The organism is Nocardia fodinahabitans, assembly GCF_052983615.1.
This window is the reverse complement of sequence record NZ_JBRJJC010000001.1, coordinates 4916494-4974164: the sequence shown is the minus strand read 5'-3', so window position 1 is coordinate 4974164 and position 57671 is coordinate 4916494. Positions and strand designations below refer to the sequence as shown.

The following is a 57671-nucleotide window of genomic DNA, read 5'->3' as shown; positions in this document are numbered from 1 at the left end:
GCGGGCCGGTCCAGCAGCGTGATGACCGCGACCGACACCACGGCGGCGGGCAGGGTGAACAAGCCGAACAGCGCGACGCCGACGATCAGCGCCGACCCGTACCACCCCAGCGCGTGCACGTACCGGCTGCGGTTGGCGAATTCGCTCGTGAGCACCGCGAGCAGCACCGTGGCGATCGCGGCGGCGTAGGCGAAGCCCGCGTAGCGCAACAGCGGCGAATCGGCCGGTAGCAGTTGCGTGGCCGGGATGGTCACGAGCGCGAGACCGGTGCAGTAGACGGCCTGCCACACCGCCAGTTGCTGGGCCCGCCGGACCTCGCGCGGACGCCCGTCGGGCGCGTCCAGCGAGAGGGCGACGGAATCGAGAATCCCGAGTCCGAACATCGAGCGACCTTTCCCCACGTGCCGCAGCGGCCGACAGCCGGAGGCAACTGGAACATGTTCCAGATCACATGGTGCGTCGCGCATCGTTGTCCGCGCGGCGGATTCGCCGAAATCAGCTCGCGACGGCGACTTTCGCGCGCGCCCGCGCGGCGGTCAGCCTGCGGCCGATGATGCCGTGCCGGGGCGCGAACAGGTAGACGAGCGTGAAGGCCACGCCCTGGGTGACCACCACCATGCCGCCCGCGGCGGTGTCGAGGTGGTAGCTCAGGTAGAGACCGGTCACCGCGCACACCACCGACACCGTCGGCGCGATGATCAGCATCCGGGCGAACCGGTCGGTCAGCAGGTACGCCGTCGCGCCCGGGATGATCAGCATGGCCACCACCAGCACCACGCCGACGGCTTGCAGCGCCACCACCGAGGTCAGCGCGAGCAGCGCCAGCAGCGCGGTGCCGAGGATCCGGGGGTTCAGCCCGATGGCGTGCGCGTGGGTGGCGTCGAAGGCGTAGAGGGTGAAGTCGCGGCGCTTCAGCACCAGCGCCGCCAGCACGATGGCGGCCAGGATCATGATCTGGATCATCTCGCCGCGGCTGACGCCGAGCAGGTTGCCGAACACGATGTGGTTCAGGTCGGTCTGGCTCGGCGTCACCGACACCAGCACCAGGCCGAACGCGAACAGGGTCGTGAACACGATGCCGATCGCGGCGTCCTCCTTCACCCGGCTGGTATCGCGGACGACGCCGATCAGCGCGACCGCGAGGAAGCCGAAGATCACCGCGCCGACCGCGAACGGCCAGCCGACGATGTAGGCCAGCACCACGCCGGGCAGCACCGCGTGCGAGACGGCGTCGCCCATCAGCGACCAGCCGATCAGCACCAGCCAGCACGACAGCACCGCGCACACCACCGCCGCGGTCACGGTGGTCGCGAGCGCGCGCACCATGAACTCGTAGCGCAGTGGATCGAGGAAGAATTCTTCGAGGCTCATCGGTTCTTCCTCACGCGTCCACGTCGAGCCCGAAGGCCTTGGCCAGGTTCTCCGGTCGCAACACCACATCGGGGTCGCCGTGCTCGAGCACCCGGCGGTTGAGCAGCACGGCCTCGTCGGCCAGTTGTGGGAGGGCGTGTAGGTCGTGCGTCGACACCAGGATCGTCGCGCCGTCGGCGGCGAGTTCGCGCAGCAGCGCGGTGATGGTGGCCTCCGAGCGCTTGTCGACGCCGGCGAACGGCTCGTCGAGCAACAGGATCGTGGCTTCCTGCGCGATCCCGCGGGCCACGAACGTCCGCTTCTTCTGACCGCCGGAGAGCTGGCCGATCTGACGATCGGCGAGTTCGGTGAGGTCGACGCGGGCCAGCGCCTCGGCGACGGCGGCCCGATCGGCCTTGCTCGCCCGGCGGGTGAAGCCCATCTTCCCGTAGCGGCCGGTCATCACGACATCGCGCACCGACAGCGGGAAGCTCCAGTCCACGTCCTCGGACTGCGGCACGTAGCCGAGGCTGCCCGCCTTGCGGGCCGCGACGGGCGCGCTGCCGTTGATCAGCACGCGGCCGCGGTCGGGGGTGACCAGCCCCATGATCGTCTTGAACAACGTCGACTTGCCCGAGCCGTTCATCCCGATCAGGCCGCAGACCCGGCCGGATTTCAGGGTCAGTTCGACATTGTCGAGAGCGAGCACGTCACCGTAGCGAACGGTGACGTCCTGGATCTCGACGACAGGCGCGGTGGTCATTTCGGGGCTCCGGCGAGTGCGGTGGCGATGGTGTTCGCATCGTGGCGGATGAGTTCGAGGTAGGTCGGCACCGGGCCGTCCGCCTCGGAGAGCGAGTCGACGTAGAGCGTGCCACCGAAACGGGCGCCGGTGGCTTCGACCACGCGTTGCATCGGCGCGTCGGAGACGGTCGACTCGCAGAACACGGCGGGCACGCCGCGCTGGCGGACGAAATCGATGGCCGAGCCGATCTGCTGCGGCGTCGCCTGCTGCTCGGCGTTGACCGGCCAGATGTACTTCTCGGTGAGACCGGTGTCGCGGGCCAGGTAGGAGAACGCGCCCTCGCAGGTCACCAGCGCCCGCTGATCGGCGGGCAGGGTGTTCACGGCGGCGACCAGATCGTCGCGGACGGCGCCGAGCTGGGCCTTGTAGGCGGCGCCGTTGGCACGGTAGGCCTCGGCGTGGTCGGGGTCGAGGTCGGTGAAGGCGCGGACCATGTTGTCGACGTAGATCTGCGCGTTCACCGGCGACATCCACGCGTGCGGATTCGGCTTGCCGCGGTAGGCGTCCTCGCCGATGTCCATCGGGGTCACCCCCTCGCTGACCACCGCGTGCGGCACCTTCAGATCGGCGACGAACTGGGCGAACCAGGCCTCCAGATTGAGCCCGTTGTCCAGAATCAGATCAGCCTTGGCCGCCTTCTTGATGTCGCCGGGCGTCGGCTCGTAGCCGTGGATCTCGGCGCCGACCTTGGTGATGGACTCGACCCGCAGATGCTCGCCGGCGACGTTGCGCGCCATGTCGGCGAGCACGGTGAAGGTGGTGAGCACCACCTTCTTCCCGTCGTCATCGGCGGTGACTCCACCGCACGCGGTCAGCGAGAACGCCAGGACACCCAGAACAGCCGCCGCGACGAACCTGTGCCGCGGCGAACCCGGCGTGCGGTGAAACCCAACCTTCATTCCAGAATTATATTGTTCGGGTTACCGAACTTTCAAGTTCAACGGCAGGAACAGACGCTGCGACGGTTCAGGATGCCCAGGGCGGGACGAAAGTCGAGCCATCGGGCAGTTCCGCGGAGAAGCCGACGCGAACCGACACCAGCAGGACCGCGGGCTCGGCGGTCGCATTGGTGAGGCCGATCGTCGACCCGGCGGGCGCGACGGCGGCGTCACCCTGCTTCATCGGCGCCGTGTCGCCATCGATGGTGATCTCGACCTCGCCGGCGAGCAGCACGAAGGTCTCCTCCCCCAGGATGCGGTGCGCGACACCCGCCGAATCGGGCGCGACCTCGGTCTGCCAGACGCAGAGTTCGGCACTGCCGGTGCCGGGGCGGATGAGCGAGGTGAACCGGGCGTTGTGGATCTCGTGAACCTGAGCGTCTTCGGAACGGATGACCGGCATGGGCGCCTCTTTCGGATAGTCAATTAGCTTGTCCATATAGTCAAGTAGATTGACTATCATGTCAAGTGCCAGAATGGCCGCTGTGCCCGAGAAACCGCCACCCGCAACCGATCTACCCCTGTTGCTGCTGGCAGCGGCGGCCGAGGTGAGCACGGCGATCCAGGCGGGCGTCACCGGCGCGGGCTTCACCGACATCCGCCCGGCACACGGATTCGCGTTCGTCCGGATGGCGCCCGACGGCGCCACCGTGGGCGAGATCGCCGAGCATCTGGGCGTCACCAAGCAGGCGGCCAGCCAGCTGGTCGACGAGCTGGTCACCAAGGGCTACGCCGACCGCAACCCGCATCCCCGCGACGCGCGCGCCCGCTTGATCACCCTCACCGACCGCGGCTGGGCCTGCACCAGAGCCGCCGACGCGGCCGCCGCCGAATTCGCCGCGCGCTGGGCGGACACCCTCGGCCCCGCGACCTTCGCGCAGACCAGAAACGCCATCGCCCGGATGGTCACGCCCGGCCGCGTGCGCCCGTCGTGGTGATCGTTACCGGGCGATGACGGGTAACGGTTAATCCGAAGAACAGGATTTTCAAAAGAACCCGCGTAGTGTCGCGTCGCGCGGCATACTCGGCAGCGAGCGGTGACGCGCCACCGCGGCATCCGGACCATCGGACCGGACGCGCCTCGTCAGTCAATCACCGTTTTCGCACTCCCGACAGGATCGTCATGTCTTCCCTCGCCACCGTCGCCACGGTCGACACCATCACCCGCCACAAGTACGAGCGGTTGCAGTACACCGGCTCGGCGGGTGTCATCGCCTCGCTCGAGGACCCACGCCTGGTCGGCCGCTGGCACACCGAATTCCCCGGCTGGCACGGCGAGCACTGGGCGTTCGAGGCGGGCACCGTCAGCCCGGGCCGGCTGCGCCCGATCAATGTCGCGGTACGCCAGAGCTGATCAGGCCGCGCCCTCGGCCGCCGTCCGGTCGACGATGCGCGGGAACGGACTCGCCGCCTCCAGCTGGTAGGCCAGGTCGAGCAGCGATCGCTCGTCGCCCCGGCGGGCGGCGAGCTGGATCGAGCCGGGCAGCCCGTGCGGGAGCAGACCGTGCGGCAGCGACACCGCGGGCCCGCCGCCGACATTGTTGAGCGGGGTGAAGCCCACGTAGTCGACCAGCTTCGTGAACAGCTCGTCGAAGGGCTGGCCCGGCGCCAGCTCGCCGATCCGCGGCGCCGGATGCGAGAGCACCGGGGTGAGCAGCACGTCGGCATCGGTGAAGTGCCGGTCGTAGGTGGCGGTTCCGGACCGTAGCCGCCAGGTGGACGCGGCCACCCCGAGCGGATTGCGTTTGGCCAGCCCGATCAGGCCGTTGGTGAACGGATCGAGTTTGCCCGCGTCGAAGTGATCGCGGTGGCCGAACCGGAACGACAGCGTCATCGCGGCGGCCATCATGGCCCAGTACCGCTTGAAGTCCTCGACGAACCGCGGTTCCACGTCGAGCCGCATCTCGACGACCTCGTGGCCGAGACCCGCCAGAATCTGCGCCGCCGACGCGAGCACCGCGGCATTGTCGGGGTGCACCGGGCGGCCGAGCACGTCCTCGCTGATCACCCCGATCCGCAGCCGCCGCGCGCTCGGCCCCTCGACCAGGCCGATCGGCGTCAGCTTCGGGTTGGCGCCGAACCGCTCGACGGCGGCCAGATAGTGCGCGGTGTCGCGCACCGACCGGGTCACCACGCCCTCGGTGACCAGGTGCACCGGCAGTTGCCGGGCGCCCGGCTGGTCGAGCAACCGGTTGCGGGTCGGCTTCAGCCCGACCAGGCCGTTGGCCGCGGCCGGGATCCGGATCGAGCCGCCACCGTCGTTGGCGTGCGCGATCGGCACGACCCCGGCCGCGACCAGCGCCGCCGAACCACCCGAGGACGCACCCGCGGAGTATTCGATGTTCCACGGATTGCGGGTCGGCGCCCGGCCGGTGAACTCGGTGCTGGCGGTGAGCCCGAACTCCGGCAGCGTCGACTTGCCGATGACGACCACGCCCGAATGCAGGAACTGCGCGCCGGGACCGCTGGTCGCGGTGGCCGCCCGCGGGGTGAACGCGGCCGACCCGTGGCAGCTGGGCAGCCCCGCGATATCGGTGTTGTCCTTGACGAAGGCGGGCACGCCGGCGAACACGCCCGCGGTCTCCGGCGTCGACGCGGCCCGCTCGAAGCAGGCCACCTGCACCGCGTCCAGACTCGGATCCACCCGCCGGGTCCGCGCGATCGCGGCCTCGAGCACCTCGGCCCGGCTGACCTCCCCCGCGCGCAACGCCGCGGCGACCCCGACGGCATCCAGCATGCCGAGCGCATCATCGGTGAATCCATGGACGGTAGTGCTCATAGCCGCAGCGTAATGCGTTCCGGCAGCCATTTGCGGCGGTAACGAATTTCCTCGGGAAACCCTTAGAGTCCCGCGACCGGCGGGCCGCGGGACCCTCGCCTACTTGGCGGGCGGGGTGAACGGCTGGTTGATCGTGGTGAAGTACTGGATCGCCGCACCGAGCGCGACCGGAGCGGTCACGAAGATCTGTCCCGCCACGGTGCCGAGGGCACCGATGGCGAGGACACCACCGATACAGCCGACCGCGGCGGCGGGCAGGAACGGGCCGAACAGTCCGACGATGGTGGCCGAGGCGACGGTCGCGCCGATGATGCCGCCGAGCACGCAGCCGACGGCGGCGCCGCCGAGCCCGCCGACGAGGGTGCCGATCGAAGCACCGAGGGAGAGGGTGCTGGTCATCCGTGACCAGGCGGCCTGTTCACGGTCGTATTCGGACTTCCACGGTGCCTTGTCCTCGAAGGGCAGGGCGACGGGCTTGTAGACGGCCTTGTCCATGCTCAGCTGGGGCGTGAGGGTGGCGGTGCGGCCGGTGATCTCGGCGGCGATCGGGAACTCGAAATCATCGACCGCGAAGGTCAGCGGCGTCGCGGCCACGACGGTGCCCGCCGCGTTGCGCACCTGCAACGCGCCGTTGTCCACCACCAGCGCGCCCTGCTCGACCTCGATGATCGACGCGGTCTCGGTGGCGTGGGCCGTGAACGAGACCGGCCGCTCCGGCTGCTGAGCCTGCGCCGGGCCGGTGGCCACCGTCAACGCCGCCAGCGAAAGCACGGCGGGCACAACGAATTTCCTCATCAACATGCGGTCTTTCCTCATCATTTCCGGTCGAGCGAGCGCTCGACTGTCGCCATTCTAACGATAATGGTTATCATTAGCACCTTGCTCGAGGCTGGGAGGCTACGTGGGACATCTGCTGATGGTGGAGAGTTGGGTCGGCTCGATGAGCACCCTGCTACCGGCGGGAATCAGGGACACCGGACACAGATTCAGCTTCCTGACCAGGGACCTCGCGCACTATCTCCGGCCGGGAACGCCCTCGCCGCACCCCCTGCTCGCCGCGGACAACGTGTTCACCGCCGAGACCAACGACGAGGCCGCGCTGCTGCCCTACGTGCGGAAACTGCACGAGGTCTTCGGTTTCGACGGCGTGCTCACCTCCTGCGACTACTACCTGCCGACGGTCGCCGCGATCGCCGCCGATCTCGGTCTGCCCGGCGCGGGCCGCACCGCCGTCGCCGACGCGTGCGACAAGTACCGGACCAGGCAGATCTGCCGGGCCGCCGGTGTCGCGGGGCCCGCCTTCGAGATCGCGCGGGACTGGGACGAGATCGCCGGCGCGGCTACGGGTCTCGGCTATCCGCTGGTGGTGAAGCCGGTCGATCTGTGCGGTGGGATGTTCGTGCGCCGGGTCGAAAACGAGACCGAACTGCGTGCCGCGGTGGACCGGATCGCCGGGTTCCCGGTGAACGCGCGCGGCCAGCGCCGCTCACCGCGAGTGCTGCTCGAAGAGTGTGTGGACGGACCGGAATTCAGCGTCGAAACGGTGACCGTGGGTGGCCACACGACGGTGATCGGGGTGACCGACAAGCAGCTCACCGGCGCGCCCGCGTTCATCGAATCGGGTCACATGTTCCCCGCCGCGCTGCCGGCGGCCGAGACGGATGCCGTCGTCGCACTCGCGCGGGCGGCCGTCGCCGCGCTGGGTCTGGACGCGACCGTCGCGCACACCGAGATCAAGCTCGGCGCGGATGGCCCGCGCCTGATCGAGGTGAATCCGCGGCCCGCGGGCAACCGGATCACCGAACTCATCCGGCACGTCACCGGAATCGACTTGGCCGCGACGTATGCCGAGGTCGCCGCGGGCAAAATCCCGGATCTGACGCCGCGCCGTACCGAGGTCGCGAGCGCGGCCGTCGCGTTCGCCGTACCCACCGGGACCGGTGTGCTCGGCGCGTCGACGGCACGCAGCACTGGGCCGAGCACCCCCGGATCGTGGAGTACACCCTCGCGGCACCCGGCGCGCAGGTGCGGCCCGCGACCGACAACAACAGCTACCTCGGGCATGTCATGGTCACCGACGCGGCGCCGGGTGGCGCGGGTGAGCTGGCGCGAAAACTGATCGGGGACCTGCGTTTCGAGCTCGCCGCACCGGGCGGTGCGGCATGACCGTCGCCGCCTGTCCCACCTCGGTCGCCGAACTCACCGAATGGGCGCGCACGGGTCTGCTCGGGCCCGACGCCGTGTCTCTGCACGCCTCGACCGCGTTCCGCACCACCTACGGCACCCGGCACGCGGGCCGGACGCGGAGCTACCGCAACGAGGTGCTCAGCATCCGGCTCGGCGCCGCCGTCGGCTCGTGCGGGCTCGAACCCGGCACGGCCACCGCCGAACTCGTCGACGACTGCGTCGCCGCCTCGCTCGCCGAGCTGCTCACGCATCCGCGCGCCGAGGTCAGGATCGCCGCGCTGGACGCCTACCTGATGCATGCGCGGCCGCATCCGCACGCGGCGGGCGCGACGGGTGAACCGGTGGTGATCGACGGGCCGACCTCGCTGACGAAATCACGTCGCCGGGCCGCGGCCGTGGTCGATCTGCTGCCCGCCGGGGTCGGCCGGGTGCTGGTAGTCGGGGTGGTCGGCTCGCTGCTGGCCGAACTACGGGCGCGGGCGATCGAGTATCTGCCGTGTGATCTGGCGGGCGGCGTCACCGAGTGGGGCGAGCCCGTGTACGCGTCCGTCGCGGCGGCGCCGTCGGACTACGACGCCCTGCTGGTCACCGGAATGACCCTGGGCAACAGCAGTTTCGACACGTTGCGTGGCATCGCGCTCGCGCGCGATCTCCCGCTGGCGATGTTCGCCCAGACCGGGAGCGCGGTGCTGCCGTGGTTCCTCGGCGCCGGCGTGCACGCGATCTCGGCCGAGCCCTACCCGTTCTTCTCCCTCGACGGCGGACCGAGCACCGTCGTCACCTATCGAGAGCGCTCATGACCACACCGCAGCCCGCCCTGCTCCAGCTGATCGGCGGTACGCCCGCCGTGCCGATCCGCACCGAAAACAGCTGGTACACGGCGAAACTCGAAGCCGCGAGCATCGCGGGCATGAAGGCCCGCGCGGCCGTGTCGATGCTGCGGGCCGCCGCGGCCCGCGGCGAGCTCGCGCCGGGCGCGACCATCATCGAGTCCACCAGCGGCACCCTGGGCCTGGGGCTGGCGCTGGCGGGCAAGGCACTCGGGCATCCGGTCCTGCTGGTGGTCGACGACGAGCTGGAACCCGAACTGCGCGCGCTGTTCTCGGCTTTCGGGATCGCGCTCGACGTCGTCGGCACCCCGCACCCGACCGGCGGCTGGCAGCGCGCCCGGCTGGACCGGCTCGCCGAACTGCTCGCCGCGACGCCGGGCGCGTACTGGCCCGACCAGTACGACAACCCCGACAACGCGGACGGCTACCGGGCGATGGGCGAGGAGATCCTCGACCAGGTCGACACCGTCGACGTGCTCGTGGCCTCGATCGGCTCGGGTGGACACTGCGCCGGTCTCACCCGGGTGCTGCGCACCCGGTGGCCCCGGCTGCGGGTGATCGGGGTGGACGCAGTCGGTTCCCGGATCTTCGGCCAGCCCGATCGGCGCAGGCTCATGCGTGGTCTCGGCAGCAGCATCCTGCCCCGCAATGTGGCCTACGCCGACTTCGACGAGGTGCACTGGGTGGGGGCGCGCGAAGCGGTCGCGTCGTGCCGCAGGCTCGCGGCCTCGACCGGGATCGCGGGCGGCTGGAGCACGGGCGCCGCCGCGCTGGTCGCGGGCTGGGCGGCCGAGCGCGCACCGCAAGCCCGGGTACTCACGGTGTTCCCCGACGGACCGCACCGCTACCTGCGCACCATCTACGACGACGCCTGGTGCCACGCCAACGACCTGCTCGGCGCGCACGCACACGCACCGACGGAGCTCGCCTCGCCTACCGGGTCAGAAGTGACCGGCTGGGGCCGATGCGCGGTCGTCCGCGATCCCGCGGCAGAGGTGACGGCGTGACCCGGATCGTCGGCAGTGTCACCGGGACAACGATTTTCCAGCCGGATGTCGTGAGGGCCGCCGGATGAGCGGGCTCGCGACCTTCCGCACGATGCCGGGCGCCGTGCGACTGCTGTTGGTGAACCACCTCGTCGGACACATCGGCTTCTACCTGCTGGTGCCGTTCCTGGCGGAATATCTCCTCGACGACCTCGCGCTGTCGGCGGCGGTGGTCGGGGTGGTGCTCGGGGTCCGCAACCTCAGCCAGCAGGGCCTGTTCCTGGTCGGCGGGTCGGCGGCGGACCGGCTCGACGCCCGTGGCGTGATCATGACCGGACTCGCCGTCCGGGCGCTCGGCTTCGCACTGTTCGCCGTCGGCGGGTCGCTGCCGGTGGTACTGGCGGCATCGGTGCTCACGGGTTTCGCCGGGGCGCTGTTCAATCCGGCGGTCCGGGCCTTCATCACCCGCGACAGCGGCGCCCGCTCGGCGCAGGCGTTCGCGCTGTTCAACGTGTTCGGCAACGCGGGCTCCGCGATCGGTCCGGTGCTCGGCACGGTATTGATCGCGGCGGGCTTCCGGCTGTCCGCGCTGGTCGCGGCGTCGATCTTCGCGGTGCTCGCGGTGGTGCAGTGGCTGCTGCTCCCTGCCCGTCCGGTGCCACGGCACGACGGTGGGGTCGGGGCCGACTTCGCGACGGTGTTCACCGATCGACGGTTCTGGGCGTTCACCCTCGCCGTGATGCCGATGTTCGCGCTCCAGAGCCAGATCTATTTCGTGTTCACCCTGCAGGCGCAGGACAGCGCTGGGCCTGGGCACGGTCCCGCCGCGGTCGCCGCGCTGTTCGTAGTGGAGACGATCGCGGTGGTGGCGTTGCAGGTGCGGGTCACCACGGTGCTGGCGCGCCGACCGCATCGCGGGCCCGCGATGGCGCTCGGCATGGCGATCATGGGTGCGTCGTTCCTGCTGCCGCCCGCCGTGGCGGGACTCGTCGCGGCGGCGGGTGATGGTCTGGCGGGCACCGTGATCCGGGTCGCTCCCGTGGTGGCGGCCGCGGTACTGCTGGCGCTCGGCGTGACGGCGGTGCAGCCGTTCGTGAACGAGGCGATCGGTCGTTTCGCCGGGAATCGGCTGACCGGCACGTACTTCGGCGCGTTCTATCTGGCGTCGGGGGTGTTCACGGTCGTGGCCACCTCGGTGACCGGTGCGGTGCTCGATCGCGCCGGTGGACCGCTGACCTGGCCGCCCGCGGTGCTCTGCGCCTCGGCCGGATTGCTGTCGGCGCTCGCCCTCCTGCGACTCCACCATCGCCACGTACTGCCCGGCCCCGGCGCGGAGACCACCGAGCCCGGAACCGCCTCTCCGGCTCCCCCGGCGTGCACGCAAGGCACCACCGGGACCGGCGCCCCTGGCCGAGCCCCGGCGGCAACAGCACCCACCAGCGGCGACGCTCCTGGCGAAAGGCGGTGCAACCGATGACCACCGACCTCACCGCGTCCGGGATCGGCGTCGGGCGCGCCTACGGCAGCTGCGGGGAACTCCTGCAAGGCGTCACCACGCGGGATCGGCACTTCCTGGTCACCCTGCCGATCCGGCGCGGCTCCGTGGCCGTCTTCGAACCCGGTGGCGACGGCATCACCGTGGTGCCGGAACAGAAGTCGAAGGCGCGCCGGCTGGCGAGCGCGATGGTCGCCCGGTCGCGCGTGCTGCGCGGCGGACGGCTGACGCTGCACAGCGAATTGCCCGAAGGCAAGGGATTGGCCAGTTCCACCGCCGACCTCGTCGCCACCGCCCGCGCGGTCGCCGACGCCGAGAGCCGCACCGTGCCCGTCGACGAGCTCGAGGCCGACCTGCGCGCCATCGAACCCTCCGACGGCGTCATGTACCCGGGCACCGTCGCCTACTTCCATCGCGAGGTCAGGCTGCTCGCCCGGCTCGGCACCCTGCCGCCGCTGACGATCGTCACCGGCGACGAGGGCGGTGCGGTCGACACCGTCGAATTCAACCGTGCCGAACCGCGTTTCGGGCCGGCCGCCAAGGGCGAATACGACCGGCTGCTGAGCGAGCTCGGGGTCGCGGTCGCGCGCGGCGACCTCGCCGGGATCGGGGCCGTGGCCACCCGCAGCGCGGTGCTGAGCACGACGCTGCGCGACCGCCCCCACCTGGACGCGACGATCCGCGCGGCCCGCAGGATCGGCGCGCTCGGCGTCGTCGTCGCGCACAGCGGCACCACGACGGGAATCCTGCTGGCCGACCGCGATTCCCGGCTGCGCGAACAGGTCCTCGCCGCGCGGCGGATCTGCGACAGCTTCGCCTGCTCGGTCACGGTGCACCACTCGTGGCGGCCCGCCGTCGACACCCAGCCACGCGAACGCGCCCACCCCTCGTCCCACTCCCGAGCAGAGAGCACTCCGCGATGATCACCGTCGACCAGATCCGCTTCACCTACGACGGCCGAACGACCCTCGACGGCATCACCTTCCAGGTCGAGCGGGGCGCCACCATCGGGCTGATCGGGCCCAACGGGTCCGGCAAGTCCACCCTGCTGCGGCTGATGTATCGCGCGCTGCGCCCGGCGGGCGGGACCGTCGTGATCGACACGACGCCGGTCGAACAGCTGCGCGGCCGTGCGCTCGCGAGCCGGCTCGCCGTGGTCGCCCAGGAGGCGCCGCCGGATACGCCGGTCACCGTCGCCGAGACGGTGCTGCTCGGCCGATCGCCGTGGGTCGGTGCGTTCCAGGGGTATTCACGCGCCGACCGGATCGCCGCCGCGGCCGCGCTCGAGCAGGTGGGGGCGCGAGCGCTGGCCGAGCGCCGGTTCGCGACCCTGTCCGGCGGCGAACGTCAGCGTGTCCTGATCGCCAGGGCGCTGGCCCAGCAGGCCGACCACCTGCTGCTCGACGAACCGACCAATCACCTCGATATCCGGTACCAACACGAGCTGCTCGGCCTGGTCCGCGGCCTCACCGCGACCACCACCATCGTGGTGCTGCACGAGCTGAACCTGGCCGCGCGCTACTGCGACCGGCTCGTCCTGCTCGACGGCGGCCGGGTCGCCGCCGCGGGCACCGTGTCCGAAGTCCTGACCCCGGACGTCCTCGAACCCGTCTACGGCATCCCGGTCCGGCGGACCACCGCCTTCGGCGCGATCCAACTGCTCTTCGGCCCCACCGACGAACCGACCTCCCCCGCCGACGAACCGACAACCGCAGCAACCGACCAACCTGCAGCCGCCCCGGCCAACGAACCGACAGCCGTTCCGGCCAACCAACCGGCAGCCGCCTTATCCGGCGCACCGGCGGAAGTTCCGGCCGACCCATCGGTGCAGGCGCAAGCGCCCGCAGCGGACCCCGACGACCCCCACACACCAAGGGCCGACTCGTCGTCGCCCGCGAACCGAGAGGCGGTTGCGCGATGACCGCGACGCTCACAGCCCCACCGACGGTCGACGATCTCGACCATGCCAGGCACCGGGGCCGCGCGCTCCTGCTGGCCGGTGGCCTCGCCGTCGCACTCGTGGTGACACTGCTGGTGGCCGCGGGCCTGGGGCCGGTGGCGGTGCCGCCGGGCACGGTCGCGCGGATCATCGGCCACCACACGATCGGGCACCCGGTGACCGCCGACTGGACCGCCGCGCAGGACTCCATCGTCTGGCTGGTGCGGGTGCCCCGGGTGCTGCTCGGCGCACTCGTCGGGGCGGCGCTGGCGATCACCGGCGCGGTGCTGCAGACCGTGGTGCGCAATGTGCTCGCCGATCCGCACATCCTCGGCGTCACCTCCGGCGCCTCGACCGGCGCCGCGGTGTACCTGCTGTTCGGGATCACCGCGGCGACCACGGCGACGGCCTTGGCGGCGAGCGCGTTCGCGGGCGCGCTGGCCGCCACCGCGCTGCTGTTCCTCATCGCGCGGATCAACGGGCAGCTCACCTCGCTGCGGCTGCTGCTCGGCGGGGTCACGATCGGCTACATCTTCGCCGCGGCGACCAGCTTCCTGATCTTCGCCTCCGATCGGCCCGAAGGCGCGCGGACCGTGCTGTTCTGGCTGCTCGGCTCGCTCGCGCCCGCCGCGTGGTCCTCGGTCGCGACCACGGTGGCCGTCGTCGCGGCGACCACCGTCGCGGTGCTGCTGCTGGCGCCGCGCCTGGACGCGCTGGCCGCGGGCGACGACACCGCGCGCACGCTCGGCGTCGCCCCGAACCGGATCCGGTTGTGGGCGTTGCTGATCGTCGCGCTGGCCGTCGGCGCGGTGGTGGCCGTCGCGGGGGCCATCGGCTTCGTCGGCTTGATCGTGCCGCACGTCGCCCGGCTCTGCGCGGGTGCGGCGCACCGGCAGCTGCTGGTGGTCAGCGGTCTGCTCGGGGCGTTGTTCCTGGTCGTCGCCGATGTGGCCGCGCGGACGGTGTTCGCACCGCGCGAGCTGCCCATCGGCATCGTCACCGCCGCCGTCGGCGCGCCCCTGCTGCTGGTGCTCATCCGCCGCTTGCAGGCCCCCTCCGCCTCCTGAATTCTTCGCTCCACGAAAGGAAACCCGATCACCGTGTTCTCAGGTGTCCACTCGTCGCGCCGTGCGACGCTGCCCGTTCTAGCCCTGCTCACCAGTGCCGTCGTCGCCGGTTGCGGCACACCCGCACCAGCTACCACCCCGGCCGCCGACGGCTTCCCGATGTCGATCTCCAGCTGCGGCCGCGAGGTCACCTTCACCGCGCCGCCGCAGCGCGTCGTCACCGTCGGGTCCATCGCCGCACCGCTGATCGCCGCGGCGGGCGCGGCCGACCGCATCGTCACCCGCACCTTCGAAGCCGCCGCCTTCCCCGGCGAATACGGCGATCGGCTGCACGGCATCGAGATCACCGCGCCCACCGCGGAACTCGCGCGCGAGGAGATCATCAGCCGATCCCCCGACCTGGTGGTGAGCGTCGAAGGTCTCTCGGTGACCCCGGACGACCTCGCCCAGGTGAACATCCCGCTGATCGTGACCCGTGGCTACTGCCGCGACGCGGCGGGCACCTTCGAGGACGTGTTCGCCGATATCGCGCTCTACGGCAAGCTCTTCGGCACCTCGGGTGCCGCCGACGCCGAGGTCGCCGCCCTGCAGCGCCGGGTCGACGCCGTCACCCAGCGGCATCTGGCCACCGCCACCCGTACCCCCGCCGCGGCGCTGATCATCTCCCGCGACGGCGCGCAGCTGAAGGCCTACGGAGCCAAGAGCACCGTCGACGCCCAGATGAAGATCCTCGGTCTGGACAACATCTACGGCGGCATCGACAAGCGCAACTTCGAAGCCAATACCGAGACCCTCATCGCCCGCGACCCGGCGGTGATCGTCCTGCTCACCCAGGGCGATCAGACACCCGACGCGGTCCGCACCGCACTGCGCCAGCGGCCCGAACTCGCCGGGCTGCGCGCGATCCGCGACAACCGGATCATCGTGGCGCCCTTCGGTTACACCGGACCGGGGCCGGTCGCGGTCGAGGGACTGGAAGTGCTCGACCGGGAACTGGAGCGGGTGCGATGACCACCGCGACCACCACCGGCTACCTCGTCCGGCCCGCCGGACCCGCGGATCTGCCGGGCGCGCGCAGCGTCATGCTCGACACCTTCTACCGCGTGTTCGGCATCGGCTACCTGCCCGAATACCACCAGGACGTCATCGATCCGGAGACCGCGTACCTGCGCGACCCCCGCCATCGGCTCTGGGTCGCCGAACACGACGGCGCGATCGTCGCGACCACGGCGATCCGGGCGCAGGGGCCCGCGCACCCACCGCATCCGGCCGAGCTCGCCCTGGCCTATCCGGACGCGACCACCGCGCAACTGTTCCGGGTGTACGTCCGGCCCGAACACCACCGGCGCGGGCTGGCCACCCGGCTGGTCGAAGCGGCGGTCGAGCACGTGCGAGCCACGCCGTCGTTCCAGAAGCTGTACCTGCATACCGACGCCCGGACGCCCGGCGCGCTGGAGTTCTGGCGCACCTTCGGCCGGGTCGTGCACGACGCGCGTGGCCCGCACGACGGATTCCAGACCGTGCACCTGGAAATCCCGCTGGACCGGGAACAGCCGCGCTGACAGGGGCGGCTGGCGCGGCGGCGGCGCACACGGCACTATCGAGGCCGTGGAACGATTTCGAATCGGACAAACCACCCAGTCATGGGACATGGTGTCGTGACCGCGCTGGCTCCCGGCGAGAACCGCCCCGCGCCCGGTGACGAGCTGACCGTCACCGTGGCGAGCTCGGCCTCGGTCGACGTCTCGGCCCTGTTGCTCAACAGTGCCGGCGTCGTGCGCTCCGACGCCGACTTCGTCTTCTTCAATCAACCGACCGGGCCCGGCGTCGTCTACCGGCACGGCAACGGCGGACCGGACGTGGTGCAGGTGCGGACCTCCGCGCTGCCCGCCGACGTGGACAAGGTGGTGGTGACCGCGAGCCTGGACGGGCGCGGTCCCGCCACCTTCGCCGCGGTCGGCGAGCTGACCGCCACCATCGGATCGGCCGCGGGGGCACTGACCTTCCCGATCCCCCGGCTCACCACCGAGAGCGGTGTCGTGTGTGTGGAGATCTACCGGCGCGGTGACGCGTGGAAGGTCAGGGCGATCGGGCAGGGCTACGACGACGGGCTCGCCGGGATCGCCTCGGCGTTCGGGGTGAACCTCGACGACGAACCCGCCCCCACTCCGCCGCCCACGCCCGCGCCCGCCCAGAGCGTCCCGCCCGCCTACCCTCAGGCCGCGCCACCCGCCTACCCTCAGGCCGCGCCACCCGCCTACCCGCAGAGCGCGCCACCCGTCTACCCCCAGGGCGCGCCGCCTGCGTTCCCCCCGGGCGCGCCGACCGTGGCCTTCCCGCCCGGTCAGCCAGCACCCGCACCGACACCACCGCCGTATCCGGGGACTCCCGCCCAGCAGTCTCCGTTCCCTTCCCCGCAAGGAGCCCAGCCCGTGCACAGCGACCTGTTCGACCCCTCGCACGCCGAGGTCACCGGCCTCGGGATCCAGAAGCAGGGCGGCAAGATGATCAAGGTCGGCCTCAACGGCGAGGTGATGGCCCGCGCCGGCTCGATGGTGGCCTACCAGGGCGACCTCCAGTTCCAGGCGCTCGGCTCCGGCGGGATCGGCCGCGCCATCCGGCAGCACCTCACCGGTGAGGGCGTGCCGCTGATGAAGGTGACCGGCCGCGGCGATCTGTTCGTAGCCAACAGCGCCGCCGACGTGCACATCATCGACCTCGACGGCACCGACGGTCTCACCATCAACGGCGCCAACGTGCTCGCTTTCGACTCGACCCTGCGCTACGACATCGGCCGGGTCCAGGGCGCCGCGGGCTACGCGTCCAACGCGGGCCTGTTCAACTGCGTGTTCACCGGCCGGGGCCGCATCGCCATCACGACCCACGGCACCCCGGTGGTCCTCACCGTCGACCAGGCCACCTACGCCGACCCCAATGCCGCGGTCGCCTGGTCGTCGAGCCTGCAGACCGGGATCAAGCGCAACGACTCGTTCGGCCTCGGCAGGTTGATGGGCCGCAGTACGGGTGAGGCGAGCACGCTGTCGTTCACCGGGCGCGGCTTCGTCATCGTGCAGCCCTCGGAGCTGCCACCCGGCGGTTTCATCGGCGGCACCGGCGGCGGCCAGCAGGCGGGTCAGTCCGGCGGCCTCTTCGGCTGACCGCCGGCTATCCGGGGTCGGCGGTCTCGCGCTGCCGCCACCGGACCAGTAGCGCGCAACCGACGATCACCGCGGTTGCCGCGGCCAGCGGCAACTCGGTGCGCGCGGCGACCGCGTAGGTGTCGGGCGCGTACGCGGTCCAGCCCAGCTCGAGGTCGGCTGCCCAGGTGGCCCGGCTGTTCTCGAACAGCCGGGCCACCACGGGCAGCACCGACAGCCCGATGACCGTCATCGGCGAGACCGGCAGACAGGCGCCGACGGCGAATCCGATCGCGGCGGGCAGCACGAACCGGAAAGCGAGTTCGGCGACCGCCGAGCCGACGGTCAGCACCGACACCAGACCGCTCAGCGTCACCAGCGCGCACAGCCCGATCCCGGCCACCGGTACCCGCCACACCGTGCCGACCAGCGCGCCCAGCGCCAGCACGCCGATCTGGATCGACAGGCCGACCCGATCCGGTCCGATGCCGACCACCGGATCGACGGCGATCGCGGCCGAGATCGCCAATATCGTCAGCACATAGACGGCCTCGACCCGCGGCAGCCACAGGCTCACCCCGACCACCCCGGCGACCGCCACCACGGCGACCGTCACCGACGGATTGCCCGGCAGCACGCCCACCACCCAGATCAGCGCACCGGCGCCGAGCGGAACAGCGGCCCCGACGGCCACCGCGCGTCCGGGCAAGACCGGCTCGATCCGCTCCCGGCCTACCACGAAGCCCGCCGCCAGCAACGCGAGCACGGCGGCGACGAGCAACGGCCAGCTGTCGGGCAGGTCGGGGACGGTGCGCGAGGTCAGGTAGTCGGCATACCGCCGGGGCAGCTCGACGCTCGCATCGATCCGCGCGCCGTACAGCACCGCGATCATCGATCCGACGACGAACCAGGTCTGCCCGCCGGGCCGCAGCACCGCGGCCGCGATCAGCAGGCCTGCCCCGATGCTGCCGAGAACCCATTGCTCCGACCAGGTTCCGGCGGATTGCCGGGCGGCGATCGCGACGACCATCGCCAGCCCGGCCATGCCCGCGGCCACCGCGACGAGATACCGCGCCCGGAACCGGCCGAGCACCACGACGACCACCACCGCGACGACGGCCGCGATCACCGCGGCCGATCCCGGCCCCGACCCGAACCAGCTCGCCCGCCCGTCCCGGACGACGACGGCGAAGTTCGTCCGCGTGTGGCCGATGACGTACCCGCTGAGGTATCCGCACAGCAGACCGACCGCCCCGATGACGAACGCACGCCCGTTCATTCGCAGCACGATAGCCGCTGATTCGTGCTCGGCGAGCACGAATCAGCGGCGCGGTCGAACGGTGGTCAGGAGCCCGCGCGCTCCTTGCGGGCCTGACGGCGGGCCTCACGCATCGCGTTGAGTTCCTGTTCCAGGCTCTCGGCGATGCGGAACTGGCCGGTGTCGTAGACGTTGACCGGCTCGATCGCCTCGTAACCGAAGTTGGCCTCGGCGAAGGCCTTTTCGACACGCGCCTCGATGTCGGAGATGGTGCTCTTGCGGGCCGCGGGGACCGAGTCGGTGGACTTCACCGGCTCGGCGGGCTTGGCCGCTTCGACGGGCTTGGCCGCTTCGGCGGGCTTGGCCGCTTCGGCGGGCTTGGCCGCTTCGGCGGGCGCGGGCGCGACCGAGGGCGGCGTCACGGTCTTCTTAGCGGCGGTCTTGTCCGACCCCGGCTTGCCGATGCCGAACCGCTTGCGCTTCTCGGTGGGCTTGCCGTTGCCGTTGGCGATCGGCTCGGTGGGCGCCCAGGCGGGTTCGCGGCTGATCGGCGCGGTGGCGGCGGCTTGGTCGGCGGCGAACGCCTCGGCGCGGGCCTGACCGGTCATCGGCGGCGTGTAGGTGAGGCGCACGCCCTCGGCGGACTGCCGGTTGAGCATGTTCTCGGCCGGATCTGGCATGTCCCTGACCTGGCTGGTCGCCCGGGTGATGGCCAGCCCGTACCTGGCGCTGGCGGCGTCGTGGATGAGCAGCGCGACACCGATCATCACCGGCGCGACGGCGTGCACCGCGGCGTCGTACCAACGGCCGTCGCGCACATACGGATAGGTGTTGAGGGTGACAGTGAGGCCGAGCAGCGCGATCTCGGCCAGGGCGACCTGGCGCCGGTTGTCGATCACGCCCCACTCGGCGACTTTGTTCGTGCCGACCATGATGATGATCAGACAGACGCTGATCATCGCCTCGAGCAGGTAGCTGAACCAGTACAGCGGGTCGCTCGGGCCGCCGGGGGCGATGTTGTGCTGCACGTTCACGGCCGACCACAACATGCCGGCGCCGACGACGCCGGCCAGCGCCTTGAGCGACCACGACCGATGCCGGTACAGCGAAGCCAGCTTCGCGTGCGGGCTCGATTCGCGCCGCTGGGCGGCCATCGCCTTCCTGGCGAGCAGCAGATCTCGCATGTCGGCCTTCTCGATCGCTTCGGTGGTGCTCCTGGCCCGGTCGGAGGCCTGCGCCATCGCTTGGGTGTGCTTCCAGCGCTGTTCGCGATCCTGTTCACGGATGCGTTCGGCGAGTTCCCGCTCCGCGCGCAGCTCGTCCTCGGACAGCGCGTCGGTCAGCGCGGGATCGAATTGATAGGCGAGACGCCCACGCGCCCGTTCGACGCGCTGGGCGAGCTGGCTGACATCGTCCTCGACGGGAGACTCGATGGTCATGCCTGACCACCGCCCCGGCATCGCGAAGGCAGACGGGTGACCACACGTGTGAACGGCACACGCCATTAATAGTCCATACACCCTCCGGTGCGAAACCGATGCTCCGACACCGCTCCCCATTCCCGGCGCGCCGCGAGCGACACGCGCAGGCGGTACCGGTCGGTAGCCCGACCCCGAAAGATAATCGCCGGCTTCCGCGCGGACCACTGTTTTCGCACCATCGGTGCGTATCCGTTGTCGAACAATGTTCGCGGACAGCGCGAATCGGGCACGCGTTTTACGCCGTCAAGGTAGCGTCCGCACACCGGCCCACGCCGGAAAAAATTTCATTATTGCCACTTCGCCAATAGTGGTCCACACTATATCTGTAACCACTGGTCACCCCTGGACCAGTGCTGTGCCGAGCCGTAAGGAGACTCGATGGCCGTGAACCGGTCCAGCTGGATGAACGAGGACCTGGACGCCCTGCGCGACCTCGCCCGTGCCTTCATGGCCAAGGAACTCGTCCCGAACATCGACAAGTACCGCGAGCAGCACCACGTGGACCGGGACCTGTGGAACAAGGCGGGCGAAGTGGGCCTGCTGTGCCTGTCGATCCCGGAGGAGTACGGCGGCGGTGGCGGCACCTTCGCGCACGAGGCCATCCTGATGGAGGAGCAGGCCCGCGCCGTCGACACCTCGTGGGGCGTCAGCCTGCACAACGGCATCGTCGCCCACTACCTGCTCGCCTACGGCACCGAGGAGCAGAAGCAGCAGTGGCTGCCGAAGATGGCCAGTGGTGAGGTCGTCGGCGCGATCGCGATGACCGAGCCCGGCACCGGCTCCGACCTGCAGAGCGTCAAGGCCAAGGCCATCCGCGACGGCGACGAGTACGTCATCAACGGGTCCAAGACCTTCATCACCAACGGCGCGCAGGCCGACCTGATCATCCTGGTCGCCAAGACCGACCCCACCCAGGGCGCCTCGGGCGTCTCGCTGGTGCTGGTCGAGGCCGATCGACCCGGCTTCCGCCGCGGCCGCGTGCTCGACAAGATCGGCCAGAAGGGCCAGGACACCTCCGAGCTGTTCTTCGAGGACGTGCGCGTCCCGGTGACCAACCTGCTCGGCACCCAGGAGGGTCAGGGCTTCGTCCAGCTGATGCAGCAGCTCCCGCAGGAGCGCCTGATCGTGGCCATGGGCGCGGTCGCGGGCATGGAGATCGCCCTCGAGCACACCCTGCGCTACACCAAGGAGCGCGAGGCGTTCGGCCGCCCGGTCTTCGGATTCCAGAACACCAAGTTCAAGCTGGCCGAGGTCGCCACCGAGGCCCGCATCGCGCGCGTGTTCATCGACGACTGCGTCGAGAAGCACATCCGCGGCGAGCTCGACATCCCCACCGTCGCCATGGCGAAGTGGTGGACCACCGACCGCGCCATGCAGGTGGCCGACACCTGCCTGCAGCTGTTCGGCGGCTACGGCTACATGAACGAGTACCCGATCGCGCGGATGTGGGTCGACAACCGCGTCCAGCTGATCTACGCGGGCACCAACGAGATCATGAAGGAAATCATCGCCAGGAGCCTGTAATACTTCTGCGCACAGGTGATCTCGACCGGCCGCGAACCGCATCCACACTGCTGTTCGCGGCCGGTTTTCGCTGTTGAGCTGCCATTTCGTGACCTATCCGGACCTGCGGCCGAGACGAATGTCCTTCGGAAGCGGTACGTACGAGGGCGACGAGGACGGTGCGGCAACAGTGGACACGGACGGCGGTTCATCGGGAACACCCGGACAGGAACCGGTACTGCCGGACCGTGCACACATGATGCAGGCGGTCTGCGGGTTCGCCGGCGACGGCGACCCGGTCCTGCGCGCCGCGCACGAACTGGCCGGCCTGCACGAACGCCGCGAACAGCTCGCGCCGGGCGACACGAGCGAGATCGACTGGGAGCGGGCACGTCTGGTCTGCGAGATCGACCGGTGGGTGGTCATGCGCTCCCCCAGGCCCGCGACGACGGCGCCGATGCATACCGAGAGCATCGGCGCCGTCGTCGATCGGATGGCCCATTTCGCCGCGCTCACCTACCGCGCGCTGGCCTGCGGCGCCGAGCCCGAACTGCGCGCCGCCCAGCTGCGGCTGCACGAACTGGCTTGCGGCTACGACGATCTCATCGTCGAGGTGGCCAACGGCGCGCGCAGGCTGCCCGACGGTCCCGACGGTGACGCACCGGAAAGCGGTGGCGCACAACCAAGCCGGAACCGCCCACGCACCGAATAACAATCGGTGCGCTGCCCGAAACCGGCCACGGAACCGGCGCACCACAGCACCACGGCCGCGCCAGGGTTCACACCCACCCTCCCCCAGGTCCGGCGCGGCAGGCGGACCCCGTTCTTCGGGCGGCGGGGACCGTTCCAACTGCGCCGATGTCGCCACGACCACGGTGGCCGCCGGCCACAACACCGTCCACGCGAGTCCGAGCCGACACCCGAACCGTCCCCAGTCGGCGGCGAACGGAGCTCGACGCACTGGCTCCTCGTCTGCCAGCCGCCCGGCTCGTCAACGCGGCTTCCGCCCCCTGAGCCCACCGGCATCGTGCGACCGCGGCGGGGCAGGCCGCTGCGGACCATCGCGCTAGCCGATGACCTGTCCTGGACGAGTGCCGTACGCCTCGACACCGAAGGCAGACGGGCGGATCGCCAGCGCAGCTGACGCACCCGCACGAGATCCAGCCACCACGCGCCGACGCACCTGAGCGAGATCCAGCCACCGCGCAGCTGACGCACCCGCGCAAGATGCTTGGCCGCGGCGCCCGAGCGGCCGACGCGCACTGGACAATCCGGGTGGTCCCGGAGCCCAGCGCGCGCCGGGCCTCAGAACAGCCGCAGCGCCACCAATCGCCAACGGTCCCTGGCTGATTCGATGCGGCCCGCGACGGCGAAGGTGCGGCCGCCGCGCTGGTAGGAGGCGAAGATCTCGGCGCCGCCGGGATCGGTGGTGGTCACCCGCACGCGCGTCAGGGCGGCGGCGCCGAGCTCGCGGCCGGGCACGAGGTCCTGGGTGAGCATCGTGCGCACCGCCGCCAGCACGAGCGGATCGGTCACGGAGCGCAATTGGTCGACCTGCCTGCGCCGGTCGACGACCTCGAGTACGAGCCGCACCACCTGCTCGGCGAAACGCTCTGCCCCGATGGCGGATTCGGCGCCGCCACGGGCGCCCTGCACACACGCCGCGCGCACCGCCCGGCGCACCCCGTACGGCGCGCCGCCGGTATCTCGGCGGCGCGGGACGGAAACCCGGTGCGGCACACGAACATCGGCCCCCTGATCGGCGAGCCCCGGCTCGCAGTGCGGCGCCCGCGACAACGACAGTCGATCCGTAGACATCACTCGTCCCCTTCGAGTCCGCCCACCCACTCCCCAGTGCTGGCGCACAGCATGCCACGAGGGTCCGACAGGTGTGCGCGGAATTCAGAACAGGGTCATCGGCCCGTCGGGCGCGGGCATCGGCTGCGGCGGAAGTCCGGGCACGACGGCGCCGACCGTGTCGTGGAAGCGCCGGGCCAGCCCGCGGGCGGCGGCGTTGTCGGGCGTGTGCACGAAGACCGTCGGCGAGCGGCCCTCGCGCAGCCACTCCGCGACGGTCTCGACCCACGGCTGCCAGCCCGCCACGGTGCGCGCTTCGTCGGCGCGACCGTGATAGCGCACGATCGGGTACTCCGTCAGTGCCCGCATCCGCCGCGGCACCCGGGGCTTCTTGGCCCGCGCCTCGTACTCCGACGGGTCGCCGGGCGGTCCGTCGAACAACACCGTGGTGTCGAAGGGCACCCATTCCGCGCCGATCCGGCCCAGCACCCGTTCCAGCTGCACCGCCGCCCGCTCGTCGGTGAAGAACGCCGGATGCCGCACCTCCACCGCACAGCGCAGTCCGCCGGGCAGCTCACGCTGGAACCGGGCCAGCGCGCCCAGATCGGTGGGCCCGAACGACGCGGGCAGCTGGATCCACAGCGCGTGCACGCGCGACGCCAGCGGCGCCATCACGTCCAGGAAGGCCCACAGCTCGCCCTGCGCGTCGACGAGCCTGCGCTCGTGGGTGACGGCGCGCGGCGGCTTGAGCACGAACCGGAAGTCCGGGGCGGTCTGCCGGACCCACGACTCGACGGTCGCGGCCGACGGGGTCGCGTAGAAGGTGGTGTTGCCCTCGACGGCGCCGCAGTACCCCGCGTAGGTGCGCAGCCGCTCCCCCCGGCGCGAGCTGGCGCTGCTGCCACTGTGGGTGCTGCCACATCGCACACCCGACCCGCAGCTCACGCACAGGCCGACCGTAGTACAGCGATCGGCCGCGCCTAAAATGAGACCGGTTGCCACCACTCGCCCCGTGAGCGTGCCCCGGTGCGCGCACGACGGAAAGGGCCTGTGATGGCGATTCTCACCAGTGAGAGGCCCCGTGCCGTCACCGGCACGCGCACCCGCGCCTGGCTCGGCGTTTCCGCGGCGATGGTCGCGATCGCGTGGGGCGGCAACGAGTTCACGCCGCTGCTGGTGATGTACAAGAGCCACGGCCTGCCGCTGACGGCGGTCGATCTGCTGCTGTTCTACTACGTCCTCGGCATCGTGCCCGCGCTGCTCATCGGCGGCCCGCTGTCGGACCGGTTCGGCCGTCGTCCGCTGATGCTGCCCGCCCCGCTGATCGCGGCCGCAGGCTCGCTGCTGCTCGCGGCAGGCGCCGCCTCGGTCCCGATGCTGGCGGCCGGCCGGATGCTGTGCGGCGTCGCGCTCGGCCTGGCGATGGCGGTCGGCGGCAGCTGGCTCAAGGAGCTGTCCCAGCCGCCCTACGCCGCGGCGGCCGCCGGCGTCGGCGCGCGCCGGTCGGCGATGAGCCTGACCGCGGGTTTCGCCCTCGGCGCCGGCGTGGCCGGAGTACTGGCGCAGTGGGGTCCGCTGCCCGATTCCACCGCCTATCTCGTCAACGCGGCGCTGTGCGTCGCGACCTCGGTCTGGCTGACCAGGTCACCGGAAACGGTGACGCGGCAGCCGAACCCGGGCAGGCTGCGCGACGATCTGAAGATCCCCGCCGCGGGCCATCGCCGGTTCCTGCGGGTCGCGGTGCCGATCGCGCTGTGGCTGTTCACCGCCAACGCGACCGCCTACGCGGTACTCCCGACGCTCATGCTGCCGCGCGTGCAGGGCGCCCCGATCGCGTTCTCCGCGCTGGTCACCATGGTGACGCTGGGCTGCGGTTTCACCATCCAGTCGGTCGCGCGCCGGATCGACCGGCCCGGCACCGCGCGGGCCGCGGTCGTCGCCCTGGTGCTGCTCACCGCCGGCATGGTGCTGGCGTCGTGGACCGCGGCCACCCTGAGCATCCCGGTGACGCTGCTGACCGCCGTCGTGCTCGGCAGCGGCTACGGCATCGGCCTGGTCGCCGGGCTACAGCAGATCGAGCGGATCGCGGGCCCCGGTGACCTCGCAGGCCTGAACGCGGTCTTCTACTCGGTGAGCTACCTCGGCTTCGGCGTGCCCGCCGTCCTGTCGGCCCTGCACGGCGGCTTCGGTTTCGGCTATCCGGCCATGTACCTCGTGGTCGCGCTGGTCGCCGCGGCCTGCCTGGTGCTGGTCGCCGCGAACTACCGCGAGCCACGGACCACCGTGAGCGATCGGGACGACACCGCCGCCGCGCCGATCCGGGCCGAGACGTGAGCGCCGACCCGATCGAGACCCTGCGGCGCTGGGCGGATTCCGGCGCGATCTGGCGGGTGCTGGCCCGGCGCGCCGGCTCGGTGACCATCGGCCTGTTCGAGTGCACGGGCGGTCAGGAGGTCGACCGGTTCACCTCCACCGACCCGGCGCTGCTGCTCTTCCTCGGCGATCGCACCAGCAGCGCGGACTGACGCGGGGTTAGGCTGGTTGCCGTCATCGCTTCACGTCACGTCGGCCGTCCGGCCGGTCCGCTCAGTGAGGAGAGATCATGTCGGCACCCGCCAAGGGACTGTCCGCGGGCGCCTGGGTCATCGACCCCAGCCACTCGGCCCTGGAATTCGCCGTGCGCCATCTGATGGTGAGCACGGTGCGCGGCCGGTTCACGATCTTCTCCGGCACGCTCGTCATCCGCCCCGACGGATCCGCCGACGCCGATGTCGAGATCCAGGTCGATTCGGTCACCACCGACAACCCGCAGCGCGACGACCACCTGGCTACCGCCGACTTCTTCGACGTGTCCCACTACCCGATCGCCCTCTTCCAGGCCACCGGCTTCCGGCCCGGCGGCACCGAATTCGACGTCACCGGCGATTTCACCATCCGCGGCACCACCCGCCCGGTCACCCTGGCCGTGGAGTTCCTCGGCGCGGGCCCCGGCATGACCGAGGCGCCGGTCGCCGGTTTCACCGCGACCACCACCATCAACCGCCGTGATTTCGGGATCACCACCGAGATGCCGATGGCCAACGGCGGCGCCGTGATCGGCGACAAGATCACCATCTCGCTCGACGTCGAGGTCGGCCTGCAGGGCTGATCGGGTACCGGGCACAGGAGGGGCGCATGTCAGGACGTCGTTTCCGGGCCGGGCTCGCCGCCGGGCTCGCGCTGCTCGTCACGGCGTGCGGCGGCCCGACCGGTGATTCGGGAACCGGGTCCACCGCCCCGCCCGACCCCGTCATCACCGTCGCGCCCGCGGCGGGCGCGACCGAGGTCGACCCGCTCGCCCCGGTGCGGGTCAGCACCAGCGACGGCAAGCTGACCTCGGTCACCATGACCAACGAGCAGGGCCGCGCCATCGAGGGCATCTTCACTCCCGACCAGACCGCGTGGAAGCCCGCCGAACCGCTCGGCTACGGCCACACCTACACCGTCGGCGCCGAAGCGCTCACCGTCATGGGCACGGTCGGACCGATCACCTCGTCGTTCTCGACCCTCGCGCCGAACAACCAGACGAAGGTGTACTTCCGCACCACCGGCGGCGCCGCGCTCGGCCCGTCCGGCAGCTACGGCGTCGGCACCGTCGTGGTCGCGCACTTCGACGAGGACGTCCCCGACCGGGCGACCGCGCAACAGCATCTCAGCGTCACCACCGACCCACCGGTCACCGGCTCCTGGTACTGGCTAGACGACCGCAACGCGCACTGGCGGCCGCAGAACTACTACGCGCCCGGCACCGAGATCACCCTCGCCGCCGACATCTACGGCAAGGACCTCGGCGGCGGGCTGTACGGCCAGGAGGACACCAGGACCAGCTTCACGATCGGCCCCTCGCACGTCTCGATCATCGACGACAACGACAAGCAGGTGCGGGTGTACGAGAACGGCACCCTGATCCGCACCATGCCCACCTCGATGGGGATGGGCGGCAGCGAGGTCGTCGCGGGCAAGACCATCACCTTCTGGACCCAGCCGGGCACCTACACCGTCATGGACAAGGCCAACCCGGTGATCATGGATTCCTCCACCTACGGCCTGCCGGTGAACTCCCGCCTCGGCTACAAGGAGAGCATCGGCTGGGCCACCAGGATCAGCACCGACGGCATCTATCTGCACCAACTCGACGACACCATCTGGGCGCAGGGCAACACCAACGTCTCGCACGGCTGCCTCAATCTCAGTGGCGAGAACGCGAAATGGTTCTACGACTTCGCCCAGCCCGGCGACGTGGTGGAGATCCGCAATACCGGCGGCGCCCCGCTCGAGGTGTGGCAGAACGGCGACTGGGGCGTTCCGTGGGAACAGTGGCAGGCAGGTAGCGCACTGCGGTGAACCGAACACCTGAAACCCCGGCGCGCCCACCGCGCCGGGACACACCCGGATCTGGACCACAGCGCGTCGGCAAGCCGGTCCACCGCGCCGAACACGGCCGCGGCGGGGGCTTCCGGCGCGCCGCGCTGATCTTGGCCAGGATGCTCGGCGCGACAACGGCGCTGGCCGTGCTGACCGGCACCGGCCTGGCCTGGTCGGCCAAGCAGGACTTCGATTCCGGCTTCACCCATTCCACCGCCCTCGGCGAGGACGCGCCGCGCTCGCGCGGTGGCGACGTCAACATCCTGCTCATCGGCTTGGACACCCGTAAGGACCTCGACGGTAACGACCTGCCCAGGGGGATCCTCGACCAGCTGCACGCCGGCGACGGCACCGAGGGCGGCTACAACGCGAACTCGCTGATCCTGCTGCACATCCCGGCCGACCTGAGCAAGATCGTCGCGTTCTCCATCCCGCGCGACGACTACGTCCCGGTCTCCGGCATCCCCGGCTATTCGCAGATCAAGATCAAGGAGGCCTACGGCCTGAAGAAGGCCGCGGTGCAGGCGAAGCTGATCGAGCAGGGCGAAAAAGACCCGGTGGTGCTGGAGCGCCGCGGCCGCGAGGCGGGCCGCGCGTCGATCGTCTCGACCGTGCGGAATCTGGTCGGCGTGCCGATCGATCGGTTCGCCGAGATCTCGCTGGCCGGGTTCTACGACCTGGCGACCGCGCTCGGCGGTGTGGACGTCTGTTTGAACAACGCGGTCGACGACAGCGCGTACTCCGGGGCGGTGTTCCCGGCGGGCCGTCAGCATCTGAACGGCTCCGACGCGCTCGCCTTCGTCCGGCAACGCCACGGCCTGCGCAACGGCGACCTCGATCGCACGCACCGCCAGCAGGCCTTCCTCACCTCGGTGGCCAAGTCACTCGAGGATTCCGGCACGCTCACCGATCTGAGCAGGCTCTCGGCGCTGATGGACGTGGCGCACAAGGACGTGGTGCTCTCCGACGGCTGGAATCTGTTCGACTTCGCCCGCGAACTGGGTGCCGCGGGGTCGCTGCCGGTGGAGTTCCGCACGCTGCCCGTGGTGCGCTACGACGTGATCGACGGTCAGGACGTCAATATCGTCGACCCGGCCGCGATCACACGGGAGGTCCGGGCCGCGTTCGGGCAGGAAGTGCCGAAAACCACCACCACGGCACCGATTCCGACCAGCGTCGTCGATGTCCACAATGTCGGCGGAGTCGCCGGCCAGGCCGCGACCCTCTCGGCCGCGCTGACCGCCCGCGGCTACCTGGCCGGCGAGATCGGCAACGGGACCGCCGACGACGGTCCCAGCTCGGCCGTCACCTACGGACCGGGCGCGGCCGAGGACGCCAGGGCACTCGCCGAAACCCTGGGCGGGCTGCCGGTTTCCGCGTCCGCCACGGTCGCCGACGGCCACGTCCGCGTGGTCGTCGGCGCCGACTTCACCCTGCCCACCGAACTGGCCCCGACGACCACCACCCCGACGACGACCGTTCCCGGCAGCTCGACCATGCCGCTGCCCGACGCCGGAAAGCCGGTGACCACCACCATCGGCAGCACCATCCCCTGCGTCAACTGAGGACGGCCGCAGCGCGGTTCGGCCACCGGCACCCGGTGGCCGAACCAGCTCACTCCTCCGGCGCGTCCGGGTAGGCGTCCTGGCGGTGCCCACCGCGCAGCGTGCCGTCGAGATAGGCCGCCTTGCAGGCCCGCCGGGCGATCTTGCCGCTCGACGTACGCGGGATCGACCCCGCGGGCACCAGCAGCAGGTCACGCACCATCACACCGTGCCTGCGCGCGATCGCCGCCCGCACCGTGTCCACGATCGGCCCCGGATCGAGTTTCGCCGCGCCGGTACCACGTTCGGCGACGACGACGAGCGCTTCGGCCATCTCGTCGGTGCGCCCGCCCGCCTCGAGCACGGCTGCGGGCAGCTGCCCCGCCTGCACCGAGAACGCCGCGATGAACCCGGGCCGCAGCGCGGTGCTCGACTCCTGCGCCGAGTACTCGAGGTCCTGCGGATAGTGGTTGCGGCCGTCGACGATCACCAGGTCCTTCACCCGGCCGGTGATGAACAGCTCGCCGTCGTGGTACGCGCCGAAGTCACCGGTGCGCATCCACCGCGCGTCGTCGGGCGCACCCTCGGCACGGCTCCCGACGGGATTGCGGGCGATCACCCGGTTGTGGAAGGTCTCCGCGGTTTCCCCCGGCCTGCCCCAGTACCCGATGCCCATGTTGTCGCCGTGCAGCCAGATCTCACCGACCTCGCCCTCGCGCCGCTCGATGCCGGTCTCCGTGTCGACGATCACCGCCCACTGCGACCGCGCGACATACCCGCACGACACCTGCGCGACCGCGTCGGCGGCGTGCTCGTCGACCTCCACCATCCGGCCCGCGTTGAGCTGCCCGCGATCGACATAGACCACCCGTGCCTCGTCGTCGCGCCTGGTCGCCGAGACGAACAGCGTCGCCTCGGCCATCCCGTAGCACGGCTTGATCGCGGTCTTGGACAGCCCGTACGGCGCGAACGCCTCGTTGAACTTGCGCATCGAGGCCACCGACACCGGCTCGCTGCCGTTGATCAGGCCGATCACGTTCGACAGATCCAGTGTTTCGTCGCCCTTGGGCAGGCCGCGCACCGCTGCGTGCTCGAACGCGAAGTTCGGTGCCGCCGAGTAGATCTCGGCACCGTCGGCCTGGGCCGCCAGCTCCTTGATCCAGCGCGACGGCCTGCGCACGAACGCGCTCGGCGACATGATGGTGATGAACTTGCCGCCGATGGTCGGCAGGATCACCGTCAGCAACCCCATGTCGTGGAACAGCGGCAGCCAGGTGACCCCGCGCGCGTTCTCGGTGATGCCGATGGCGTCGATCATCTGCAGCAGATTGGTGCCGACGGCGCGGTGGGTGATCTCCACGCCGGCGGGCACCCGGGTCGAGCCCGAGGTGTACTGCAGATAGGCCACGCTGTCGATATTGATATCGGGCCTGCGCCAGCGCGCGCCGACCGTGTCCGGGATCGCCTCGACCGCGATGATTCTCGGCCGTTGCGCGGCCGGCTGCTCGCGGAAGAAGTTGCGCACCCCGGCGGCCGCGCTGCCGACGGTGAGCACCGCCGCGGGCTCACAGTCGCCGAGAACCGCGTGCAGCCGGTCGCTGTGACCCTGTTCCTCCGGATCGAACAGCGGCACAGCCACATTCCCCGCGTACACCGCCGCGAACAGCGCGACGACGTAATCCAGACCCTGCGGGGCCAGCACCGCCACCCGGTCACCGGGCTCGGTCACCTGCTGCAACCGCGCGGCCACCGCGCGCAGCCGCACGCCGAATTCCCGCCAGGTCAGCTCCTGGTATTCCCCCTCCCGCTCCCGTGAATAGTCGATGAAGCGGTAGGCCAGGTCGTCCCCGTTGGCCTCGCTGTGTTTGTCGACGAAGTCGATCAGGGTCTGGTCACCGGGAATCCGGATATTGCCCAGTTCGTCCACATAGTCGTCGAAAGTCTCGCCGATCATTCCCTATCCTTTTCAACGCACAATGCCTCGCCGAGAGGCTGAACTCGTGCAATGACGAACAAAGAAGAACTCGCCAGCGCCCGGCACACCAGCAGGCGCCCGCGCGTGGCAATCGTCAATACCGCCCGAAGGCGACGGCGACGTTGTGCCCGCCGAACCCGAAGGAGTTGTTCACCGCGTAGTCGATCCGCCCGCGCCTGGCTTCGCCGGAGACCACGTCCAGATCGATGTCGGGGTCCTGGTTGTCCAGGTTCAGGGTGGGCGGGACGATGCCGTCGCGCACGCTGAGCACGGTCAATACCGCCTCGAGCGCGCCGACCGCGCCGATCGAGTGGCCGAGCGCCGACTTGGGCGCGTACACCGACGCGTGCGAGCCGATCGCCTTGCCGATCGCGTTGGCCTCGGCGGTGTCGCCGATGGGCGTCGCGGTCGCGTGCGCGTTGATGTGGGTGACGTCGGTGCGGCTGATCCCGCCGGTCTGCATGGCCCGCGTCATCGCCCGCGCCGCGCCGGTGCCCTCGGGATCCGGTGCGACGAGGTGGAATCCGTCCGAGGTGATACCCGCGCCGAGCAGCCGCGCGTGGATGGTCGCGCCGCGCGCCTTGGCGTGCTCTTCGGTCTCGATCACCATCATCGCGCCCGCCTCGCCGAAGACGAAGCCGTCGCGATCCTTGTCGAACGGCCGCGAGGCCGCCTTGGGATCGCCGTTGCGGGTGCTCATCGCGCGCATCTGGGTGAAGGCCGCGATCGGCACCGCCTGGATCGAGCCCTCGACGCCGCCGGTCACCACCATGTCGGCATCGCCCATCACGATCATCCGCCACGCGTTGGCGATCGCCTCCGAGCCCGACGAGCAGGCCGACACCGGCGTGGAAACACCGGCGCGCGCGCCCAATTCGATGCCGACGCAGGCGGCCGGGCCGTTGGGCATGATGGCCTGCACGGTCAGCGGCGAGACCTTGCGGTAGCCGCCGTTGCCGAGCTTGTCGCGCGCGTAGATCAGGGATTCCGCGCCGCCGAGCCCGGTCCCGATCGAGACGCCGAGCCGGTCCCGATCCACCTCGGGGCTCCCCGCGTTGCGCCACACCTCACGGCCGAGGACCACCGCCATCTGCTCGACATAGGACAGCCTGCGCGCCTCCTCGCGGGTGAGTGAGGCGGCCGGGGAGACCTTCAGGTGGCCACCGATCCGCACCGGCAACTCGAAATCGTCGATGAAGGAGTCCTCCAGGACGTCGATACCGCTTTCGCCGTTGAGCAGACCCTTCCAGGTCGAGTCGACGTCGCCCGCGATCGACGTGGTCGCCGCCAGGCTCGTGACCACGATGTCCGTCATATTTTTCGCTCACTCTCTCTAGCTATGCCACGACTGATCGGGAACCGCTGATGGAGCTGAACTGGTGGAGCGTATATGCAGACGCCGCGACGCGCCCAAATTCAGAAACAGGCGCTGCCGCACCGTGTCGTTCGGAGGCGCGCTGCGCCGGGTCTATTGTCGGTGGGTCGCATTCGACCCAGAGCACCCGGCGACGACGGGCAACACTACCGGACCAGCGCAACTCTTGCTTTTCACTTCATGGAAAGGGCACGAGCGTGGCCAGGAACCTCACCCAACTGGAACTGCTCATCGAACTCGAACCGGTCGCCGCGAGCAACGTCGACCGCCACCTGTCGATGGCGAAGGACTGGCATCCCCACGACTATGTGCCGTGGGACCAGGGCCGCAACTTCGCCGCCATGGGCGGAATCGATTGGGACCCCGAACAATCCCAGCTCAGCGAACTCGCCAAGGCGGCGATGATCACCAACCTGCTCACCGAGGACAATCTCCCGTCCTACCACCGCGAGATCGCCGAGAACTTCTCCAAGGACGGCGCGTGGGGCACCTGGGTGGGCCGATGGACCGCCGAGGAGAACCGGCACGGCATCGTGATCCGCGACTACCTGGTGGTCACCCGCGGCGTCGACCCGGTGGCGCTGGAGCAGGCGCGGATGATCCACATGACCAATGGATACTCGGCGATGGCCGTCGTCGACGCCAAGGCGGGCGGTGTCGACATCCGGTCCGCATCCGTGGCGGGCCTGCTGTACTCGGTCGCCTACGTGACCTTCCAGGAACTCGCCACCCGGGTCAGCCACCGCAACACCGGCCGCGTCTGCGACGACCCGATCGCCGACCGCATGCTCGCCCGCATCGCGACCGACGAGAACCTGCACATGATCTTCTACCGCAACCTCTGCGAGGCCGCGCTCGAGCTGGCGCCCGACCAGGCGATCGAGGCGATCAACATCATCGTGCAGGGCTTCCAGATGCCCGGCGCCGGCATGCCGGGCTGGCGCCGCAACGGCGTCCTGATGGCCAAGCACGGCATCTACGACCTGCGCCAGCACCTGGAGGAGGTCCTGCTCCCGGTGCTGCGCAAGTGGAACATCTTCGAACGCACCGATTTCGGTGCCAGGGGCGAGCGGGCGCGCGAGGACCTCGCGGCCTTCCTGGACCGGCTGCGCGAGGACGTCGTGCGCTTCGAGGAACAGCGCGACCGCTCGCTCGCCCGGGCGGCGAACCGGGAGCGCCAGCTCACCTGAGGGGCGTCCAGCGATCCGGCCCGGCCGCTACCGGGCCGGATCGCGGCGGGTGTCGTGCTTGTGCCGATACATCGCGGCGTCGGCCGCGTGCACCAGTTCGTCTACCGTGCCGGGCAGTTCGTCGAAGTAGGCGGCGCCGATGCTCACTCCCACCGCGAGCATGTGTCCGTCCACCTCGAGCGGCGTGGTCAGCACCGACATCAGATCGTCGGCCAGCGCCGACAACTGCTCGGCCCCCGAGCACCCCTCCACCAGCACCAGGAACTCGTCACCGCCGATCCGGGCGGCCATCGCGTCCACGGGACGGACGGTGTCGCGCATCCGGTCGGCGACCACCCGCAGCACCCGGTCCCCGACCGAGTGCCCCCACAGGTCGTTGATCTCCTTGAAGCCGTCCAGATCCAGGTAGCAGACGCCGATCGGGGGTTCGGCGTCGGCGAGCCGGCTGAACAGGTGCGGGCGGTTGGGCAGGCCGGTCAGCGCGTCGTGGTTCGCGTCGTGCCACAGCCGGTCGGCGAGCTGCTTGCGCTCGGTGACATCGACCGCGACGCCGATCAGGAACCGGATATTGCCATCGGCGTCGCGCACGGCCGACATCGACAGGTCGATGATCGTGATCTCGCCGTCGTCGTGCAGGTGCTCGGTCTCGGTCCGGAAGCTGTCGGATTCGCCGCTGACCATCCGCTGCAGTTCGACGAAGGCGTCGTTGAGATTCTGCGGGCCGAGGATGTCGGCGACCGTCCGGCCCGGCATCGTCTCCGGCGTCTGGCCGAGCATCTCGGCCATGGTGGCGTTGCAGTTCACCACCCGCCCGGTCATATCGACGGTGCCGATGCCGACCAGAGCGCCGTCGAACACGGCCTCGAAACGGGCCTCCGACAGCGCCCGGTGGCTCTCGGCCTCGCTCGCCGCCGCGAGCACCGCGGCCAGCGTCGCCTCCTGCTCGGCCAGGGCCGCGGAGCGCAGTGCCGCGGTGAAGCCCGCGGCGAAATCGGCGGCGAGGCCGATCGCGCGGTCCCTGATCTCGGGCAGCAGCGGATCGTCCGGCCCGTCGGCTGCGACCTCGACCAGATCCACACAGATCACCCGGACCGAACGGCTCACCGCCGCCGGGTCACGGTAGTTGGCGGCGACCAGCATCCGCGCGGTACGGCGGGCCACATCGGGATCCTCGCCGCCGCGCGCCGCCTCGATCAGGCCGGTGCACAGGGCCGCGAGCATGTCCTCGATCTGGGAGCGGTTGAGGGTGGGGGCGACGACGCCGTCGAGGACATCGGCCCACCTCTGCGCCAGCTCCCACGACCCCACTACTCGTCCACCCTGTCATCTCCGCGCACCGCCGGATCGACGGCTCATTCTTTCCGCGCGACCCCGGCCAGCCCGAGCGATTGCCCCGGCTTCTCGTGCTGATCCCGCTCGGACTCCGGCCGCCACGACGGCAGCTCGACAACCCCGGGAGAAACCATGCCCCAACCCTGAAACATCTCCACGATCGCGTCCTTGGACCGGAACTGGATCCCGACCCTGGTTTCCTTCGCGGAGTGCGCTCCCAGCTTACCGGCATCCTCCGGCCGCATCTCCGAGCTGAGATGTGAAATGGCTATGAAACTGCCGGGCGCGACCGCCTCCCGCAGCGCGGCCACCTTGCCGGCCGGATCGTCGGCGTCCTGCACCAGATGCAGCACCGCGATCAGCAGCAGCCCGACCGGCTCGTCGAAGTCGATCAGGCCGATCTCGCGCACCTTGGCGATCAGGTCCTCGGACTTGCGCAGATCGCCTTCGATCGCGCCCGCCCGCTCCCGGCCCGCCAGAATGGTCCGGGAGTGGACGACGGCGACCGGATCAATATCGACATAGAGCACCCGTGCCTCGGGGTCGAGGTCGTGCACGATCTCGTGGACATTGCCCGCGGTGGGAATGCCCGACCCGATGTCGAGGAACTGCCGGATCCCGGCGTCGAGCATGAACCGCACCGCCCGGCGCAGGAAGGCGCGATTGCTCAGCGCGAGGCGGGGTAGATCGGGGACGAGCTCGGTCGCCATCTCCGCCGCCATCCGGTCGACCGCAAAATTGTGCGAGCCGCCCAGCAGCGCGTCATACATCCGCGCCGGGCTCGGTTGCTGCATATCGACGCCATCCGGTGCCCACGCAGGCCTGTCCATCACATACCCCTGTCCGCTTACGGCGACATCACACCCCGCGACAACGCCAGACGCATCGTAGTGCGCGCCACCGACTTCGGCGCGCCTAACGCTCACTCTCGGTGCCGAACGGCTGCGCCCACAGCGGAGCGACATCCGGCGTCATCGTCGCGACCACCGGAATGCCCGCGGCGACGAAGTTGTCCAGCGCGCGGCGCATGTGGTCGGCGGAGGTGATGAGCACAGCCTTGTGCACACCGAGCGCCTCCATCAACTTCGCGGAGAACTCCGCGTTCTGCACGGTCGACCCCGCCTGGGTCTCGGCATAGATCCGATGCCTGGCGACCCCGCGGATATTGAGCCAGTCCGCCATCACCTGCGCCTCGGTGACCCCGTTGCGCGGGTTGCCGCCGGTGACGATCACCGGCGAGGAGGGTGACATGAACGCCTGCACCAGGGCGGCGTGCAGCCGGTTGCCCAGCTCGGCGCGCATGGTGCCGTCCGGCTGCAGGCCGTAGCCCAGCACCACGATCGCGGTCTCGGGGCCGTAGGTGTCGGGCAGCTCGATACCGGCAACGCCGGCAATCGAATTCGCCGCACCCGCGATGCCGTCGGCAACGCCGGCCAGCGGGTCGGGTGCGGGTGCGGCCATCGCCGGCGTGGCGGTGGCCATAGCGCCGATCAGGGCGGCGGGCAGCACGAGGGCGGCCGCGCCGCGCCGCAGAGACTTGTGAGCGAACAACCAATCCACGGTGACCTCCCGAAGCAACGTCGCACCATGGTGGCTGACCGGGGCCGACCACGGGACCGTTTTGTGAAACATTGTTGCCTCGGAATTCAATCCCCCAATTACCGGGGCACGGAGCGAGCCGGCCTGCTACGCGAGAGGTGTTGTCCGGGAACGCAAAAAGGCCCCCCAGCAATGCTGGAGGGCCTTTCGCAATGATGTTCCGGCGGTGTCCTACTCTCCCACACCCTGTCGAGTGCAGTACCATCGGCGCAGGTGGCCTTAGCTTCCGGGTTCGGAATGGGACCGGGCGTTTCCCCACCGCTATAACCGCCGTAACTCTATGAAACTGTCACACAGAGAGCCACCCCGAACCCGATCCATCTAAGGATCAGACTCGGAGAGTCTTCTCGGTGATCTGTGTGTTGTTTCAGATACCGCACAGTGGACGCGTAACACCTTCGATAGTAAGCCCTCGGCCTATTAGTACCAGTCACCTACACCAGTCACCTGGCTTCCAGTTCCGGCCTATCAACCCCATGGTCTGTAGGGGGCCTTAACCCATCAAGTGGGAGAGAAACCTCATCTTGGAACAGGCTTCCCGCTTAGATGCTTTCAGCGGTTATCCCTTCCGAACGTAGCCAACCAGCAGTGCTCCTGGCGGAACAACTGGCACACCAGAGGTTCGTCCGTCCCGGTCCTCTCGTACTAGGGACAGCCTTCCTCAAGTTTCTAACGCGCGCGGCGGATAGAGACCGAACTGTCTCACGACGTTCTAAACCCAGCTCGCGTGCCGCTTTAATGGGCGAACAGCCCAACCCTTGGGACCTACTCCAGCCCCAGGATGCGACGAGCCGACATCGAGGTGCCAAACCATCCCGTCGATATGGACTCTTGGGGAAGATCAGCCTGTTATCCCCGGGGTACCTTTTATCCGTTGAGCGACACCGCTTCCACTTGCCGGTGCCGGATCACTAGTCCCGACTTTCGTCCCTGCTCGAGCTGTCACTCTCACAGTCAAGCTCCCTTGTGCACTTGCACTCGACACCTGATTGCCAACCAGGCTGAGGGAACCTTTGGGCGCCTCCGTTACATTTTGGGAGGCAACCGCCCCAGTTAAACTACCCACCAGGCACTGTCCCTGAACCAGATCATGGTCCGAGGTTAGAAGTCCAATACGATCAGAGTGGTATTTCAACGACGACTCCACCAACACTGGCGTGTCAGCTTCACAGTCTCCCACCTATCCTACACAAACCGTACCGAACACCAATACCAAGCTATAGTGAAGGTCCCGGGGTCTTTTCGTCCTGCCGCGCGTAACGAGCATCTTTACTCGTAATGCAATTTCGCCGAGTCTGTGGTTGAGACAGCAGAGAAGTCGTTACGCCATTCGTGCAGGTCGGAACTTACCCGACAAGGAATTTCGCTACCTTAGGATGGTTATAGTTACCACCGCCGTTTACCGGGGCTTAAATTCTCAGCTTCGCGTCCGAAAACGCTAACCGGTCCTCTTAACCTTCCGGCACCGGGCAGGCGTCAGTCCGTATACATCGTCTTACGACTTCGCACGGACCTGTGTTTTTAGTAAACAGTCGCTTCTCTCTGGTCTCTGCGACCCCACCCAGCTCAGACCGTAAAGATCGTCACCAGATGTGGTCCCCCTTCTCCCGAAGTTACGGGGGCATTTTGCCGAGTTCCTTAACCACAGTTCTCTCGATCGCCTTAGTATTCTCTACCTGACCACCTGTGTCGGTTTGGGGTACGGGCCGTGTACCAACTCACTAGAGGCTTTTCTCGGCAGCATAGGATCACTGAATTCACCACAACGGCTACGCATCACCTCTCAGGCTATATGCAACACGGATTTGCCTATGTTGCGCCCTACAGGCTTACACCAGGTATTCCATCACCTGGCCCAGCTACCTTCCTGCGTCACCCCATCGCTTACCTACTACAGCGAAGGTCCCGTGCAGCAATCATCCCTCTCACCCGAAGGCTCGATAAGACAACATTTGGACAGTTAGTACCACTGATTCGATATTTGGCGCGGATACACGGGTACGGGAATATCAACCCGTTGTCCATCGACTACGCCTGTCGGCCTCGCCTTAGGTCCCGACTCACCCTGGGCGGATTAACCTGGCCCAGGAACCCTTGGTCATTCGGCGGACGAGTTTCTCACTCGTCTTTCGCTACTCATGCCTGCATTCTCACTCCCGTGGCCTCCACAGCTGGATCACTCCGCTGCTTCCACGGCCACAGGACGCTCCCCTACCCATCCACACACCTGGCACTTTTAAGGGTGCAGGCTAATGTGTGAATGCCGCGGCTTCGGCGGTGTACTTGAGCCCCGCTACATTGTCGGCGCAGGATCACTTGACCAGTGAGCTATTACGCACTCTTTCAAGGGTGGCTGCTTCTAAGCCAACCTCCTGGTTGTCTAAGCGACCCCACATCCTTTTCCACTTAGTACACGCTTAGGGGCCTTAGCCTAGCGATCTGGGCTGTTTCCCTCTCGACTACGAAGCTTATCCCCCGCAGTCTCACTGCCACGCTCTCACACACCGGCATTCGGAGTTTGGCTGACTTCGGTAAGCTTGTGGGCCCCCTAGGCCATCCAGTAGCTCTACCTCCGGCGTGAAACACGTGACGCTGCACCTAAATGCATTTCGGGGAGAACCAGCTATCACGGAGTTTGATTGGCCTTTCACCCCTACCCACAGCTCATCCCCTCAGTTTTCAACCTAAGTGGGTTCGGGCCTCCACGACGTCTTACCGTCGCTTCACCCTGGCCATGGGTAGATCACTCCGCTTCGGGTCCATAATGTGCGACTAGGAACGCCCTATTCGGACTCGCTTTCGCTACGGCTACCCCACACGGGTTAACCTCGCCACACACCGATGACTCGCAGGCTCATTCTTCAAAAGGCACGCCATCACCCCACGTACAAGTACGAAGGCTTTGACGGATTGTAAGCGCACGGTTTCAGGTACTATTTCACTCCCCTCCCGGGGTACTTTTCACCTTTCCCTCACGGTACTAGTCCGCTATCGGTCACCAGGGAGTATTCAGGCTTACCGGGTGGTCCCGGCAGATTCACAGCAGATTTCACGGGCCCGCTGCTACTCGGGTATCACTCACGAGAGCCAACATGTTTTCGTCTACCGGACTATCACCGTCTATGGCAGGCCGTTCCAGACCACTTCGACTAACACATTGGTTTCTTACTCCCGCTTGATCCGGCAGAATCAAGAAGAATGACCCCACAACACCCCAAACGCAACCCCTGCCGGGTATCACACGCTTGAGGTTTAGCCTCATCCGCTTTCGCTCGCCACTACTCACGGAATCACTGTTGTTTTCTCTTCCTGTGGGTACTGAGATGTTTCACTTCCCCACGTTCCCTCCACACACCCTATATATTCAGATGCGGGTAACACGACATCACTCGTGCTGGGTTTCCCCATTCGGAAATCCTCGGATCTCAGCTCGGTTGACAGCTCCCCGAGGCTTATCGCAGCCTCCTACGTCCTTCATCGGCTCCTGGTGCCAAGGCATCCACCGTACGCTCTTAAACACTTACTAACAAAGATGCTCGCGTCCACTGTGCAGTTCTCAAACAACACACCCGCATCGAATCAATTTCCAGGACCTGCCGGCAAAGCCAGACGGTTTCGAGGAGATCCGAACGGATCGTTTGTCTTGCCTGGAAAGAAACACTCGCGTGTTCTTTCAGGACCCAATAGTGTGTCGGTATACCCATCGCGACCAGCCACTGAGGACCGGTCGTACGCGATGAAAATTGTCAGTGTTCCACCCATGAGCGTCCGCCGGAAGACGATTGCTTCCGAAACGGTCTCTGACGCAACCCCATTCGACTGTTCGAAGAGTTTGCGTAGATGTGCTCCTTAGAAAGGAGGTGATCCAGCCGCACCTTCCGGTACGGCTACCTTGTTACGACTTCGTCCCAATCGCCGATCCCACCTTCGACGGCTCCCTCCCACGAGGGGTTAGGCCACCGGCTTCGGGTGTTACCGACTTTCATGACGTGACGGGCGGTGTGTACAAGGCCCGGGAACGTATTCACCGCAGCGTTGCTGATCTGCGATTACTAGCGACTCCAACTTCACGGGGTCGAGTTGCAGACCCCGATCCGAACTGAGACCGGCTTTAAGGGATTCGCTCCACCTCACGGTATCGCAGCCCTCTGTACCGGCCATTGTAGCATGTGTGAAGCCCTGGACATAAGGGGCATGATGACTTGACGTCGTCCCCACCTTCCTCCGAGTTGACCCCGGCAGTCTCTCACGAGTCCCCGCCATTACGCGCTGGCAACATAAGATAAGGGTTGCGCTCGTTGCGGGACTTAACCCAACATCTCACGACACGAGCTGACGACAGCCATGCACCACCTGTACACCGACCACAAGGGGGCCTACATCTCTGCAGGTTTCCGGTGTATGTCAAACCCAGGTAAGGTTCTTCGCGTTGCATCGAATTAATCCACATGCTCCGCCGCTTGTGCGGGCCCCCGTCAATTCCTTTGAGTTTTAGCCTTGCGGCCGTACTCCCCAGGCGGGGTACTTAATGCGTTAGCTACGGCACGGATCCCGTGGAAGGAAACCCACACCTAGTACCCACCGTTTACGGCGTGGACTACCAGGGTATCTAATCCTGTTCGCTACCCACGCTTTCGCTTCTCAGCGTCAGTTACTTCCCAGAGACCCGCCTTCGCCACCGGTGTTCCTCCTGATATCTGCGCATTTCACCGCTACACCAGGAATTCCAGTCTCCCCTGAAGTACTCTAGTCCGCCCGTATCGCCCGCAAGCTTGGGGTTGAGCCCCAAGTTTTCACGAACGACGCGACGAACCGCCTACAAGCTCTTTACGCCCAGTAATTCCGGACAACGCTCGCACCCTACGTATTACCGCGGCTGCTGGCACGTAGTTGGCCGGTGCTTCTTCTACAGGTACCGTCACTTGCGCTTCGTCCCTGTCGAAAGAGGTTTACAACCCGAAGGCCGTCATCCCTCACGCGGCGTCGCTGCATCAGGCTTTCGCCCATTGTGCAATATTCCCCACTGCTGCCTCCCGTAGGAGTCTGGGCCGTGTCTCAGTCCCAGTGTGGCCGGTCGCCCTCTCAGGCCGGCTACCCGTCGTCGCCTTGGTAGGCCATTACCCCACCAACAAGCTGATAGGCCGCGGGCCCATCTCGTACCGATAAATCTTTCCACCCACTGACATGCATCAGAAGGTCATATCCGGTATTAGACCCAGTTTCCCAGGCTTATCCCGAAGTACGAGGCAGATCACCCACGTGTTACTCACCCGTTCGCCGCTCGTGTACCCCGAAGGGCCTTACCGCTCGACTTGCATGTGTTAAGCACGCCGCCAGCGTTCGTCCTGAGCCAGGATCAAACTCTCCGTTGAAGACTCTTGAAACACCCGAAGGCGAATCAGAAATATCTAAACTAGAGTCCGAAAACCTAGCAAAGCCAAACACCAGCAAAAAGATTCGCTGTTGTTTTAAATGTCCAACCTTCCAACCGGGGGGTATGGAAGGCCGGAACCAATAATAATATTGGCACTGACATTCATCGACACACTATTGAGTTCTCAAAGAACACACGCACAAGCATCCACCCACAACATTCCGTCGGGGCTTCAGTCAGGGCAAGGGTTCAAACTTTAGCGCAGGCCATCCACCGAAGCAAGTCCGGAAGACAGTGAGCCCACACACATGATCAGTCAGGCGCTCATCGTCCTACCTCGTTTCCCTGCACCATCCACTAGCCTCGAGAGGCTCAGCAGTTCGGCACCGGGTCGGTGTCCGTGTCGCTCTGACTCGAATTAAGTTACGCACCCACGAACGCGAAGTCAAATCGCCTGGTAGACGCGATATTTCCCGGGTGTTTCACACCCGGTCGCGGGCACCTGAACCCGGCAGCCAGCCGGCGGCGCATCCGAGCGGCAATCAGCCGACCGCGGCGATCCATCGGCAACTGATCATTCGTCCAGCTGAAGACGATCCTCGAAACCTTTCCTACCTGCCGACATGACATGACACACGTAGACACCACACCCCCTCCGATATACAGTTTGCCGACGTTCAGCAATTTTTCAGTTAACACCAGGGTGAAAGGAGGCCGAGGTGACAGAGGATCTCGACTCGGTCGAACGTCGCGCCTGGAGCGCGGTGGTCACCCTCGCGATGCGAGTGCCGAGCGCACTCGACTCGCGGCTGCAACGCGAGTTCGGCGTGACCCATTTCGAGTACCGGGTGATGGCGCTGCTGCGGGAGGCGCCGGATCATCGGATGCAGCTGAGCCTGCTCGCGGCCCGGGGGCACGGGTCCATCTCCCGGCTCTCCCATGTGGTGTCCAAGCTGGAACGGGTGGGCTGGGCCAAGCGCGCGGCGGCGGAATCGGGGCGCGGGGTGGACGCGGTGCTCACCGAGACCGGGCTGGCCAAGGTGGCCGAGGCGACGCCGGAGTACCTGGTCGCGGTGCGCAGGCTGGTGCTCGACGGCCTCGACGAACCGCAGAAGGCCGAGCTGGCCTCGCTGGGCGAGCGGCTCTCCGACCACCTCCTCGACACCCTCGGCGAGCCCGGCGCCGGCGAGCCGACCTTCGCCTACTGACCTCACACAGACGAACGCCGCCCCGGTCGATGACCGGGGCGGCGTCGTCGGTAGCGAGGATCAGGCGTTGGCCGGGCGCCAGGTGGCCACCGCCCAGATCACCACGACATTGATGATGATGATCAGAATCGACCACCACGGGTAGTACGGCAGCCACAGGAAGTTCGCGATGATCGCGAGTGCGGCGATCACCATGGCCGCCACCCGTCCCCAGGTCTGACCGGCCAGCAGACCGATTGCGACGATCACCGCGATCGCGCCGAGGACGATGTGCCACCAACCCCAAGATGTCAGGTCGAACTGGTAGAGGTACTCGGGCCCGACGACGATCAGATCGTCGTTGGCGACAGCCGAGATACCTTCGAGGATCTGCAGGACACCGACGACGGCCAGCAGAATGCCTGCGCCGATGGATGTTCCTGCCGCGATTCCCTCACGTACCGGGTGCTGATTCTGATCTGTCATCGCTCGGCCTTCCCGTCTGGTCAACGGATGTGCCACCACGGCACACGCCAACGGTAGGAACCAGACGGGGCCGCGCGCCTCACCCGTTGTGGGTGAACTCGCCTACCCGCCTGACCGGACGCAGCGTCTTGCCGAGGTCGGTGCGCAGGGTGATCAGCGCGTCGAGCAGGTAGTTCTGCCTGACCCGCCACGGATGGCGGTCGCCCTGGCGGGGAAACGCGGCGATCGAGCGCAGGATGTAGCCGGCGTTCAGGTCGAGCAGCGGGCGCTCGGTGAGCGCGCTCTTCGGCTCGGGGACGACCGCGGGCACCCCGGTCCGGTCCAGGTGCGCGAGCACCTTGCAGACCAGGCGCGAGGTGAGATCGGCGCGCAGCGTCCACGAGGCGTTGGTGTAGCCGACGCAGATCGCGAAGTTGGGCAGGCCGGTCAGCATCGCCCCCTGCCAGACGAACTGGTCCGCCAGCGGAACCGGCTTGCCGTCCACCGAGGGCGCGATCCCGCCGAAGGCGAGCAGCCGCAGGCCGGTGGCGGTGACGATGATGTCGGCGGGCAGGACCTTGCCCGACTCGAGCTGGATGCCCTCGGAGACGAACCGGTCGATCCGGTCGGTGACGACAGCGGCCTTGCCCTTCTTCATCGCCTTGAAGAAGTCGGCGTCGGGGGCGGCGCAGAGGCGCTGATCCCACGGGTCGTAGTCGGGGGTGAAGTGCTCGGCGACCAGCTTGTCGTCTTTGAGGATGCGGGTGGTGAGGTCGGTGAGCAGCTTGCGCGCGGCGGCGGGGCGGCGACGGCAGTACTGGTAGAAACCGATGTTGAACAGGATGTTCTTGGTCCGGATCAGCCGGTGCGCGAGGCCGGCGGGCAGCACATCGCGGATCTTGTCGGCCTGCTTGTCGCGGCCGGGCACGGCGCTGATCCAGGTGGGGGTGCGCTGCAGCATGGTGACGTGCTCGGCCTCGTCGGCCAGCGAGGGCACCAGGGTGACCGCGGTCGCGCCGCTGCCGATGACGACGATCCGCTTGTCGCGCACGTCCAGGTCGGTAGGCCAGAACTGCGGGTGCACGATGGTGCCGTCGAAGTCGGCGCGGCCGGCGAAGTCGGGGGCGTGCGGCTGTTGGTAGTCGTAGTAGCCGGCGCAGGTGTAGAGGAAACCACAGGTCAGGGTGCTCAGCTCGGGGCCTTCGGGGCCCTCGTGGGCGATGGTGAGCCGCCAGCGCGCCTGCGCCGAGGACCAGTCGGCGCCGATCACCCGGGAACCGAAGCGGATGCGCCGGTCGATGCCGTTCTCCTGCGCGGTCTCGCGGATGTAGTCCAGGATCGAGGCGCCGTCGGCGATGGAGCGCGCCGCGCGCCAGGGCTTGAACGGGTAGCCGAGGGTGAACATGTCCGAGTCGGAGCGGATGCCCGGGTAGCGGAACAGGTCCCAGGTGCCGCCGAGATCGGCGCGGGCCTCGAGAACGGCGTAGCTGCGGTGCGGATGTTCGGTTTGCAGCCGGTACGCGGCCCCGATGCCGGACAGTCCGGCGCCGACGATGACGACGTCGAGGTGTTCGGGGGCAACGGCGGAGTCGGTCATGGGGTCCAGTGTGCACCCTTCGCTATCCTCGATGCAGTGTCGATCTTTCGACGTGCGGGATGGTGGCTCGTCGGCGCACTGGTCATCGTGCTGGGAGCGGCCTTCGCCGGGTGGCCTGTGTTCGTCAACCCGCAACTGGACCCGCTGCGCCGCGCCGATGTGATCGTCGTCCTGGGCGGTACCCCCTACGAACACTTCGACCTCGGCATCGAGCTCGCCGAGCGGGGCTACGCCCCCGAGGTGCTGATCTCGCAGTCCACCGGGCCCGACGATCCGATGATGGACAGGTACTGCGGCGGCCGATTCGCCGTCCGGGTCTCGTGTTTCGTGCCGGACCCGTGGACCACCGACGGTGAGACGCGCGAAATCGTCCGGCGGGCAAAGATTTACGGCTGGCATCACGTCATCGTGGTGACGTTCACGCCGCATGTCTCCCGCGCCCGCTACATCGTCGGCCGGTGTTTCGACGGCGAGATCACCATGGTCGCCAGTCCCACCGACTCCGGACTGGAATTCTGGGCCGGGATGTACATGCGCCAATCCGCCGAGTACATCCGGGCTTTCGTGAACCAGCATTGTGAGACCTCCGGAAATTCGGCGTCCCGGCTTCTAGAGTGACACCAAGCGCGGCCGGGTGCCGGGCCGCGCGGGTGGCACGGGCGAGAGGACCGCCGATGCTTGTCGAGGACCTGCGCACCGTCGGAGACGACGCGCTGCGCACCCAGATCTGCGTCATCGGCTCGGGCCCGGCCGGGCTGACCGTCGCCACCGAACTGGCCTCGGCGGGTCTGCACGTGCTGGTCCTGGAAAGCGGTGACCACGAAATCGGGCCCACCGAACCGGAATTCGCCGCCATCGACAGTGTCGGCGCGCCCCGCCTGCCGCTCGACCGGATCGCGGGCAGCCGGGTTCTCGGCGGCAGCTCGCGGGTCTGGGCCGGACGCTGCGGCATGCTGGACGACCTCGACTTCGCCACCCGCCCGTGGGTCCGCCGCTCGGGCTGGCCGATCGAGGCGACCGCCCTGCGCCCCTACGCCGAACGTGCCGCCGCGCACGCCGGACTCGGGCACGGCACCGGGTTCACCGACGCCGAGTTCTGGCCGCTGGCCGGTCGTCCGGCGCCGACCACCCAGCTCGACACCGCGTCCCTGCGTCCCTATTTCTGGCAGATCAGCCGGGACCCGGTGAACCGGTTCGAACCCAAACGCTGGGGTCCGGCGGTCCGCGACATGGTCGCCCCCACCGCGCGGGTGCTGGTGAACGCCACCGTCACCCACCTCGACACCGATGCCACCGGCGCGCACGTGAATTCGGTCGAGGTGACCGGCGCGGGCGGACGGCGCCGCACCGTCGAGGCGCGGATCTTCGTGCTCGCGGCGGGCGGAATCGATACGCCGCGACTGCTGCTGGCCTCACGGCGCACCGTCGCCGGCGGCATCGGGAACCGGTACGACCAGGTGGGGCGGTATCTGATCGACCATCGCAGTGGCGTGGTCGGCACCCTGTCCCCCGCTGCCGCGGGCGCGGCGCTGGCCCGGTTCGGCAAGTACGTGGTGCGGGGGCCGCGGGGCAAGCACACCTATCTGCACGGCCTGGCCCTGTCGCCCGAGGTCCAGCGCGGGGAATCGCTGCTCAACTGTGCGCTGTGGTTGCAGGAGGTCACCGCGCCGGACGATCCGTGGGACGCGGTGAAGCGGGTGCTCAGCGGGCGCGGCGGATGGCGGGACGGGCGGATCATGCTGTCCGACACCCGGCTGCTGCTGGCCGGTGCCCGGCGCAGGCTGATCGACGGGGTCGGGTTGCCGCATCGGCTGACCGGTGTCGAGGTGTGGGCGATGGTCGAGCAGGCACCCGACCCGGACAGCCGGGTGCGGTTGTCCCAGCGCACCGATCCGGTGGGAATGCCGCTGCCCCGGGTCGATTGGCGGATCGACGCGCGCGAGGACGCGACCGTGCGGCGGGCGACGGCGCTGCTGGTCGCCGAGTTCGCGCGGCTCGGGCTGCCCGCGCCGCAGATCGTGCCCGCGGCCCGGCCCGGCAGTGCCGATCCGCTGGCGCTGGCCGACCGGGCGCACCCGAGCGGCACCACCAGGATGTCGGCCGATCCCCGGCACGGGGTGGTCGACCGGCACTGCCGGGTGCACGGCGTGGACAACCTCTACATCGCGGGCAGCTCGGTCTTCCCGACCAACGGGCACGTCAATCCGACGCTGACCGTGCTCGCGCTGGCCGTGCGCCTGGCCGACACCCTGCGCGAGGTCCTGCGCGCCCAGCGCTGACCCGGCCGCGTACCGGACTAGGCTGACCGGGTGCAGTACTCATCACCGACCGCCCATCCGCACGAACCCCACGGGGAAGGGTTCGCCTCCCGGTTGAACTGGCTGCGTGCCGGCGTGCTCGGCGCGAACGACGGCATCGTGTCCACCGCGGGTCTGGTGGTCGGCGTCGCCGCGACGACCAACAACGCCCACACGATCCTCACCGCGGGCGTGGCCGGTCTGGTCGCGGGCGCGATCTCGATGGCGGCGGGCGAGTACGTGTCGGTCAGCACCCAGCGGGATTCGGAGAAGGCGCTGCTGGCCAAGGAGCGCAGGGAACTGGCCGAGGACCCCGCGGCGGAACTGGACGAGCTGACCGGGATCTACGAGGCCAAGGGGCTGAGCCCGGCGACCGCGCGCACGGTGGCCGAGGAGCTCACCGCCCACGACGCGTTCACCGCGCACGCCGAGGCCGAACTCAAGCTCGACCCCACCGAGCTCACCAATCCGTGGACCGCCGCGGGCTCCTCCGCGGTCGCGTTCACCTGCGGCGCCTTGCTGCCGCTGCTGGCGATCGTGCTCCCGCCCGCGTCGTGGCGGGTACCGGTGACCTTCGCGGCGGTGCTCGTCGCCTTGGCCATCACCGGGTCGGTGAGCGCGCAACTCGGCGGCAGCAATCGGGGTAGGGCGGTGCTGCGCGTGGTGGTCGGCGGCGCGCTGGCCATGGCCGTCACCTACGCGATCGGGACGCTCACCGACACGCTGGGTGGGTGAGGCCGGTCAGCGGGTCGGCCCGAGGTCGAGCCTGCGGGTGACACGGTCGACGACGTCGGGCGGCATGCCGGGTTCGCGGCGTTTCGCGCCAGGTGAACGGCTCGTCGGTGTAGCGCCGGTCACGGCAGGACGGCCGCGGCGGGCGGAATGAAGATCGGCGGCAGCGGGAACGGCAGCTGGATGACCGGCGGCGGTGGGGGCGGCGGCGGGGGCGCGGGTTCCGGCACCGGGATCGGCTCGGGTTCGGGCGGGGGCGCGTAGACCGGCGGCTCGTCTACCGGCGGCGGCTCGTACGCGGGCGGCGGCGCCTGGACAGGTGCTGAGCTCGGGCGGCGGCGGTTCCACGGGTGGCGGGGGCGGCGGTGCGGGCGCGGCGGGCACCGCGGCGTCGGGGGTCGTCATCGTGCACTGCCACTCGCCGCCGGCCTCGACCCGCCAGTGGGCGACGATGCCGCCCGCCGAGCAGTTCCCGCCGACCCGCCGGGCGGGCCACGGTGGGGCGAACGCGACCTCCTGGCCCGATACCTCATCGCCTACCGGCAGACCGTTGGAATCCGACCCCATCGGATTGACCGTCGACGGATCGTTCTCGTCACTCTGGTTCGCGCGCAGCACCAACCCGAGTGCGACGACCAGCGCGAGCAGGGCGGCGAGCACCGCCGCGATCGCGATCACCCGAGTACTGCCACCGGTCCCCTGGTCGGGATCCTCGCCGCTGTCTGCCATGGATCGCACCGCCTTCGCCCACTGGACTCGGACTGCCTCGTCCAGCAGGCTACCGCACAGTTGCTCGAACGTGACCCGGCTCGGGCGAACAACCACTGGCCAGGGCGTATACCTATATTCAGTGGTTGCCGGATGTTTACCTGATCGCGACCCGCACCTTCACGGCATCGGCGTCGGTGTTGTGCAGCGCCTGGGCGATGAGCGTGCTGAGGTCGATCTGCGGACCCGTCGCGGTGAGCGATTCGGTCAGCGGACGCAGGCCGGGCGGCAGCGCCGAGAGCTCGGGGCCGAGCTCGTTCAGCTCGGCGGTGAGCTGCTGGAGGAACGGCACCAGGCCGCCGTCACGCAGATACATCTCCGGGTCGCCGCCCGCCGCGCTGACCCGGCCGACCGACTCGACGAACTCGTCGATGACCTGGCTCAGCCGCACGAAGGCGGGCGCCGCGGCCGAGGTCGCCGGTCCGGCCCAGCCGATGTCGCCGGAGACGAACTCGAAGTTGTTCTGCAGCTCGGCGATCGCGGGCGCCCGGCTCATGATGGCCGCGGCGAGCAGGTCGCCCGCCCTGGCAAGCTCCGGGATGACGTTCTCGGTGCCGGTCATCGCCTGGCCGAGGGTGTCGACGAGCGACCCGACGACCGCCGGGTCGAGCTGCTCGACGGTCTTGGTGACCAGCCGCGCGACCTCGGGGATCGACATCGGCGTCCGCACGTTCTCCCCGGACAGCCGCTGGCCGTCGGTCAGATACGGCCCGTCGGCGCTGCGCGGCACGAACTGCACGTACGGCTCACCCAGCGAGGACAGGTGCTCGATGGTGACGATGCTGCTCATCGGCACCTTGTTCGCGGCACCGAACTCGAAGCCGACCCGCACGCCACCGGCGGCGGCGGTGTCCACCGCGGTGACCTTGCCGATCTCGATGCCGGTCAGCAGGATCGGCGAGCCGACGCTGAGACCACCCGAGTTCGCCAGCTCGATCGAGGCCTCGGTGTAGTCGGCGAACGGGTCGACCCGCACCACCCCGAAGGTCAGGTAGCTCGCGCCGAGCACGGTGATGGCGGCGATGCCACCCAGCGACGCCAGTGCACCGATCTTCATCGCACCATTCCGATCATCCGCAGCGCGGTCACGATCTGCTCCACCTGGTCCTGCTCGGAGACCCGCACGCCGGTGACGTTCACCTTCGGGCCGCGCTCGGCGAACGGGATCACCTTGTCGCGCAACAGCGCGGTCAGCAGCGCCATGTTCGTCGACGAGCGCAGATCGGCAGAGCCGCCGGTGGCCAGCGGCAGGAAGGCGGTCGCCGCCGCGTCGCCCGCATTCGCGATCGGGGCCAGCCAGGTCAGCGAGGAGCCGACCGGGCCCAGCGCCAGGAAGATGGCCATGGTCTTCGCGATCGAGTCCTGGGTGCCCGAGAGTGCGCGCACGGCTTCGGGACTCAGGATGTGGGTGAGCTCGGCCTCGATGCCGACCATGATCTCGGCATTGGCGGCCAGGCCGTCGACCAGCAGGTCGACCTGGTCCAGGTGCGCGGCCAGATCGGCGGCGTCGGCGCCCATGACCGCCGAGATGCGCGCGGTCTCCTTGGGATCGGCCGGCATCACCGAGTTCACCCGGCCGATCATCTCCTGCAGCTGGCCGATCGCGCCGCCCTGCACGAACAGCGCCATGGTGGCCATCGTGTCTTCCAGCTGCACGGGCGGTTTCGTGCGTTCGATCGGGATGGTGCCGCCGTCGCGCAGCAGCGCGCCGAAGCCGTCCTTCGGGGTGGTCAGCGCGACGTGGATGTCGCCGAGGATGGTGTCCTGGCGCAGTTCGGCGATGGTGGTCGTCGGCAGCTGCACGGAGTCGAGGATGTCGGCCTCGACGACGACGTAACCGCCACGACCGGCGGGCGCGTCGGCGGGCTGGATCACCCGCACGGTGTCGACGGTGCCGATCTCGGCGCCGTTGGCGATCACCTTCGACTTCGCCGGCAGGTTCAGCGCGCTGCTGAACTCGATCTGCACGCGATAGGTCGGGCCCGCGACGGTCGAGCCGGGCACCGGCACCTCGGCCGGGTCGAAGCCACAGCCGCCGATCGCGAGGCCGGCCGCGACCACCAGCGCGATCATGCCGCGCCGCAGCGTCTTTCGCGGGTTCATCGGGCACCTGCCATTCCCAGCACGACCTGCACGAGGTTCACATCGGTCAGCCCCTGCGCCGGATCGGCGCACTGCCCGGGGAGCAGCGCGTTCACCGCGGCGCACACCTGGTCGGCCTCGCCGCCGGGCAGCGCCACCTTCGGCGCGGCGTAGGTGATCGCGGTGCCGCCCGCGGCGCTCTGGAACGCCGAGGTCAGCGCGGGCATCTTCAGCACCACCTCACGCAGCGATCCGACGTTGGCGCGCAACAACTTCACCAGCGGGACTGCACCGTCGAGCGCGCCGATCAGCGGGTCGCCGAGGATGGTGGTGAGGTCGTTGAGCATCGGCAGCAGCTCGCGCAGGCCGTCGAACAGCGAGGTCGCCGGGCCGAGCAGGTCGTCGGAGGCCTGGTTGAGCAGCGGCGCCAGCCGGACCAGCATCGACTGCAGGTCACCCCAGTTGGCGGCGACCCGGTTCGACACCGAGGCGAACGCGTCGAACAGTCCGGCCAGGTGGCCGATATCGGCGTCGGGCTTGTTCATCGCCGAGCCGAGCTTGTGCACCAGTTCGTTGACCGTCGGGCCGACACCCTCGGTCGCGCGGTCCAGCGAGGACAACCCGTCCACGAGCGCGCTCGGCTGCCCGGCCTCGACGCCGGAGAGCTCTTCGGACAGGCTCGCCAGCGCGGTCAGCGTCTCGGTGATGGACTTGGGCGTCAGCGTCTTGGTGATGCAGCCGCCGGTGAACTGCCTGGTGTCCTTGCCGCTGGTGAGCACGGCCAGATTGCGGTCGGCGGCAACGGAATACGCGACCGTGGTCGCGGAAGCGTCGGCGTAGACCGGATAGTCGGCGTCGACCTCGAACTCGACACGCACCTCGGCGCCCTCGTTGCGCACCGCGGTCACCTCGCCGACATCGATGCCGCGCATCGTGACGTGATTGCCCGGGTAGAGCCCGATCGCGTCGGGCATGAGCGCGCAATAGGATTCGGTCTTCTTCAGCGGATCGAAGGTGACGAAGTAGCCGGCGATCACCAGTACCGCCAGCACGCCGACACCGGCGATCGACATGAACGCCTGGGATCCGAGCAGTCGTTTCAGCATCAGCACGCCTTCCCCGGCAGCGGCACGCAGACGCGCGCGCCGGACTGGTCGACCACGACGCCCGCGTCCGGGGTCACCAGCTGCGACAGCTTGGTCTGCAGATCGTGCACGGTCCCCAGGACCGGTTCGAACCCACCTTCGAGTTGCCGCAGGCGCGGCAGCGCGTCGGCCAGCGCCTGGGCCTGCGGCTTCAGCGTGGAATCCCAGCTGGGCGTGAGACCGGCGAGCCGGTTCACCACCGAGACCAGCAGCCGGACCGCCTCGGCCAGTTCCGCTTTCTTGCTCAGCAGTACGTCCTCGAGCAGGTTCACGTTGTCCATCAGCCTGCCCAGATCGGACTTGGCGCCGTCGTACATGGAGATGTACTCGTCGAGGATCGCGATCGATGTCGACACCTGCGAGCGCTGCCGGTCGAGCATGTCGACGTACTTGCCGACGGTGTCGAGGGTGGAGCGCAGCGCCTCCGGGGAGGCCGCGATCGCGGTGTTCGCGGCGGCCAGGTTCTTGCGCACGGTGTCGCCGTCGACGGCGGCCAGCGGCGTGGTGGCGTCCTGGAAGGTCTCGATCAGGCTGTAGGGCAGGCGGATTCGATCGGCGGGGATCGGCGCCTCGCCCAGCGGGCGCGAACCGGCCGGGTAGAGCGCGACGTAGTGGCCACCGACGACGGTCAACATGCGGACGTCGAGGGAGGTCTGGTCGCCGACGAAGACGTCGGAGTCGACGGTGAACTCCATCAGCACCTTGTCCGGCTTCAGCTCGAGCGAGACGACGCTGCCGACCGAGATGCCGGCCAGGCGCACATCATCGCCCTCGCGCACCGACTGTGCCTCGCTCAGCTCGGCGGTGTAGGTGTGCTTGCCCAGCGGCACCACGTAGACCACCGCGGCGCCGACGATGAACAGCACCACCAGGCTCAGGCCGATGATGCCCATCCGCAGTTCGCGGGCGCGCTTGCCCGCCTCGTCCAGGATCGGACGATCACCGGAGAAGAATGTCAGGCGTTGCATACCGTCACCTTCTGTCCGGCGATCAGCACCTGCAGCGGTGCGGGCACCGGGGCGGCGCCGTTGCTGCAGTGCGGCGTGAAGTCGGCGAAATCGCGCGAGAGCGACGCGTCGACCGTGGCCAGCAGTCCGGGCAGCCGCCCGAAGACCGCGACTGCCTCCCGTGGGTCGGGGAACAAGCCGCGGATCATCGCGTCGACCTCGGCGCTGCCGCCTTCGACCAGGCCGAGCGAGGCCAGCAGCCGGTCGACCGGGGCCAGCACCGACGGCGCGGTCATCGCGAACTGCGCGACGCCACCGATATTGCGCTGCATCGCCTCGAAGATGTCGGTGAGCCGGGCGAGTAGCGGCAGCAGGTAGCCGACGCGGCCGCCGTGCCGGTCACCCAGCGTCGACAGGTTGCGGATCAGGGTGTCGATGACCTGCTGGCGGTCCTCGGCGTAGCTCGCGAGCTCGTCGATCGCGGCCAGCGCGGGGCCGAGGCCGCTGCCGTCACCCTCGATGACGGCGAGCATGCTCGCGGTGAACTGGTTGATCGCCTCCGGCGACAGCGTCGCCAGCACCGGCTTCAGACCGCTGAACAGGCTGGTCACGTCGAACGACGGGACGGTCATGTTCGCGCCGATCCGGGCGTCGGCGGCGATCCGCTTGCCTGGGTCGGGGGCCTGCTGCAGGTCGATGTAGCGCTGGCCGGTCAGGTTCTGATAGCGGATGGCCAGCTTGCTGTTGTCGTAGATCGGGGTGTCGGTCTTGACGGTCAGGTGGACCTTGGCCTTGTCGCCCTCGAGGCTGATCTTCTCGATCTTGCCGACCTGCACGCCGAACATCCGCACGTCGTTGCCGACCTTGAGTCCGTTGGCATCGGTGAACAGCGCGTCGTGGGCCTCGGTGTCACCGGCGACCGGGCGCTTGATCAGGGTGAACACGAGTCCGAGCACGGCCAGCATGACCAGCGAGAACACGCCGAGTCGCAGTGCGACACCACGAATCTTCATCACGCACCGGCCTTTCCGAACAGCGGCACCGCGATCGCGGGCACGCCGCTGAGCTCGACGTCGAGGTTGAGCACCGGACCGTTCGGGCCGTCGGGCATGGCACCGCGCAGGTTGGTCAGCAGGGCTTGCAGGTCGGCGCCGGTCCGGCGCGGATTCGGCGACATCTGGGCCAGCGCGAACAGCATCGGCGCGAGCATGTCGGTGGTCTCGGCGAAGTGGCCGCCCGCGGTGGTCAGCGTGGTGGTCAGGGCGGGCAGGATGCTGCCGCCGATCACGCCGACGCCGATGTCGTAGCGGTCCTTGTCGACCTGGGTCACCTTGATGTCGCTGAGCTTGTCGATCACCTCCATGGTGGCGCCGGCGAACTGGCCGCCGCCGTCGAAGGCGGGACCGAGCTTGCCGAACAGCTCCGAGGGCGACACGTCCTGGTTGTCGGCGATGGTCTTCGCCAGCGTGATCAGCGCCTGGACCAGCGGTGTGAAGGCCTTGAAGTCGGCGGCCAGCTGGGAGATGACCGTGGCCATCTGCGGGCTGGTCACCGTCATGCCGACCTGCGAGAGGCTGCGCAGGATCGCGCTCATCGTCGCGTCGTAGACCCGGCCGGAGTTGGCCCCGGTCAGGTCGAGCACCGCGCCCGCGCGGAGCGGCGCACCGCCGGTGCCGCGGCGCAGTTCCAGTTCGGCGATGCCGAACAGGTTGGTCGGGGCGTAGTCGACGGCGAGGCTGTCGTCGATGCCGTGCAGCCGGTCGGCGTCGAGCAGCAGCGAGATCTGCTGGGTGCCGCGCGCACCGGGGGTCACCTCGGCGACCTCGCCGACGGTGACGCCGTCGATGCGGACCTGGCTGCCCGCGCTGATGCCGTCACCGAGGTGTTCGGTGTGCAGCGCGATCCGCAGGCCCTCTTCGGTCTGCAGATTGCGATAGGCGACCGTGGCGAGCACGACCGCGGCGATGATGCCGAGGATGATCGCGCCGGTCAGCCGCGCGGTGCGCCGATCGGCCGCGACGCCGGGCATTCCGTAGTTAGGCACTAGCTCACCCCGTGAAACTGATCGCCGAGTTGAAGCCCCACAGCATGATCGAGAGCACCATGTCGATGGCGACGATGGCCACCGAGCTGGCGCGCACCGCGCGGCCGGAGGCGATGCCGACGCCCTCGGGGCCGCCGGTGGCGAAGAACCCGAAGTAGCTGTGCACCAGGATCACCACCGTGCCGAACACGGCGACCTTGATGACGGCGGCGATCATGTCGAACCCGGAGATGAACTGGAAGAAGTAGTGGTCGTAGACGCCGGCCGACTGCCCGTAGACCATCGTGAGCAGCCCGCGGCAGGCGCCGTAGGACAGGATCAGCGCGATCAGGAAGGTCGGCACGATGGCGATCGCGCCCGCGATGACGCGGGTGGTCACCACGAACGGGACCGAGCGCAGGCCCAGCGCCTCGATCGCGTCGATCTCCTCGGAGATGCGCATCGAGCCGATCTCGGCGGTGATCCGGCACCCCGCCTGCGCGGCGAAGCCGATGGCGGCCGCGATCGGCGCGAGCTCACGGGTGGTGGCGTAGGCCGAGATCACGCCGGTCACCGGGCCCATGCCGAGCATGTCGAGCGAGGCGAAGGATTCGACGCCGACCGAGGCGCCCATCACCAGGCCGAGCACGATCATCATCGGGACGGTGCCGCCGCCGACGATGATCGACCCGCGGCCCCAGGTCATGTCGGTGACCGCGCGCAGCGTCTCGTCGCGATAGCGGCGCAGCGTCAGCGGCACCGAGGACAGCACCTGCCAGACGAACACCGCGACGAAGCCCAGCGATTCGCCCGCCGAGCCGATCCGCTTGCCGAGCCGGGCCGGCTTGCGCAGCCAGTGCAGCGAGGTAGGAATATAGGAGGAGGCAGCCATCACGCCAACTTCGTCGGCAGGAACATGGCGCTGATCTGGGTGGCCAGCAGGTTCACGATCGCGATCGAGACCACCGAGAGCACCACCGCCGCGTTCACCGCGTCGGCGACACCGCGCGGACCGCCCTTGGCCTCAAGGCCCCGCTGGCAGGAGATGACGACGACCAGGAAGCCGAAGATCAGCGCCTTGAGCAGCGACACCCACACGTCACCGGCGGTGGCGAAGGAGCCGAAGGTCGACCAGTAGCTGCCCGGGGTCACGCCCTGGCCGCCGACGGCGACCGCGTACCCGGCGAGCACGCCGACGAAGATGATCAGCACGTTGAGCATCGGCGCGACGATGAGCATCGCCATCATGCGCGGGATGACGAGCCGATGCACCGGGCTGATGCCCATGGTGTTGAGCGCGTCGATCTCCTCGCGGATGGTGCGCGCGCCGAGGTCGGCGGCGATCGCGGCAGCGCCTGCGCCGCCGAGCAGGAAGCCGGTGGCGATGGGCGCGCCCTGCTTGATGACGCCCAGACCGCCGGTCGCGCCGAGCATGGAGTCGGCGCCGAGGCTGTGGATCAGGTTGCCGACCTGGATCGAGACGATCACGCCGAACGGGATCGCCATCAGGATGGCGGGGATCGCGGTGACCGTGATCAGCCGCCAGGCCTGGACGAGGGTCTCGCGCCACTGGAAATGTCCGCGGGCGATATCGGCGACGGTGCCGGTGACCGACTCCTGCGCGAGGTCGACCGCGCGCCCGAAGGTCCGCAACGACGACACGACCGTGTCGGTGAAGTTCTCGCGGACGATCTGGGTGGCGGAATCCGGCTTCGCGGAATGCAGATCGGTGGACATCAGCGATGCCCCCGGCCCGCTCGCGAAGCGCGGAGCATGGTGATTTTCATACCGCACTCTCTGGCTTCGGCGTCGGTGCCAACTCCAGCAAGCTAGCCGGTACTCTGCGTCACAACAAAATTTCAGGGTGGTGACCCTCGTCGCTTTTTCGCGGTTTCAATGACAGATCACCACCCTGTGTGATCCGCAACACTTCAGCTACGGGCTTGCGGCCAGGAACACAAAAGCGGCGAACAACGCCAGGTGAACGCCACTGTGCAACAGGGTCGCGCGGCCGGGGACGATGGTCAGCGTGCTCACCACGACGGTCAGCGCGAGCAGCACCATTTGCGTGGCGCCCAGGCCG

The 57671-nt window shown here is 68.7% G+C and carries 52 protein-coding genes, 3 rRNA genes and 1 pseudogene (2 of these 56 only partly in view); 25 read left to right on the top strand and 31 right to left on the bottom strand.

Going from position 1 to position 57671, the window contains the following annotated elements; translation table 11 throughout:
• From NV348_RS23075 to NV348_RS23055, 5 genes are all read right to left on the bottom strand, one after another.
• Positions 1-383, bottom strand: partial view of a hypothetical protein gene (locus NV348_RS23075; RefSeq protein ID WP_447148766.1) — the 5' portion only. 136 nt of this gene lie to the left of the window's left edge; 383 of the gene's 519 nt are visible here — the first part of the coding sequence; the start codon lies at positions 381-383; its stop codon lies off the left edge, out of view.
• A gap of 112 nt (positions 384-495) precedes the next feature.
• Positions 496-1371, bottom strand: a complete 876-nt coding sequence (locus tag NV348_RS23070; protein ID WP_447148765.1) for a metal ABC transporter permease — start codon at positions 1369-1371, stop codon at positions 496-498.
• Between the two features lie 10 nt (positions 1372-1381).
• Positions 1382-2113 (bottom strand): metal ABC transporter ATP-binding protein, encoded by a 732-nt coding sequence (locus NV348_RS23065; protein WP_447148764.1) that lies wholly within the window; start codon positions 2111-2113, stop codon positions 1382-1384.
• The gene (locus tag NV348_RS23060) at positions 2110-3054 is read right to left on the bottom strand and encodes a metal ABC transporter substrate-binding protein (RefSeq protein WP_447148763.1); all 945 of its coding nucleotides are present in this window, start codon (positions 3052-3054) and stop codon (positions 2110-2112) included. Before NV348_RS23060 ends, NV348_RS23065 begins: the two co-directional genes overlap by 4 nt.
• A gap of 67 nt (positions 3055-3121) precedes the next feature.
• Positions 3122-3532, bottom strand: a complete 411-nt coding sequence (locus NV348_RS23055) for a cupin domain-containing protein (RefSeq protein ID WP_447148762.1) — start codon at positions 3530-3532, stop codon at positions 3122-3124.
• A 37-nt stretch (positions 3533-3569) separates the two neighbouring features.
• Between NV348_RS23055 and NV348_RS23050 the strand changes: the two genes are divergently transcribed.
• Positions 3570-4031 carry a MarR family winged helix-turn-helix transcriptional regulator gene (locus NV348_RS23050; protein ID WP_447151126.1) on the top strand — a complete coding sequence of 154 codons (462 nt, stop codon included), beginning with the start codon at positions 3570-3572 and terminating at the stop codon, positions 4029-4031.
• A 185-nt stretch (positions 4032-4216) separates the two neighbouring features.
• Positions 4217-4447, top strand: a complete 231-nt coding sequence (locus tag NV348_RS23045; RefSeq protein ID WP_447148761.1) for a hypothetical protein — start codon at positions 4217-4219, stop codon at positions 4445-4447.
• Here NV348_RS23045 and NV348_RS23040 read toward each other — a convergent pair whose 3' ends face one another.
• The gene (locus tag NV348_RS23040) at positions 4448-5872 is read right to left on the bottom strand and encodes an amidase (RefSeq protein ID WP_447148760.1); all 1425 of its coding nucleotides are present in this window, start codon (positions 5870-5872) and stop codon (positions 4448-4450) included. It abuts the gene before it with no gap.
• A gap of 99 nt (positions 5873-5971) precedes the next feature.
• Positions 5972-6673 (bottom strand): DUF8020 domain-containing protein, encoded by a 702-nt coding sequence (locus NV348_RS23035; RefSeq protein WP_447148759.1) that lies wholly within the window; start codon positions 6671-6673, stop codon positions 5972-5974.
• Positions 6674-6788: 115 nt separating this feature from the next.
• Between NV348_RS23035 and NV348_RS23030 the strand changes: the two are divergent.
• The 11 genes and pseudogenes from NV348_RS23030 to NV348_RS22980 form a co-directional block, all read left to right on the top strand.
• Positions 6789-7679: pseudogene (locus NV348_RS23030) on the top strand (ATP-grasp domain-containing protein); the annotation flags it as partial.
• A gap of 185 nt (positions 7680-7864) precedes the next feature.
• Positions 7865-8038: a hypothetical protein gene (locus NV348_RS23025; RefSeq protein WP_447148758.1), complete on the top strand. Its 174-nt coding sequence runs from the start codon at positions 7865-7867 to the stop codon at positions 8036-8038.
• On the top strand, positions 8035-8859 hold the full coding sequence (locus NV348_RS23020) for a hypothetical protein (RefSeq protein WP_447148757.1): 825 nt from the start codon (positions 8035-8037) through the stop codon (positions 8857-8859). The genes NV348_RS23025 and NV348_RS23020 overlap by 4 nt, the downstream gene beginning before the upstream one ends.
• Complete coding sequence (locus NV348_RS23015; RefSeq protein ID WP_447148756.1) at positions 8856-9896, top strand: PLP-dependent cysteine synthase family protein; 1041 nt, start codon at positions 8856-8858, stop codon at positions 9894-9896. Before NV348_RS23020 ends, NV348_RS23015 begins: the two co-directional genes overlap by 4 nt.
• 64 nt (positions 9897-9960) lie before the next feature.
• On the top strand, positions 9961-11352 hold the full coding sequence (locus NV348_RS23010) for an MFS transporter (RefSeq protein ID WP_447148755.1): 1392 nt from the start codon (positions 9961-9963) through the stop codon (positions 11350-11352).
• Positions 11349-12293, top strand: coding sequence for a GHMP family kinase ATP-binding protein (locus NV348_RS23005; RefSeq protein WP_447148754.1), 945 nt, complete (start codon positions 11349-11351; stop codon positions 12291-12293). Before NV348_RS23010 ends, NV348_RS23005 begins: the two co-directional genes overlap by 4 nt.
• Positions 12290-13291 carry an ABC transporter ATP-binding protein gene (locus tag NV348_RS23000; RefSeq protein ID WP_447148753.1) on the top strand — a complete coding sequence of 334 codons (1002 nt, stop codon included), beginning with the start codon at positions 12290-12292 and terminating at the stop codon, positions 13289-13291. Before NV348_RS23005 ends, NV348_RS23000 begins: the two co-directional genes overlap by 4 nt.
• A complete protein-coding gene (locus NV348_RS22995; protein ID WP_447148752.1) occupies positions 13288-14376 on the top strand; it encodes a FecCD family ABC transporter permease in 1089 nt (362 codons plus the stop codon). The genes NV348_RS23000 and NV348_RS22995 overlap by 4 nt, the downstream gene beginning before the upstream one ends.
• A 33-nt stretch (positions 14377-14409) precedes the next feature.
• A complete protein-coding gene (locus tag NV348_RS22990; protein ID WP_447148751.1) occupies positions 14410-15387 on the top strand; it encodes an ABC transporter substrate-binding protein in 978 nt (325 codons plus the stop codon).
• Positions 15384-15938, top strand: coding sequence for a GNAT family N-acetyltransferase (locus NV348_RS22985; protein WP_447148750.1), 555 nt, complete (start codon positions 15384-15386; stop codon positions 15936-15938). The genes NV348_RS22990 and NV348_RS22985 overlap by 4 nt, the downstream gene beginning before the upstream one ends.
• Before the next feature lie 81 nt (positions 15939-16019).
• The gene (locus NV348_RS22980; protein ID WP_447148749.1) at positions 16020-17534 is read left to right on the top strand and encodes an AIM24 family protein; all 1515 of its coding nucleotides are present in this window, start codon (positions 16020-16022) and stop codon (positions 17532-17534) included.
• Positions 17535-17541: 7 nt separating this feature from the next.
• On the opposite strand, the gene NV348_RS22975 is transcribed toward NV348_RS22980, so the two are convergent.
• Both NV348_RS22975 and NV348_RS22970 read right to left on the bottom strand, forming a co-directional pair.
• Positions 17542-18792: a hypothetical protein gene (locus tag NV348_RS22975; protein WP_447148748.1), complete on the bottom strand. Its 1251-nt coding sequence runs from the start codon at positions 18790-18792 to the stop codon at positions 17542-17544.
• Between the two features lie 65 nt (positions 18793-18857).
• On the bottom strand, positions 18858-20210 hold the full coding sequence (locus NV348_RS22970) for a hypothetical protein (RefSeq protein ID WP_447148747.1): 1353 nt from the start codon (positions 20208-20210) through the stop codon (positions 18858-18860).
• A 420-nt stretch (positions 20211-20630) separates the two neighbouring features.
• Between NV348_RS22970 and NV348_RS22965 the strand changes: the two genes are divergently transcribed.
• Positions 20631-21776, top strand: coding sequence for an acyl-CoA dehydrogenase family protein (locus NV348_RS22965; RefSeq protein ID WP_447148746.1), 1146 nt, complete (start codon positions 20631-20633; stop codon positions 21774-21776).
• Positions 21777-22011: 235 nt separating this feature from the next.
• Complete coding sequence (locus NV348_RS22960) at positions 22012-22467, top strand: DUF4254 domain-containing protein (protein ID WP_447148745.1); 456 nt, start codon at positions 22012-22014, stop codon at positions 22465-22467.
• 593 nt (positions 22468-23060) lie between these two features.
• On the opposite strand, the gene NV348_RS22955 is transcribed toward NV348_RS22960, so the two are convergent.
• Together NV348_RS22955 and NV348_RS22950 are read right to left on the bottom strand one after the other, a co-directional pair.
• Positions 23061-23573, bottom strand: a complete 513-nt coding sequence (locus NV348_RS22955; protein WP_447148744.1) for an Rv3235 family protein — start codon at positions 23571-23573, stop codon at positions 23061-23063.
• Between the two features lie 84 nt (positions 23574-23657).
• A complete protein-coding gene (locus NV348_RS22950; RefSeq protein WP_447148743.1) occupies positions 23658-24497 on the bottom strand; it encodes a DUF72 domain-containing protein in 840 nt (279 codons plus the stop codon).
• A 108-nt stretch (positions 24498-24605) separates the two neighbouring features.
• Here NV348_RS22950 and NV348_RS22945 point away from each other — a divergent pair, with 108 nt between their 5' ends.
• The 5 genes from NV348_RS22945 (at position 24606) to NV348_RS22925 (ending at position 29521) form a co-directional block, all read left to right on the top strand.
• Complete coding sequence (locus NV348_RS22945; protein ID WP_447148742.1) at positions 24606-25886, top strand: MFS transporter; 1281 nt, start codon at positions 24606-24608, stop codon at positions 25884-25886.
• A complete protein-coding gene (locus NV348_RS22940; RefSeq protein ID WP_447148741.1) occupies positions 25883-26077 on the top strand; it encodes a hypothetical protein in 195 nt (64 codons plus the stop codon). The genes NV348_RS22945 and NV348_RS22940 overlap by 4 nt, the downstream gene beginning before the upstream one ends.
• A 77-nt stretch (positions 26078-26154) precedes the next feature.
• Positions 26155-26700: a YceI family protein gene (locus NV348_RS22935; protein WP_447148740.1), complete on the top strand. Its 546-nt coding sequence runs from the start codon at positions 26155-26157 to the stop codon at positions 26698-26700.
• Positions 26701-26726: 26 nt separating this feature from the next.
• A complete protein-coding gene (locus NV348_RS22930; protein WP_447148739.1) occupies positions 26727-27935 on the top strand; it encodes a L,D-transpeptidase in 1209 nt (402 codons plus the stop codon).
• Positions 27932-29521, top strand: a complete 1590-nt coding sequence (locus NV348_RS22925) for an LCP family protein (RefSeq protein WP_447148738.1) — start codon at positions 27932-27934, stop codon at positions 29519-29521. The genes NV348_RS22930 and NV348_RS22925 overlap by 4 nt, the downstream gene beginning before the upstream one ends.
• 49 nt (positions 29522-29570) lie before the next feature.
• Here NV348_RS22925 and fadD32 read toward each other — a convergent pair whose 3' ends face one another.
• A complete protein-coding gene (gene fadD32 / locus NV348_RS22920) occupies positions 29571-31451 on the bottom strand; it encodes a long-chain-fatty-acid--AMP ligase FadD32 (protein ID WP_447151125.1) in 1881 nt (626 codons plus the stop codon).
• Positions 31452-31569: 118 nt separating this feature from the next.
• Positions 31570-32790, bottom strand: a complete 1221-nt coding sequence (locus NV348_RS22915) for a KasA/KasB family beta-ketoacyl-ACP synthase (protein ID WP_447148737.1) — start codon at positions 32788-32790, stop codon at positions 31570-31572.
• A gap of 257 nt (positions 32791-33047) precedes the next feature.
• On the opposite strand from NV348_RS22915, the gene NV348_RS22910 reads away from it, so the two are divergent.
• Positions 33048-34040: an acyl-ACP desaturase gene (locus NV348_RS22910; RefSeq protein WP_447148736.1), complete on the top strand. Its 993-nt coding sequence runs from the start codon at positions 33048-33050 to the stop codon at positions 34038-34040.
• 27 nt (positions 34041-34067) lie between these two features.
• Here NV348_RS22910 and NV348_RS22905 read toward each other — a convergent pair whose 3' ends face one another.
• From NV348_RS22905 to NV348_RS22880, 6 genes are all read right to left on the bottom strand, one after another.
• Positions 34068-35348, bottom strand: a complete 1281-nt coding sequence (locus NV348_RS22905) for a diguanylate cyclase domain-containing protein (RefSeq protein ID WP_447148735.1) — start codon at positions 35346-35348, stop codon at positions 34068-34070.
• A gap of 44 nt (positions 35349-35392) precedes the next feature.
• Positions 35393-36202 (bottom strand): SAM-dependent methyltransferase, encoded by an 810-nt coding sequence (locus NV348_RS22900; RefSeq protein ID WP_447148734.1) that lies wholly within the window; start codon positions 36200-36202, stop codon positions 35393-35395.
• 85 nt (positions 36203-36287) lie between these two features.
• Positions 36288-36923, bottom strand: coding sequence for a YdcF family protein (locus NV348_RS22895; RefSeq protein WP_447148733.1), 636 nt, complete (start codon positions 36921-36923; stop codon positions 36288-36290).
• A 206-nt stretch (positions 36924-37129) separates the two neighbouring features.
• A 5S ribosomal RNA gene (rrf, locus tag NV348_RS22890) occupies positions 37130-37246 on the bottom strand.
• Between the two features lie 125 nt (positions 37247-37371).
• Positions 37372-40497, bottom strand: a 23S ribosomal RNA gene (locus tag NV348_RS22885).
• A 327-nt stretch (positions 40498-40824) separates the two neighbouring features.
• Positions 40825-42343 (bottom strand): 16S ribosomal RNA (locus NV348_RS22880).
• Together the 16S, 23S and 5S rRNA genes form the textbook arrangement of a ribosomal RNA operon.
• A gap of 721 nt (positions 42344-43064) precedes the next feature.
• On the opposite strand from NV348_RS22880, the gene NV348_RS22875 reads away from it, so the two are divergent.
• Positions 43065-43553 (top strand): MarR family winged helix-turn-helix transcriptional regulator, encoded by a 489-nt coding sequence (locus NV348_RS22875; RefSeq protein WP_447148732.1) that lies wholly within the window; start codon positions 43065-43067, stop codon positions 43551-43553.
• A gap of 60 nt (positions 43554-43613) precedes the next feature.
• On the opposite strand, the gene NV348_RS22870 is transcribed toward NV348_RS22875, so the two are convergent.
• Both NV348_RS22870 and NV348_RS22865 read right to left on the bottom strand, forming a co-directional pair.
• A complete protein-coding gene (locus NV348_RS22870) occupies positions 43614-44018 on the bottom strand; it encodes a DUF7144 family membrane protein (RefSeq protein WP_447148731.1) in 405 nt (134 codons plus the stop codon).
• Positions 44019-44097: 79 nt separating this feature from the next.
• Complete coding sequence (locus NV348_RS22865; RefSeq protein ID WP_447148730.1) at positions 44098-45594, bottom strand: flavin-containing monooxygenase; 1497 nt, start codon at positions 45592-45594, stop codon at positions 44098-44100.
• Positions 45595-45630: 36 nt separating this feature from the next.
• Between NV348_RS22865 and NV348_RS22860 the strand changes: the two genes are divergently transcribed.
• From NV348_RS22860 to NV348_RS22850, 3 genes are read left to right on the top strand one after another with little or no spacing between them, the layout of a single operon-like run.
• Positions 45631-46212, top strand: coding sequence for a YdcF family protein (locus NV348_RS22860; RefSeq protein WP_447148729.1), 582 nt, complete (start codon positions 45631-45633; stop codon positions 46210-46212).
• A gap of 56 nt (positions 46213-46268) precedes the next feature.
• Positions 46269-47873, top strand: coding sequence for a GMC oxidoreductase (locus NV348_RS22855; RefSeq protein WP_447148728.1), 1605 nt, complete (start codon positions 46269-46271; stop codon positions 47871-47873).
• 30 nt (positions 47874-47903) lie between these two features.
• Positions 47904-48626, top strand: coding sequence for a VIT1/CCC1 transporter family protein (locus NV348_RS22850; RefSeq protein ID WP_447148727.1), 723 nt, complete (start codon positions 47904-47906; stop codon positions 48624-48626).
• A 6-nt stretch (positions 48627-48632) separates the two neighbouring features.
• On the opposite strand, the gene NV348_RS22845 is transcribed toward NV348_RS22850, so the two are convergent.
• The 10 genes from NV348_RS22845 to NV348_RS22800 all read right to left on the bottom strand — a co-directional run.
• Positions 48633-49352 (bottom strand): hypothetical protein, encoded by a 720-nt coding sequence (locus NV348_RS22845; RefSeq protein ID WP_447148726.1) that lies wholly within the window; start codon positions 49350-49352, stop codon positions 48633-48635.
• A gap of 136 nt (positions 49353-49488) precedes the next feature.
• Entirely contained in the window at positions 49489-50448 is a 960-nt protein-coding gene (locus tag NV348_RS22840; protein WP_447148725.1) for an MlaD family protein, read from the bottom strand.
• Positions 50445-51494 (bottom strand): MlaD family protein, encoded by a 1050-nt coding sequence (locus tag NV348_RS22835; protein ID WP_447148724.1) that lies wholly within the window; start codon positions 51492-51494, stop codon positions 50445-50447. Before NV348_RS22835 ends, NV348_RS22840 begins: the two co-directional genes overlap by 4 nt.
• Positions 51491-52579, bottom strand: a complete 1089-nt coding sequence (locus NV348_RS22830) for an MlaD family protein (protein WP_447148723.1) — start codon at positions 52577-52579, stop codon at positions 51491-51493. The genes NV348_RS22835 and NV348_RS22830 overlap by 4 nt, the downstream gene beginning before the upstream one ends.
• Entirely contained in the window at positions 52579-53586 is a 1008-nt protein-coding gene (locus NV348_RS22825) for an MlaD family protein (RefSeq protein ID WP_447148722.1), read from the bottom strand. Before NV348_RS22825 ends, NV348_RS22830 begins: the two co-directional genes overlap by 1 nt.
• Entirely contained in the window at positions 53574-54578 is a 1005-nt protein-coding gene (locus NV348_RS22820) for an MlaD family protein (RefSeq protein WP_447151124.1), read from the bottom strand. Before NV348_RS22820 ends, NV348_RS22825 begins: the two co-directional genes overlap by 13 nt.
• The gene (locus tag NV348_RS22815; protein WP_447148721.1) at positions 54578-55609 is read right to left on the bottom strand and encodes an MlaD family protein; all 1032 of its coding nucleotides are present in this window, start codon (positions 55607-55609) and stop codon (positions 54578-54580) included. The genes NV348_RS22820 and NV348_RS22815 overlap by 1 nt, the downstream gene beginning before the upstream one ends.
• 4 nt (positions 55610-55613) lie before the next feature.
• Positions 55614-56480 (bottom strand): MlaE family ABC transporter permease, encoded by an 867-nt coding sequence (locus tag NV348_RS22810; protein ID WP_447148720.1) that lies wholly within the window; start codon positions 56478-56480, stop codon positions 55614-55616.
• The gene (locus NV348_RS22805; RefSeq protein WP_447148719.1) at positions 56480-57325 is read right to left on the bottom strand and encodes an MlaE family ABC transporter permease; all 846 of its coding nucleotides are present in this window, start codon (positions 57323-57325) and stop codon (positions 56480-56482) included. The genes NV348_RS22810 and NV348_RS22805 overlap by 1 nt, the downstream gene beginning before the upstream one ends.
• Before the next feature lie 198 nt (positions 57326-57523).
• A protein-coding gene (locus tag NV348_RS22800) for a calcium:cation antiporter (RefSeq protein ID WP_447148718.1) crosses the window boundary here: on the bottom strand, positions 57524-57671 show its 3' end. The gene runs 944 nt beyond the window's last position; the window shows 148 of its 1092 coding nt (coding positions 945-1092); the start codon falls outside the window, past its right edge — the gene reads right to left on this strand; the stop codon is at positions 57524-57526.

Excerpts from the sequence above, each read along its gene's own strand:
- NV348_RS23070 (WP_447148765.1), bottom strand. The coding sequence starts at position 1,371 with ATGAGCCTCGAAGAATTCTTCCTCGATCCACTGCGCTACGAGTTCATG.
- NV348_RS23065 (WP_447148764.1), bottom strand. The coding sequence starts at position 2,113 with ATGACCACCGCGCCTGTCGTCGAGATCCAGGACGTCACCGTTCGCTAC.
- NV348_RS23060 (WP_447148763.1), bottom strand. The coding sequence starts at position 3,054 with ATGAAGGTTGGGTTTCACCGCACGCCGGGTTCGCCGCGGCACAGGTTC.
- NV348_RS23055 (WP_447148762.1), bottom strand. The coding sequence starts at position 3,532 with ATGGACAAGCTAATTGACTATCCGAAAGAGGCGCCCATGCCGGTCATC.
- NV348_RS23050 (WP_447151126.1), top strand. The coding sequence starts at position 3,570 with ATGGCCGCTGTGCCCGAGAAACCGCCACCCGCAACCGATCTACCCCTG.
- NV348_RS23045 (WP_447148761.1), top strand. The coding sequence starts at position 4,217 with ATGTCTTCCCTCGCCACCGTCGCCACGGTCGACACCATCACCCGCCAC.
- NV348_RS23040 (WP_447148760.1), bottom strand. The coding sequence starts at position 5,872 with ATGAGCACTACCGTCCATGGATTCACCGATGATGCGCTCGGCATGCTG.
- NV348_RS23035 (WP_447148759.1), bottom strand. The coding sequence starts at position 6,673 with ATGTTGATGAGGAAATTCGTTGTGCCCGCCGTGCTTTCGCTGGCGGCG.
- NV348_RS23020 (WP_447148757.1), top strand. The coding sequence starts at position 8,035 with ATGACCGTCGCCGCCTGTCCCACCTCGGTCGCCGAACTCACCGAATGG.
- NV348_RS23015 (WP_447148756.1), top strand. The coding sequence starts at position 8,856 with ATGACCACACCGCAGCCCGCCCTGCTCCAGCTGATCGGCGGTACGCCC.
- NV348_RS23010 (WP_447148755.1), top strand. The coding sequence starts at position 9,961 with ATGAGCGGGCTCGCGACCTTCCGCACGATGCCGGGCGCCGTGCGACTG.
- NV348_RS23005 (WP_447148754.1), top strand. The coding sequence starts at position 11,349 with ATGACCACCGACCTCACCGCGTCCGGGATCGGCGTCGGGCGCGCCTAC.
- NV348_RS23000 (WP_447148753.1), top strand. The coding sequence starts at position 12,290 with ATGATCACCGTCGACCAGATCCGCTTCACCTACGACGGCCGAACGACC.
- NV348_RS22995 (WP_447148752.1), top strand. The coding sequence starts at position 13,288 with ATGACCGCGACGCTCACAGCCCCACCGACGGTCGACGATCTCGACCAT.
- NV348_RS22985 (WP_447148750.1), top strand. The coding sequence starts at position 15,384 with ATGACCACCGCGACCACCACCGGCTACCTCGTCCGGCCCGCCGGACCC.
- NV348_RS22980 (WP_447148749.1), top strand. The coding sequence starts at position 16,020 with ATGGGACATGGTGTCGTGACCGCGCTGGCTCCCGGCGAGAACCGCCCC.
- NV348_RS22975 (WP_447148748.1), bottom strand. The coding sequence starts at position 18,792 with ATGAACGGGCGTGCGTTCGTCATCGGGGCGGTCGGTCTGCTGTGCGGA.
- NV348_RS22970 (WP_447148747.1), bottom strand. The coding sequence starts at position 20,210 with ATGACCATCGAGTCTCCCGTCGAGGACGATGTCAGCCAGCTCGCCCAG.
- NV348_RS22965 (WP_447148746.1), top strand. The coding sequence starts at position 20,631 with ATGGCCGTGAACCGGTCCAGCTGGATGAACGAGGACCTGGACGCCCTG.
- NV348_RS22960 (WP_447148745.1), top strand. The coding sequence starts at position 22,012 with ATGATGCAGGCGGTCTGCGGGTTCGCCGGCGACGGCGACCCGGTCCTG.
- NV348_RS22955 (WP_447148744.1), bottom strand. The coding sequence starts at position 23,573 with ATGTCTACGGATCGACTGTCGTTGTCGCGGGCGCCGCACTGCGAGCCG.
- NV348_RS22945 (WP_447148742.1), top strand. The coding sequence starts at position 24,606 with ATGGCGATTCTCACCAGTGAGAGGCCCCGTGCCGTCACCGGCACGCGC.
- NV348_RS22935 (WP_447148740.1), top strand. The coding sequence starts at position 26,155 with ATGTCGGCACCCGCCAAGGGACTGTCCGCGGGCGCCTGGGTCATCGAC.
- NV348_RS22930 (WP_447148739.1), top strand. The coding sequence starts at position 26,727 with ATGTCAGGACGTCGTTTCCGGGCCGGGCTCGCCGCCGGGCTCGCGCTG.
- NV348_RS22915 (WP_447148737.1), bottom strand. The coding sequence starts at position 32,790 with ATGACGGACATCGTGGTCACGAGCCTGGCGGCGACCACGTCGATCGCG.
- NV348_RS22900 (WP_447148734.1), bottom strand. The coding sequence starts at position 36,202 with ATGGACAGGCCTGCGTGGGCACCGGATGGCGTCGATATGCAGCAACCG.
- NV348_RS22870 (WP_447148731.1), bottom strand. The coding sequence starts at position 44,018 with ATGACAGATCAGAATCAGCACCCGGTACGTGAGGGAATCGCGGCAGGA.
- NV348_RS22865 (WP_447148730.1), bottom strand. The coding sequence starts at position 45,594 with ATGACCGACTCCGCCGTTGCCCCCGAACACCTCGACGTCGTCATCGTC.
- NV348_RS22855 (WP_447148728.1), top strand. The coding sequence starts at position 46,269 with ATGCTTGTCGAGGACCTGCGCACCGTCGGAGACGACGCGCTGCGCACC.
- NV348_RS22845 (WP_447148726.1), bottom strand. The coding sequence starts at position 49,352 with ATGGCAGACAGCGGCGAGGATCCCGACCAGGGGACCGGTGGCAGTACT.
- NV348_RS22840 (WP_447148725.1), bottom strand. The coding sequence starts at position 50,448 with ATGAAGATCGGTGCACTGGCGTCGCTGGGTGGCATCGCCGCCATCACC.
- NV348_RS22835 (WP_447148724.1), bottom strand. The coding sequence starts at position 51,494 with ATGAACCCGCGAAAGACGCTGCGGCGCGGCATGATCGCGCTGGTGGTC.
- NV348_RS22830 (WP_447148723.1), bottom strand. The coding sequence starts at position 52,579 with ATGCTGAAACGACTGCTCGGATCCCAGGCGTTCATGTCGATCGCCGGT.
- NV348_RS22825 (WP_447148722.1), bottom strand. The coding sequence starts at position 53,586 with ATGCAACGCCTGACATTCTTCTCCGGTGATCGTCCGATCCTGGACGAG.
- NV348_RS22820 (WP_447151124.1), bottom strand. The coding sequence starts at position 54,578 with ATGAAGATTCGTGGTGTCGCACTGCGACTCGGCGTGTTCTCGCTGGTC.
- NV348_RS22810 (WP_447148720.1), bottom strand. The coding sequence starts at position 56,480 with ATGGCTGCCTCCTCCTATATTCCTACCTCGCTGCACTGGCTGCGCAAG.
- NV348_RS22805 (WP_447148719.1), bottom strand. The coding sequence starts at position 57,325 with ATGTCCACCGATCTGCATTCCGCGAAGCCGGATTCCGCCACCCAGATC.